This is a genomic window from Halanaerobium saccharolyticum (assembly GCF_004362045.1).
In the GTDB taxonomy this organism is placed as follows: Bacteria; Bacillota; Halanaerobiia; order Halanaerobiales; family Halanaerobiaceae; genus Halanaerobium; species Halanaerobium saccharolyticum_C.
In genome coordinates, this window is record NZ_SNWX01000001.1 from 205,637 (window position 1) to 263,307 (window position 57,671).

Annotated in this window: 51 protein-coding genes and 1 pseudogene (1 of these 52 cut by a window edge); 45 read left to right on the plus strand and 7 right to left on the minus strand. The window is 34.4% G+C overall.

The features are described from left to right. Positions 1-196: pseudogene (locus tag DFR79_RS00950) on the plus strand (dihydroxy-acid dehydratase); the annotation flags it as partial. A gap of 68 nt (positions 197-264) precedes the next feature. Next, a complete protein-coding gene (locus DFR79_RS00955) occupies positions 265-1,374 on the plus strand; it encodes an iron-containing alcohol dehydrogenase family protein (protein WP_133513624.1) in 1,110 nt (369 codons plus the stop codon). A 142-nt stretch (positions 1,375-1,516) separates the two neighbouring features. Here DFR79_RS00955 and DFR79_RS00960 read toward each other — a convergent pair whose 3' ends face one another. The 3 genes from DFR79_RS00960 to DFR79_RS00970 all read right to left on the minus strand — a co-directional run bounded on the left by DFR79_RS00960 (position 1,517) and on the right by DFR79_RS00970 (position 3,705). Next, positions 1,517-1,765 carry a ribbon-helix-helix domain-containing protein gene (locus tag DFR79_RS00960; RefSeq protein WP_166637927.1) on the minus strand — a complete coding sequence of 83 codons (249 nt, stop codon included), beginning with the start codon at positions 1,763-1,765 and terminating at the stop codon, positions 1,517-1,519. 138 nt (positions 1,766-1,903) lie between these two features. After that, entirely contained in the window at positions 1,904-2,689 is a 786-nt protein-coding gene (locus DFR79_RS00965; protein ID WP_133513626.1) for a CheR family methyltransferase, read from the minus strand. Between the two features lie 5 nt (positions 2,690-2,694). After that, positions 2,695-3,705: a protein-glutamate methylesterase/protein-glutamine glutaminase gene (locus DFR79_RS00970; RefSeq protein ID WP_133513627.1), complete on the minus strand. Its 1,011-nt coding sequence runs from the start codon at positions 3,703-3,705 to the stop codon at positions 2,695-2,697. A 238-nt stretch (positions 3,706-3,943) separates the two neighbouring features. Between DFR79_RS00970 and DFR79_RS00975 the strand changes: the two genes are divergently transcribed. From DFR79_RS00975 to DFR79_RS01005, 7 genes are all read left to right on the plus strand, one after another. Beyond that, positions 3,944-4,357, plus strand: coding sequence for a TIGR03826 family flagellar region protein (locus DFR79_RS00975; RefSeq protein WP_133513628.1), 414 nt, complete (start codon positions 3,944-3,946; stop codon positions 4,355-4,357). A gap of 298 nt (positions 4,358-4,655) precedes the next feature. Further along, complete coding sequence (locus tag DFR79_RS00980; RefSeq protein WP_133513629.1) at positions 4,656-5,918, plus strand: ABC transporter substrate-binding protein; 1,263 nt, start codon at positions 4,656-4,658, stop codon at positions 5,916-5,918. A 109-nt stretch (positions 5,919-6,027) separates the two neighbouring features. Continuing rightward, complete coding sequence (locus tag DFR79_RS00985; RefSeq protein WP_208107469.1) at positions 6,028-6,948, plus strand: carbohydrate ABC transporter permease; 921 nt, start codon at positions 6,028-6,030, stop codon at positions 6,946-6,948. Positions 6,949-6,951: 3 nt separating this feature from the next. Further along, positions 6,952-7,776: a carbohydrate ABC transporter permease gene (locus DFR79_RS00990; RefSeq protein ID WP_133513631.1), complete on the plus strand. Its 825-nt coding sequence runs from the start codon at positions 6,952-6,954 to the stop codon at positions 7,774-7,776. Positions 7,777-7,984: 208 nt separating this feature from the next. Then, complete coding sequence (locus DFR79_RS00995) at positions 7,985-8,977, plus strand: Gfo/Idh/MocA family protein (RefSeq protein ID WP_133513632.1); 993 nt, start codon at positions 7,985-7,987, stop codon at positions 8,975-8,977. 172 nt (positions 8,978-9,149) lie between these two features. Beyond that, positions 9,150-10,712, plus strand: a complete 1,563-nt coding sequence (locus DFR79_RS01000) for a UDP-glucose--hexose-1-phosphate uridylyltransferase (RefSeq protein WP_133513633.1) — start codon at positions 9,150-9,152, stop codon at positions 10,710-10,712. A gap of 25 nt (positions 10,713-10,737) precedes the next feature. Then, entirely contained in the window at positions 10,738-11,424 is a 687-nt protein-coding gene (locus DFR79_RS01005; RefSeq protein WP_133513634.1) for a GntR family transcriptional regulator, read from the plus strand. Positions 11,425-11,576: 152 nt separating this feature from the next. Here the strand turns inward: DFR79_RS01005 and DFR79_RS01010 are convergent, their stop codons facing one another. Further along, positions 11,577-13,913, minus strand: a complete 2,337-nt coding sequence (locus tag DFR79_RS01010; protein ID WP_133513635.1) for a bifunctional diguanylate cyclase/phosphodiesterase — start codon at positions 13,911-13,913, stop codon at positions 11,577-11,579. Positions 13,914-14,170: 257 nt separating this feature from the next. On the opposite strand from DFR79_RS01010, the gene DFR79_RS01015 reads away from it, so the two are divergent. The 10 genes from DFR79_RS01015 (at position 14,171) to DFR79_RS01060 (ending at position 27,343) form a co-directional block, all read left to right on the plus strand. Then, positions 14,171-14,881: a flagellar filament capping protein FliD gene (locus DFR79_RS01015; protein ID WP_133513636.1), complete on the plus strand. Its 711-nt coding sequence runs from the start codon at positions 14,171-14,173 to the stop codon at positions 14,879-14,881. A 293-nt stretch (positions 14,882-15,174) separates the two neighbouring features. Next, positions 15,175-19,815, plus strand: coding sequence for a glutamate synthase large subunit (gene gltB / locus DFR79_RS01020; protein WP_133513637.1), 4,641 nt, complete (start codon positions 15,175-15,177; stop codon positions 19,813-19,815). A gap of 18 nt (positions 19,816-19,833) precedes the next feature. Beyond that, entirely contained in the window at positions 19,834-21,303 is a 1,470-nt protein-coding gene (locus DFR79_RS01025) for a glutamate synthase subunit beta (RefSeq protein ID WP_133513638.1), read from the plus strand. A gap of 277 nt (positions 21,304-21,580) precedes the next feature. After that, complete coding sequence (locus DFR79_RS01030; RefSeq protein ID WP_133513639.1) at positions 21,581-21,907, plus strand: hypothetical protein; 327 nt, start codon at positions 21,581-21,583, stop codon at positions 21,905-21,907. A 106-nt stretch (positions 21,908-22,013) separates the two neighbouring features. Then, positions 22,014-23,882, plus strand: coding sequence for a YecA family protein (locus DFR79_RS16355; protein WP_279512856.1), 1,869 nt, complete (start codon positions 22,014-22,016; stop codon positions 23,880-23,882). A 20-nt stretch (positions 23,883-23,902) separates the two neighbouring features. Beyond that, the gene (locus DFR79_RS01040) at positions 23,903-24,244 is read left to right on the plus strand and encodes a nucleotidyltransferase family protein (RefSeq protein ID WP_133513640.1); all 342 of its coding nucleotides are present in this window, start codon (positions 23,903-23,905) and stop codon (positions 24,242-24,244) included. Next, positions 24,241-24,720 (plus strand): hypothetical protein, encoded by a 480-nt coding sequence (locus DFR79_RS01045; protein WP_208107470.1) that lies wholly within the window; start codon positions 24,241-24,243, stop codon positions 24,718-24,720. Before DFR79_RS01040 ends, DFR79_RS01045 begins: the two co-directional genes overlap by 4 nt. Before the next feature lie 90 nt (positions 24,721-24,810). Continuing rightward, on the plus strand, positions 24,811-25,758 hold the full coding sequence (locus DFR79_RS01050; RefSeq protein ID WP_133513641.1) for a chemotaxis protein: 948 nt from the start codon (positions 24,811-24,813) through the stop codon (positions 25,756-25,758). A 397-nt stretch (positions 25,759-26,155) separates the two neighbouring features. Then, positions 26,156-27,019 (plus strand): hypothetical protein, encoded by an 864-nt coding sequence (locus DFR79_RS01055; RefSeq protein WP_133513642.1) that lies wholly within the window; start codon positions 26,156-26,158, stop codon positions 27,017-27,019. Between the two features lie 129 nt (positions 27,020-27,148). Beyond that, the gene (locus DFR79_RS01060; RefSeq protein ID WP_133513643.1) at positions 27,149-27,343 is read left to right on the plus strand and encodes a hypothetical protein; all 195 of its coding nucleotides are present in this window, start codon (positions 27,149-27,151) and stop codon (positions 27,341-27,343) included. On the opposite strand, the gene DFR79_RS01065 is transcribed toward DFR79_RS01060, so the two are convergent. Further along, entirely contained in the window at positions 27,322-29,076 is a 1,755-nt protein-coding gene (locus tag DFR79_RS01065; protein WP_133513644.1) for an AAA family ATPase, read from the minus strand. The genes DFR79_RS01060 and DFR79_RS01065 overlap by 22 nt on opposite strands. A 282-nt stretch (positions 29,077-29,358) precedes the next feature. On the opposite strand from DFR79_RS01065, the gene DFR79_RS01070 reads away from it, so the two are divergent. Continuing rightward, positions 29,359-31,065, plus strand: coding sequence for a methyl-accepting chemotaxis protein (locus tag DFR79_RS01070; protein ID WP_166637928.1), 1,707 nt, complete (start codon positions 29,359-29,361; stop codon positions 31,063-31,065). Between the two features lie 95 nt (positions 31,066-31,160). Here DFR79_RS01070 and DFR79_RS01075 read toward each other — a convergent pair whose 3' ends face one another. Continuing rightward, the gene (locus DFR79_RS01075) at positions 31,161-32,228 is read right to left on the minus strand and encodes a hypothetical protein (protein ID WP_133513645.1); all 1,068 of its coding nucleotides are present in this window, start codon (positions 32,226-32,228) and stop codon (positions 31,161-31,163) included. Continuing rightward, the gene (locus DFR79_RS01080) at positions 32,225-33,433 is read right to left on the minus strand and encodes a hypothetical protein (protein WP_133513646.1); all 1,209 of its coding nucleotides are present in this window, start codon (positions 33,431-33,433) and stop codon (positions 32,225-32,227) included. Before DFR79_RS01080 ends, DFR79_RS01075 begins: the two co-directional genes overlap by 4 nt. Before the next feature lie 156 nt (positions 33,434-33,589). On the opposite strand from DFR79_RS01080, the gene DFR79_RS01085 reads away from it, so the two are divergent. The 25 genes from DFR79_RS01085 to DFR79_RS01205 all read left to right on the plus strand — a co-directional run. Then, a complete protein-coding gene (locus DFR79_RS01085; RefSeq protein WP_166637929.1) occupies positions 33,590-33,757 on the plus strand; it encodes a hypothetical protein in 168 nt (55 codons plus the stop codon). A 240-nt stretch (positions 33,758-33,997) separates the two neighbouring features. Beyond that, positions 33,998-34,273: a flagellar biosynthesis anti-sigma factor FlgM gene (gene flgM, locus DFR79_RS01090; RefSeq protein ID WP_133513648.1), complete on the plus strand. Its 276-nt coding sequence runs from the start codon at positions 33,998-34,000 to the stop codon at positions 34,271-34,273. After that, positions 34,274-34,774 carry a flagellar protein FlgN gene (locus tag DFR79_RS01095; RefSeq protein WP_133513649.1) on the plus strand — a complete coding sequence of 167 codons (501 nt, stop codon included), beginning with the start codon at positions 34,274-34,276 and terminating at the stop codon, positions 34,772-34,774. It abuts the gene before it with no gap. Positions 34,775-34,787: 13 nt separating this feature from the next. After that, entirely contained in the window at positions 34,788-36,509 is a 1,722-nt protein-coding gene (flgK, locus tag DFR79_RS01100; RefSeq protein WP_243727675.1) for a flagellar hook-associated protein FlgK, read from the plus strand. A gap of 19 nt (positions 36,510-36,528) precedes the next feature. Further along, positions 36,529-37,425 (plus strand): flagellar hook-associated protein FlgL, encoded by an 897-nt coding sequence (flgL, locus tag DFR79_RS01105; RefSeq protein ID WP_133513651.1) that lies wholly within the window; start codon positions 36,529-36,531, stop codon positions 37,423-37,425. Between the two features lie 187 nt (positions 37,426-37,612). Beyond that, positions 37,613-38,755: a flagellin gene (locus DFR79_RS16360; protein ID WP_133513652.1), complete on the plus strand. Its 1,143-nt coding sequence runs from the start codon at positions 37,613-37,615 to the stop codon at positions 38,753-38,755. A gap of 91 nt (positions 38,756-38,846) precedes the next feature. Next, positions 38,847-39,212: a flagellar protein FlaG gene (locus tag DFR79_RS01115; RefSeq protein ID WP_133513653.1), complete on the plus strand. Its 366-nt coding sequence runs from the start codon at positions 38,847-38,849 to the stop codon at positions 39,210-39,212. 15 nt (positions 39,213-39,227) lie between these two features. After that, positions 39,228-40,616 (plus strand): flagellar filament capping protein FliD, encoded by a 1,389-nt coding sequence (fliD, locus tag DFR79_RS01120; protein WP_133513654.1) that lies wholly within the window; start codon positions 39,228-39,230, stop codon positions 40,614-40,616. A gap of 75 nt (positions 40,617-40,691) precedes the next feature. After that, on the plus strand, positions 40,692-42,605 hold the full coding sequence (locus DFR79_RS01125; protein WP_133513655.1) for a motility associated factor glycosyltransferase family protein: 1,914 nt from the start codon (positions 40,692-40,694) through the stop codon (positions 42,603-42,605). 21 nt (positions 42,606-42,626) lie between these two features. Beyond that, a complete protein-coding gene (locus DFR79_RS01130) occupies positions 42,627-43,226 on the plus strand; it encodes a hypothetical protein (protein ID WP_133513656.1) in 600 nt (199 codons plus the stop codon). After that, positions 43,223-44,200 carry a UDP-N-acetylglucosamine 4,6-dehydratase (inverting) gene (pseB, locus tag DFR79_RS01135; protein WP_243727676.1) on the plus strand — a complete coding sequence of 326 codons (978 nt, stop codon included), beginning with the start codon at positions 43,223-43,225 and terminating at the stop codon, positions 44,198-44,200. The genes DFR79_RS01130 and pseB overlap by 4 nt, the downstream gene beginning before the upstream one ends. Continuing rightward, positions 44,200-45,360: a UDP-4-amino-4,6-dideoxy-N-acetyl-beta-L-altrosamine transaminase gene (gene pseC / locus DFR79_RS01140; RefSeq protein ID WP_133513657.1), complete on the plus strand. Its 1,161-nt coding sequence runs from the start codon at positions 44,200-44,202 to the stop codon at positions 45,358-45,360. Before pseB ends, pseC begins: the two co-directional genes overlap by 1 nt. Before the next feature lie 15 nt (positions 45,361-45,375). After that, positions 45,376-47,124, plus strand: a complete 1,749-nt coding sequence (locus tag DFR79_RS01145; RefSeq protein WP_133513658.1) for an N-acetylneuraminate synthase family protein — start codon at positions 45,376-45,378, stop codon at positions 47,122-47,124. A gap of 40 nt (positions 47,125-47,164) precedes the next feature. Continuing rightward, on the plus strand, positions 47,165-48,217 hold the full coding sequence (pseI, locus tag DFR79_RS01150; RefSeq protein WP_133513659.1) for a pseudaminic acid synthase: 1,053 nt from the start codon (positions 47,165-47,167) through the stop codon (positions 48,215-48,217). Between the two features lie 4 nt (positions 48,218-48,221). Beyond that, positions 48,222-49,109, plus strand: a complete 888-nt coding sequence (locus DFR79_RS01155) for a methionyl-tRNA formyltransferase (protein ID WP_133513660.1) — start codon at positions 48,222-48,224, stop codon at positions 49,107-49,109. Next, positions 49,099-50,070: a UDP-2,4-diacetamido-2,4,6-trideoxy-beta-L-altropyranose hydrolase gene (pseG, locus tag DFR79_RS01160; protein WP_133513661.1), complete on the plus strand. Its 972-nt coding sequence runs from the start codon at positions 49,099-49,101 to the stop codon at positions 50,068-50,070. The genes DFR79_RS01155 and pseG overlap by 11 nt, the downstream gene beginning before the upstream one ends. 105 nt (positions 50,071-50,175) lie before the next feature. Continuing rightward, complete coding sequence (locus tag DFR79_RS01165) at positions 50,176-51,066, plus strand: glycosyltransferase family 2 protein (protein WP_133513662.1); 891 nt, start codon at positions 50,176-50,178, stop codon at positions 51,064-51,066. Positions 51,067-51,124: 58 nt separating this feature from the next. Continuing rightward, positions 51,125-52,444, plus strand: coding sequence for a lipopolysaccharide biosynthesis protein RfbH (rfbH, locus tag DFR79_RS01170; RefSeq protein ID WP_133513663.1), 1,320 nt, complete (start codon positions 51,125-51,127; stop codon positions 52,442-52,444). Between the two features lie 2 nt (positions 52,445-52,446). Beyond that, positions 52,447-53,145, plus strand: a complete 699-nt coding sequence (locus DFR79_RS01175) for a ferredoxin--NADP reductase (RefSeq protein WP_133513664.1) — start codon at positions 52,447-52,449, stop codon at positions 53,143-53,145. A 20-nt stretch (positions 53,146-53,165) separates the two neighbouring features. Next, complete coding sequence (gene rfbF, locus DFR79_RS01180; RefSeq protein WP_133513665.1) at positions 53,166-53,942, plus strand: glucose-1-phosphate cytidylyltransferase; 777 nt, start codon at positions 53,166-53,168, stop codon at positions 53,940-53,942. Next, on the plus strand, positions 53,942-55,009 hold the full coding sequence (rfbG, locus tag DFR79_RS01185) for a CDP-glucose 4,6-dehydratase (protein WP_133513666.1): 1,068 nt from the start codon (positions 53,942-53,944) through the stop codon (positions 55,007-55,009). Before rfbF ends, rfbG begins: the two co-directional genes overlap by 1 nt. A gap of 4 nt (positions 55,010-55,013) precedes the next feature. After that, positions 55,014-55,958 carry an NAD-dependent epimerase/dehydratase family protein gene (locus DFR79_RS01190; RefSeq protein WP_133513667.1) on the plus strand — a complete coding sequence of 315 codons (945 nt, stop codon included), beginning with the start codon at positions 55,014-55,016 and terminating at the stop codon, positions 55,956-55,958. A gap of 84 nt (positions 55,959-56,042) precedes the next feature. Then, positions 56,043-56,468, plus strand: a complete 426-nt coding sequence (locus tag DFR79_RS01195; RefSeq protein ID WP_133513668.1) for a hypothetical protein — start codon at positions 56,043-56,045, stop codon at positions 56,466-56,468. 77 nt (positions 56,469-56,545) lie between these two features. After that, positions 56,546-56,785 (plus strand): hypothetical protein, encoded by a 240-nt coding sequence (locus DFR79_RS01200; RefSeq protein WP_133513669.1) that lies wholly within the window; start codon positions 56,546-56,548, stop codon positions 56,783-56,785. A 193-nt stretch (positions 56,786-56,978) separates the two neighbouring features. Beyond that, positions 56,979-57,671 carry the 5' portion of a flagellin gene (locus DFR79_RS01205; protein ID WP_133513670.1) on the plus strand. 132 nt of this gene lie beyond the right edge of the window, so only the first 693 of its 825 coding nucleotides appear in the window; it begins with the start codon at positions 56,979-56,981; its stop codon lies off the right edge, out of view.

Genomic DNA, 57,671 nt, shown 5'->3' on the forward strand with positions numbered 1-57,671 from the left:
TGATATTCCAGCTCGCAAACTGAATATTATCGGTATCAATGGAGTAGAAAAATCTGCAGCTGAAATAGATAAAATTCTGGCTGCAAGAAAAGAAAAATGGGTTAAACCAGAACCTAAATTTAACAGTGGGACTTTAGGACTTTATGTGCGCCATGCTGTCCCGGCTGCTAAGGGCGCTTATATCGGTATGGATTAGTTGTTCAAATTTTTAATGAAGACAGCAGTAATATTTTTGCTATATAATTTTGATATGAGGTGAAAAAAATGGATAAAAAAGTATATTTAGATCCTCAGACAGCTTATCTGCAGGTAGCTCCGGCGCAGTATATCAATGAAAAAGATATTTTAAAAAAGGCCGGTGCCTATGTGAGTGAATGGGGAGAAAGAGTTTTGATCAGCGGTGGTGTGCGAGCACTTAAAGCGGCAGAAAAAGATTTGACTGAGTCTTTAGATGAATACGGAATTTACTGGGAGAAAAATGTTTTTAAAGGTGAAGTCTGTCAGTCAAATATTGACCTTATAAAGGAAAAAGCAGTGGCCATGAAAGCTGATTTAATAATCGGTGTTGGCGGGGGAAAGGCAATTGATACAGCCAAGGCAGCTGCAGAAGATATGCGGCTTCCAGTTGCCGCAGTTCCTACAATTGCTGCTACCTGTGCCGCCGGCTCAGCTTTTGCTGTGGTATATACAGAAGCTGGCCAGTTTGAGAGAGATTATTTTATGACTCAAAACCCACGGCTGGTAATGGTGGATCCCCAGATTATTGCAGAAGCACCTGCTAAATATTTAAAGTCCGGTATTTTAGACTCTCTTGCCAAATGGTATGAGGGTCAGGCAGTTGCCAGTGGAATTGATGATCCCAGTTTAGAAACTGTAGTGGCTATGAATTTAGCTGAAATTTTATATGATAAGATGCGAGCAGAAGCGATTACAGCAGTTGAACAGTGTGAAAACAATGAGCTGGGCCAGGAACTCATGGAAGTTATCGACTTAAATATCTATCTGACAACAATTATTCAGAGTCTGGGTCAAAATACTTCCCGGGGAGCAGCAGCTCACGGAATCCATAATGGAATGACCGCAATTGAAGAATCACATGAGCTGTTACACGGTTTAAAAGTTGGCTATGGAATTATTGTTCAGCTCTATCTGGAAGAAAAACCGCAGGACTATATAAATGATGTGATTGACTTTTTCAATCAGCTTGGATTAGTACCTTCATTTAAGGGACTGGGACTTACTTTTAATGAAGAAAATCTCAAAAAAACGGCAGCTAAATCTGTTAATGATACAGTAATGCTCAAAATGCCAATGAAAGTAACAGAGGAAATGATAATTGAGGCTATGCAGAAAGTAGAAGCAGAGGTCAATTAGTCTAAATTTAAAAGTTAATAAAATTTCTCCCTCCGAGGAATTAATATTAAAGCCAGCCCGCTAACTTTGGGGACTGGCTTTGCTTTTTCAGGGTATTATAAATCCAGCTGCTGCAAAATGGTTATCTAAACTTAAAGCATATTTAAGCTGTAGTATATAAATATTGATCATGGTTTTTTGCAATATTATTATCCTCAAACTCTTGATCTATCAAGCCGATAAGTTCATAAGCAGTATCTTTTTCTAAAGGCAGCTTTTCTTTTAGTATTTTATTGACTCCCTCTCGCACCAGAGAGGCTTTGGAAACCCCAAGCTTTTCAGAAATGATTCCCAGTTTCTCATTTGCATCTTGATCAATATAAAATTGCAGGCGTTCTTTTTTTTCACTCATGCTTAACCACCTCAGATAATTTTTATAATATACATATACATCTATTTCAATATAATTATACATCTATCTGTAGATAGTGACAAGTTAAAAAGAAAAATCGCCCCTGAGGGCGATTAAAAGTTGAGCCGGAATATTAAACTAGCCCTGATATTTATAAAACGACTGGAAAATTTTATCCAGTCCATATTTTTCAGGTGAAAAAATATATTCGGTATTACCGAGAAAAAAGTAGCCACCTGGATTTAAAACAGAGGTGAATTTATTAATCAGCTGATCTTTCATATCTTTGGTTAAATAGATAAAGAAGTTGCGGCTTAAAATGAGATCCCAGTCGGCTTTGAAACGAGCATTAATTAAATCTTTCTGCTCAAATGTTACCATCCTCTTAATTTCGGAGTTCAGGGCATAAGTTTTGCCGTCAGAACTTTCTTTAAAGTATTTATTTAAGATTTTATCCGAAACATTTTTTAAAGAATTTTCCTTATATTCTGCCTGGCGGGCGGTATCTAAAATTGTATGATCCAGGTCTGTAGCATAGATTTCGAATTTGCCGGGGCTGATTCCCATTTCTTTTAAAATAATTGCCATAGTATAGGGTTCTGAACCGTTGGAACAGGGTGCACTCCAGATTTTAACCTTTTTCTTTTCCGCAAAGAGTTTTGGAAAAACATCTGACTGTAAAAACTCAAAATTCTCCGGATTACGGAAAAATTCCGAAGTGTTGATAGTAAAATGGTTTAGATAAGCATCTTTAAATTCGGTGTCATGTTTAATTAAATCAATACATTTGTCAAAATCATCCACCTGATACCTGCGCATTAAACTTTTAGTTCTTCTCTCTACTCGGTCTAACTTATAGCCGTCTAAATCAATATTTAAAATTTCCTTTGCTCGATCTTTAAATTCTGTAAAAGTAATTCCCATTAAATTTATCCCTCCACAATTTCTGTAATTCTTTTGCCGATTTCATCTATTCTTTTAATTTCATGATAGGCTCCAGCCTTTACTGCTGAAGAAGGCATACCATAAACCAGTGCTGTCTCTTTAGATTCTATTATACCATATCCACCTTTATTTACAATGGCAGACATTCCCTCGGCTCCATCATGGCCCATTCCGGTTAAAATAACTCCCAGAAGTCTGTCGCCATCAAAATGCTCGGCAAGACTCTGCATCATGTAATCAACACAGGGGCGGACACCGTGCAGCCTGTCTTTTTTATTTAACTTAACCTTACCCTGGCTGTCAATTTCTAAATGAAAATCACCAGGAGCAAGAAGACCATGACCCGATCTTAAGCGGTCACCTTCCTCAGCCTCTTTAATCTTTAAACCAGAAATGTTGTTTAATCTTTCTGCCAGAGTTTCTGTAAAACCGGCCGGCATGTGCTGGACAATTACAAAGGCTGCTGGAGAATTTTCACCAATAGCTTCGAATAATGTATTTAAGGCCCGGGGGCCGCCAGATGATGCACCAACCGCTACAATTGGAAAAGAGCTGCTGTTTTTAATTACTCTTTTTTTAACCTTTTTAGCTTTAAAAGTGTCATTAGAATCTGCAGCTGCTTTCAACTTGAGCAGCAGTTCCTCTTTAATTGAATCAATATTTAAAGAAATAGAGCCGGAAGGTTTAGGAATGAAATCAAAGGCTCCCAGCTCCAGGGCTTTAATTACAGTTTCCCGGTTATCCAGAGCACTGACCATAATCACAGGTATTTTTGGGTATTTATCTTTAACAATTTCCAATGTTTCAAGGCCATTTAATTTTGGCATTTCTACATCTAACATTAAAAGATCAACATCTATTTTTTTAAGTTTGCGGAGGGCGTCCTGACCGTTATATGCAGTTGCTGCAACTTCGAGGTCTGGATCCTTTTCGATAGTATCTGAGTAGATTTTTCTCATAAAAGCAGAATCATCACAGATTAAAACTTTAAGCATTTTTTAACCTCCTAAATTTTCTTCATCACTAATTTATATATTCTTTGTTTGCTCGCAAAAACCTCTTTCAATATTCGATTATCTAGATAAAGATTATATGATTTCAGGCTGAATTTGTCAAAAAATGTCTTGAAAACTCTGGAGCCTTAAATAACTCTGTGTTATAATGTAATTGTGGAAACAATATAGTCTGTATTTTATTATTTTAAATAAAGTAACTATCAGGGAGTTGAGTATAATGGAGTTAATAAATTGTAAGGAATGCGGCAGATTATTTTCTTCGGCAGGACAGAAGGTCTGTCCTGATTGTCGAGAAAGCGAGGAAGAAAAATTTGAGTTAGTTAAAGAGTATCTGTGGGAGCATCCTAATTCCACAGTCAAAAAAGTATCGGAGGATACCGGTGTAGAAGAAGATCTAATTATTAAGTTTATGCGGGAGGAAAGACTGGCTGCTGAGGGGCTGCTGATAGACTTCACTTTAAAATGTAAACGCTGCGGCTGTGAAATTAAATCCGGATTATTCTGTGACAGCTGCCGTTCCAAAATGATTAATGATTTTAGTCAGGGAGATGAACCGGCTGAAAAAGAAAAAGAAAGACAAAAAGATAGTAAAGGGATGTTTTTAAAGAATCGTTTTAAAAATAATAATTAACTAAATGATAGGGCCGGGACCAGAAGCTGGATCTCTGTTATTTTATTAATTATTTTAAATTGAGTCAGTCTGAAATTATTGACTGACTTTATTTAAGCAATAAATTTTCAAAATAATCTTTTAATTTGCTCTAATTATGATATAATAAAAATTGGAACGGAGATGCATCTTTAGAAATTGATTTAGTAAAGCTTTAAAAATCTGAATATTTGTTCATCGGAGGTGGTAATTAGATTAGGAGCTTCTATTCTGTTTAGACATTTCTTAAGTCTGAATAAAAAAATAAGGAGGACAAAAAATGTTGTTAAAAAAGAGTGCATTACTGAGTGTTATATTGATGGTTACTTTGATGTTTGTCTTCAGTTTTTCAGCGCTGGCTCAGAATGAAAATGAAGTTGAAATCTTCAGCTGGTGGACCGGTGGAGGAGAAGAAGAAGGGCTAAATGCTTTAATTGATGTTTTTAACGAAAATTATCCCAACATAGAAGTTATTAATGCTACTGTTGCTGGTGGAGCAGGAGCTAATGCAAAAGCTGTCTTAAAAACCAGAATGGTTGGCGGTAATCCTCCGGACTCATTTCAGGTTCACGGTGGGGCAGAATTAATTAACACCTATGTTGAAACCGGTATGATGGAGCCAATTACTGGCCTGCTGGAAGAATGGGGAGTAAAAGATAAATTCAATCAGCAGATACTGGAACTGTCCAGTTATGAGGGAGAAATTTATTCAATTCCGCTCAACGTCCATCGTGGTAATGTAATGTTTTCTAATAAGCAGGTACTCGCAGAGCACAATATTGAACCTCCAACAGATATGGAAAGTTTTCTCACAGTATTAGAAGAATTATCCCAGACTGATGTTGTTCCACTTGCTCTGGGAGACACCAATAAATGGACTGCAACTCATATTTTCGAAACTATTCTGGTAGCTAAACTTGGTGCTGAAGGTTATAATGGACTCTGGAATGGAGAAACTGCTGCTGATGATCCCAGAATTAGGGAAGCGTTTGTTTATTTTGATAAGCTAATGCAGTATGTTAATGAAGATCACTCTGCTCTTACCTGGCAGGACGCTACTCAGATGGTGCGTGATGGAGAAGCCGCCTTTAACATTATGGGTGACTGGGCTGAAGGTTATTTAAAAACATTAGGCTGGACACCCGGCAAACAGTTTGGCTGGCTTACAGTTCCCGGCACTAAAGGTACCTTTATGGTAATTACAGATACCTTTGGTCTTCCTAAAGGTGCACCACATCCAGAAAATGCTAAAAAATGGTTAAAAACCGTTGCCTCTCTGGAAGGTCAGGATACCTTTAATCCGATTAAAGGTTCAATCCCGGCTCGCCTGGATGCAGATAAAAGCAAATATGATGTCTATCTAACAGATTCTATGAATGATTTTGCTAAAAATACACTGACACCTTCTATTGCTCATGGTTCTGCAGCTCCAGAAGGATTTATCACTGCTCTAAATGACAATATCAATGGTTTAGTTACTACCGGTGATATTGAGGGTTCTTTTGAGGAGTTCCAGAAAGATATGGCAGAATATGTGCGGTAAGATAATTTAAAACCTGGTTAAGAAAATATATTAATCAACCAGAAATTGTTAAAATACCTCCCCTCCTTAAGTAATTGAGGAGGGGAAGATTTTTATGGAGGGATTTTATATGAAAAGAAAACATAAAGAATCACTTACTTCCCTTGCTATTTTATCTCCATCGATTATTACACTGGCTATCTTTGTTTATGGTTTTATAGGGCGCAGTGTTCAGATTTCACTTCTGGATTGGGATACTTTTACTAAATTTATCATGGGAGCAAAAGATTATGTGGGTTTAGAAAATTATATTGGACTTTTTCAGGAAGAAAGATTTCAGACTGATCTCTGGAATACGCTTTATTTTACCCTCTTTTTTATTCTGGGCTGTCTGGCAATCGGGATTTTATTATCTCTCATTTTAAATAATAAACCTAAAGGCAGTTATTTTCTTCAAAACCTTTATCTTTTTCCGATGGCCATTTCTTTTGTTGTGACTGGTACTGTCTGGCGCTGGATTTTTTCTCCGGGCCGTCTTCCTAATGATCCCAGAGGAATTAACCTCTTATTTGAGCGGCTGGGTCTGGGAAGTCTGCAGTGGGGCTGGTTTACCAGCACCTTCAGCTTTCTTAATTTTAATGTAGCCCTGATAGCCGTAATTATTGCTGCTGTCTGGCAGTTTTCCGGGTATACAATGGCTATGTGGCTGGCCGGACTGCGGGGAATTGACCAGCAGTTGATCGAAGCAGCCAGAATTGATGGTGCCAGCAAATGGCAAATTTTTACTCAAATATTATTTCCAATTCAAAAACCGATTACTCTTTCGGCAATCATTGTGCTGGCTCATGTTTCCCTTAAAGCCTTTGCTTTAATTTATTCGATGACAGGTAGTGGACCCAATAATGTAACAGATATACCTGCAGTTTATATGTTTGAGGCAACTTTTAGATCCAATCGTTATTCAACTGGTTCTGCTATTGCGATTGTACTATTAGCTATGGTAGGATTGCTCATAATCCCATACCTGGTTAATAGCTTTAAGGAGGAATAGCCCATGAATAGAAAAACACCAAAAGAAAAGCTAATGACTTATCTTATTTTATTTGTATTTGCTGTATTTTTTATAGTACCAATGTATGTGCTTTTATCTACCAGTTTAAAAACTTTCGCCAATGTTTCGATCCAGACTATGTGGCAGCTGCCCTCTGAGTATTCTTTTGCTGGTTTTGTAGAGGCTTTTAAAGAGCTGGCACCCAATGTTTTTAACAGTTTTTATCTGGTGATTCCGGCTACTCTTATTTCTGCAATGCTGGGATCTTTAAACGGCTATGTTTTATCTCACTGGAAATTTAAAGGATCAGATACCCTGTTTGCACTAATTTTATTTGGAATGTTTATCCCCTATCAGAGTGTTTTATTCCCCCTGGTGCAGTTTATGCAGACTATCGGGCTTTATGGTTCTATACCCGGGCTGATTCTGGTTCATGTGGTTTATGGATTACCGATTACTACTTTAATGTTTAGAAATTATTATAAAGATGTGCCCAAGGCGCTGACTGAGGCAGCCAAGGTGGATGGAGCTAATATTTTCAGTATTTATCGCTATATCTTTTTTCCTATTTCCATTCCCTCTTTTGTAGTTGTCTTTATCTGGCAGTTTACAAATATCTGGAACGAATTTCTCTTTGCTGTAACTCTGACTAAAACTCAAAGTCAGCCGATTACAGTGGCCTTAGTCAATCTGGCCGGAAGTCAGGTTGTCCAGTGGAATGTACAGATGGCCGGTGCTCTGCTAACTGCTCTACCGCCACTTATAGTCTATATTCTCTTTGGTAAATACTTTATTAAGGGAATGCTGGCTGGTTCAGTTAAGGGTTAAATTTAAAATAAAATTAGCCAACTTAATTAAACAATCATTTAAATAAACTTCAAACTTCGATGATTTCAGTATCTAAAAAAAATATTAAATTTAGATATACTCAGTCTTAATTCAGGCTGAGTTTTATCTTCTTATTTCAAAAGACTTATTTAAAAAAGGAATTATCTTATCTTTCAAGAAATAATTATAGAGAAGGAGTGAGATGATAATGAAAAAACTTAAATGGGGAATTTTAGGGTGTGCCAATATTGCCCGCAAAGCAGTTATACCTGGTATTTTGGGAGCTGATAATTCAGAATTATATGCGGTTGCCAGTCGAACTAAAGAAAAAGCAGCAGATTTTGCTGAAGAATTTGATGCTGATAAATATTATGATGACTATCAAAGTCTGCTTGACGACGAAGAAGTGGAGGCAGTTTATATTCCTTTACCCAATGGTCTGCACAAAGAGTGGACAATCAAGGCGGCAGAAGCAGGCAAACATATTTTATGTGAAAAACCTCTCTCCGGCAAAAGCAAAAAAGAAGCAGAGGCGATGTCTGCAGCAGCTCAGGAGAATAAGGTTAAGCTGATGGAAGCATTTATGTATAGATTTCAACCTTTTGTGATCAAGCTTAAAGAAATGCTCGAAAAAGGGGTCATCGGTGAGATTAAAGAAATCAAAAGTAATTTTGCCTTTGATATTAGTGATCGCCCTGATGATATCCGCTTTAATGCTGAACTGGATGGTGGAGCTTTAAACGACATCGGCTGTTATACAGTAAATATTGCCCGTTATTTAATGGGGGAACTGCCCACAAAAGTTGCTAATTTCTTTGAAAAAGAAAATGAAGCTGGAGTTGATTTAAGCGGCAGTGCAGCTCTCTATTTTGAAGGTGGAACATTTGCCAGTCTTTATTACAGTCTAACTTCCTATAATGAACAGGATTTAGAGGTTATAGGGACTGAAGGAATTATTCGAGTTCCAGGTTTTTTCTCCTGGCTGGAAGATAATTATTTTCTGCTTGATAAAAATGGAGAAGTGGAAAGAATTCCGGTGAAAACAGGTCCCCAGTATCTGCTGGAAGTTGAAGCTTTTGCTGAGGCAGTGCTCAATGATACGGAAGTACCTCTTAAAGTAGATCAGGAGACTTACGCCAATCTCAGAGTGATGGATGCGATGCGTAAATCGGCTGCCGAAGAGACTGTTGTTAAGCTATAAATCGGGTTTTTCGATAAAATTTTTACTGATAACTGGATTTTTTGCCTGAAATCAAATACAATAATAAGCAATAAGATTTTATAAATCAGTTTAAGATACCGTAATTTTAGTAAATTGTTTTTTGAAAAGTAATTTAATTTTTCACAGTTAGTATTTGACAGGAGGTTGAATTGTGGAAATAGAAAAAATTAATCAGATTATAGAAAAATTATTAGTATATGGTGAGACTAAGGCTCTCCTGGGCGACTGGGATAAGGTTGCTGCCCGGAATCAGATTAGAGATATTCTGGATATCAAAGCCAGCCCTGCCCGGAAACTAACAGCAGATGATTTTGAAGTACCGTCTGAGCCCCAGGCTTTACTGGATCAGCTTTTAGATTTTGCTGTAGAAAAGGGATTAATCAATGACCGGGTAACAGAAAGAGATCTCCTGGATACTGAGATTATGGGAGCAATGACACCCCGCCAGTCTGAGATTGGTAGTCGTTTTTACAGAACTGCTGATATAGAGGGGATAAAAAGGGCTACTGATGAATACTATAATTTTGCCAAGGCAAGTAATTATATCCGTCAGACCAGAGTTGCCAGGGATTTAAACTGGAAGGCCGAAAGTGATTACGGTCAGATTGAGATTACTATCAATCTTTCTAAACCGGAAAAGGATCCAGATGAGATTGCTAAAGCTAAAGAAGAGCCGCAGAGTAATTATCCTAAATGTTATCTCTGTCTGGAGAATGTTGGATTTACAGGGACTTTAAGCCATCCAGCCCGTCAAAATCACAGAGTTGTACCTTTAAAACTGCAGAATGAAGACTGGTTTTTACAGTATTCTCCTTATGTTTATTACAATGAACACTGTATAGTTTTTCATAAAGAACATATTCCGATGCAGATTGATAAAAATACTTTTGCAGTGCTGCTGGACTTTATTGATCAGATTCCACATTATTTTATCGGTTCCAATGCTGATTTGCCGCTGGTCGGTGGTTCGATTTTAAATCATGATCACTATCAGGGTGGGCGCCATATTTTTCCGATGGAAGAGGCTGAAGCAGAAGCATTTTATCAGCATCCAGCTTTTCCGGAGGTTGAAATTAGCAGAGTTAAGTGGCCGATGTCAGTTATTAGATTAAGGGCTGAAGTCAGAGAAGATATTATCAATCTGGCTGCTAAAATCCTGGAGAACTGGCGTCAGTATTCTGATCCAGACCTTGATATCTTAGCATTTTCTCAGGTTGATGGTAAACAGAAAGCCCATAATACCATTACCCCTATTGCCCGCAAAAAAAATGATGTTTATGAGCTGGACTTAGTACTGCGCAACAATCGCAAGAGCCAGGAATATCCGGCCGGAATTTTTCATCCTCATGCAGATTTGCATCATATTAAGCAGGAAAATATTGGTCTGATTGAGGTTATGGGTAGAGCAATTCTTCCCGGCCGTCTGAAAAAGGAATTAAACCTGATTTCCAGTTATCTGGGTGGAGTCCTCAAGCTGGAAGAACTGGAGCAGAAAGAAGGATTGAAAAAACACCTTGATTGGGTAGCTGAACTGAAAAATGAATACGGTATTAATTTAAGTGAGGAAGAAGCCGAAAGAATTGTAGAAGTTGAGGTTGCCGCCAAATTCAGCCGGGTTCTGGAAGATGCGGGAGTCTATAAGAATAATTCAATAGGATATAAGGGCTTTGAGCGTTTTTTAGAAAGTGTGGGAATCGAGACCTCAGAGCTATAATAATTTGAGAAGGAAGTGATAGAGGATGAGTAAATTTAATTTAAATGCGATTGATTCTTATAGTTATGAACCACTACGCAAGCAGGTTTACAATGTTTTGCGGGAGGCGATTTTAAAAGGTGAGCTGATGATTGGAGAAAAAATCACTGAGATGGAGATAGCAGATGAGCTCAGTGTTAGCAGAACTCCGGTTCGGGAAGCATTTAGAATGCTGGAACAGGAGGAGCTGATTAACATAATTCCCCAGCAGGGAGTTTTTGTGGCTGGGATAGAAACAAAAAAAGAAATTGATGATATTTTTCAGTTAAGAACTGAACTGGAAGGGCTGGCTGCCTATCTGGCTGCTCAAAATATTGACGAAAAGCAGAAGGGGCTGCTCAAAGAATATACAGAAGAACTGGAAGAGTGTATTGAGCATAATGATCAGCGGGGCTGTATCCGGGTTGATGTTGCCTTTCACCGGATAATCAAGGAAGCCTCCAATAATAAGTGGCTGGAGAAGTTTTTGGATACTCTTTTCGAACAGGCTACCCGTTTTCGCCGCAGCAGTTTTTCGCGTGAGGGCCGAATGCAGGAATTTCTGGCTGAACACAAGGAACTGGCTGAGGCAATCAGCAGTGGAGAGGCCGACCGGGCCCGAAACTGTGCCGAAGATCATATCAGAGCCGCCTGGCAGAGTATAATTACTGTTTTCGAAAAAGAACAGAAGTAAGGTTATAAATGTTATAAAAGAGAATTAAAAATATCAGGATCTATAAAACAAAATTCAATTAAATAGAGTAAATTAAAACCGCTTCCCAATTTAAAATTTAAAAGGAAGCGGTTTTTTATGTTTTTATTTAACTATTTACTCATCAATTATTTTCAGCTGCTTTTTAATTCCGAAATAATTTTCTCAAGTGGGGCCGGATGGCTGTAGTAATAACCCTGAATAATATCACAGCCTGATTTTTTGAGCTGTTCAGCCTGTTCCCTGCTTTCTACACCTTCGGCAACAACACTTAGGTTCAGATTATGGGCCAGGGTAATAATTGTGTTGACGATAGCCCGATTGTTGAGATTGTCCAGAAAGTCATCAATAAATGATTTGTCAATTTTTAAAGTATTGATTGCAAACTCTTTAATATAATTTAAAGAAGAATAACCGGTTCCAAAATCATCGATAGCTGTTTTAACTCCCATTTGATTTAGTCGGTCCAGAACCTCGATTGTATAATCAATGTTTTCCACAGTTGTTCTTTCGGTAATTTCTAATTCCAGATGCTGAGGTTCGAGACCAGTTTTGTTAAGCACATTTTCTACAGTTGTGATAAAATCTTTAGCTATAAACTGCTCCGGGCTGACATTAACCGAAAGATAATAATTGCTTTCAAGTCTGTCATTTAGCAGCTTAATCTCCCGACAGGCTTTTTCTAAAACCCAGTTACCAATTTCCTTGATAAAACCATTTTCTTCTGCCAGCGGGATAAAAACTCCGGGGGGAATTAAGCCTTTAGTTGGATGCTGCCACCTGATCAGAGCTTCAAACCCCACTTCTTTTTCACTTTCACCGGCATTAAAGCATTGATAGTGCAGAATAAATTCTTCCTTTTCGAGAGCAGCAGCCAGATTATTCTCGAGTTTCTTTTTTTCAGAAATACTCTTATCAACATTGATTGAATAAAAAGCCATTTTGTCTGAACTGTTTCTTTTGACCGAATGCATGGCCAGACTGGCATTTTTAAGCAGTTTATCTATTTTTTTGCTGTCAGCTGGATAGATCGAAATCCCCAGACTCGATTTGAGATAAATGATATTTTCATTTATAAAATAATCACTATTTATATGGGCCAAAATATCTTCTAGCCGTTCTTCTATATTTTGTTTATCTTTTAGATCATTTTCTGTTAAATAAAAGTAGAATTCATCTCCTACCCGGCTGATTAAATGAGCTGACTGCAGCTGATCTGATAGTCTACTGGCTAATTTTTTTAAAATTTGATCACCTGTGTTGTGGCCAAAACTATCATTAATAGATTTAAAATCATCAATACCAACAGCACATAAATATAATTTTTTGTTTTGGAGTTCAGCTAAATAGCTTTCTAATTCATTTTTAAAATAATTAATATTGGGCAGGCCGGTCAGCGCGTCATTATAGCTTAAGTCTTTAATTACATCCATCATCTGATTAAAACTTTCTGCCGCCTCGCCAATTTCATCATCACTATTTATCTCTGAGCGAACATTTAAATTCCCAGAAGCTCCTTTTTGAAAGGTGTTTTTAAGCTGAATTATTGGCCTGGCAATATTATGTGAAAGAAAAATACTTAAAATTATCGCTATAATAATAGTGATCATAGAGATCAGAATAATAATTTTATTGACCTGGTCCACTGACTGCTGCAGGTAGCTCTGAGGCAGAACACTGACTATCTTCCAGTTTTCAGTCCCCGGTATTGTCTGATAAAAGGCGTGCTTCTGGATCCTGTTTTCTTTAAAAGTTAAATTTCCCTGCTCATTATTTTTTATATTTTCAATAAAATTATATTGATAATCAAAGAAACTGCTGAAATTATAAAAATGATGGTTATTTAAGTCCTTCTGATCTGGATGAGCGACAATATTTCCTTCTCCATTAATAATAAAGGAATAGAGCCCCTCATTTTTAATTGTATATCTATTAATATAATCTGATAAATCATTTATTCTAATTGTTGCTCCCAGTAAAGAGAGACTATTTCCTGTGATTGGAGAAGCAATGACAATTATTGGTTTACCTGTAGATTTAGAAATTATCGGATCTGAAATTACTGTTTTGCCGTTTAAGACTTTTTTAAAATAAGTTCTGCTGCTTATATTACCTGCATTTTGCTCAAGGGTAGTGCTGTAATCTCCATTGTGATCGGCTATAAAAAAGAAAAAGTAATTATCATTTCTTTTATGTAATTCAGTCTGCAGATAATTTAATTTTTCCTGCCAGCTCCCAAATTGTACTACCTGAGTATTGGCATAAATCTCTAAGTCAGATTTCTTTTCTTCAAACCAGTTGGCGGTCAGTTCTGACTTCTGAGCCACATTATTTATTTCATTTTGAAAGATAATATCTTCCAGAATCCAGTTAAAACTGTTGGTAATTGCAACAATGACAGTCAGTGTAAAAACTACGATGATTGTAAGGATTAAAGCGAGAATCTTATTGCGGAAACTAATACTTTTCATATTTTATAGATGCACCTGCTTTGATTGAATTATATTTTAGTTTATAGATTGGAATAATTATATAGTATAATTTAAACCTTCTTTAATTATATTTCGCTATAAATGTCGAAAATCCTGTTTTGTTTAGTTAATTTTAATATTATCTCTGAATGTGCAGCATTTAATTAAAAGTTGATAAGTGTAAAACATAGTGTAAAATCAAAACTTGCTAAAAAGTCAGAAAGTTTGTATAATAAGAGTAAGTCAGGAGGGATATTATGATCAATGGCTTAAATTCAACCTCTTTTTACAATACATTAAATAATTATTCCCTTTATAATACTACTGATGAAAATCTATTTACCAATCCTTACACTAATCTTCAAAGTGAAATTAGCAATCCTGTGGAAACAGGAGATCTATTTTCTGAAGACCAATCATTATTTAATATTACAGATTTTGAAGCTGCTTCTGTTCTGGAAATGCAGGAATCACTGGAAAGTTTCGAAACTTCTATTACTAATTTAGAAGCAGATATTACGGGTTTACGGAATGCAGTCGGTGGTGGTTCTGGCGAAGAGATTGTTGAGAATACTGAAAACTTTATAGTATCATATAATAAGACTCTTGAAAATTTGAGAGAAAATGGTAACTACAACAGTCTTGAAGCTGCTGAAGATCTGGTAGATAAGGCAGAAGTGTACGAAAATCAATTGAACAGTATCGGAATTGAGGTTGGTAGTTCTGGTGAATTATCTTTAAATCAGGAAGAACTTGCGGAGACTCTGGCAAATAAACCTACAGATATTAATTCAGTTTTAAATTCAGAAACAGGATTTTTAGATCAGGTAGCGGAAGAGGTTAATGATCTGGAAAGTGAAGCTCCAGCTTCCTATCTTAATTTTGGATCCGGGCTGGGACTCTATACAGCAAATGACACTGCAGAAAATATGCTGGAAAACGGTTTGATTGTTGATCTTTATACTTAAAATAGACAATTGTTAATAAATGCTAAGCAAAGCAAGTAATTATTTAAGCACTGTCCTTCCGGGATGGTGCTTTTTTTGTTTTGTTTGAAAATAATCCCTGTATACAAGGATAGAAATCATTTAATCTATTTACACTCTGCAGCTTTGGCTCTATACTAAATAGTACACCTTTTAAAACATTGGTACCGGGTACCTGGGAAAATTTTCCATAAAATATGAAAATAAATTTAGAAAATTTATCCAGGTACCCGGTACCCTTTTAAACTAATCCAAGAGAGAAGGAATGATTTACTATGACTTTTACAAAAATGCCTGAGAAACAGGGATTGTACAGTCCGGAATTTGAACATGATGCCTGTGGTATGGGATTTGTGAGCCAGATTAAAGGTCAGAAGTCACATCAGATAGTTGAGCAGGCTTTAGAAGTACTTGTCAATTTAAGCCACAGAGGAGCAAGTGGTAGTGAAGAGAATACTGGTGATGGAGCCGGGATACTTCTTCAGCTTCCTGATGGTTTTTTGAGGCAGAAGCTGCAAGCAAACGGTGTAACTCTCCCGGAACAGGGAAATTATGGAGCAGGAATGGTCTTTCTGCCCCGGGAGCACGAGAAGAGAAAAGGAGTTAAGGAAATTGTAGAAGCTGCTGTAGAGGCTGAAGGTCAGCAGGTTATAGCCTGGCGGGATGTTCCCGTTAGTTCAGAAGGTCTTGGCAGGTCAGCTTTAGAGGTCATGCCCCATTTTTCGCAAATTTTTATTGAAAAGTCTAAAGAAGTAGAGCAGGGAATAGATTTTGAACGCAAATTGTATTTGATCCGCAAAAAAATTGAAAATAAGATTCGTAATTCTGAATATCAGGGAGAGCTGTATTTTGCTTCCCTTTCCAGCCGTACTTTAGTCTATAAGGGAATGCTGACTCCGGAACAGCTGGAAGGATTTTTTCCGGATTTAAGTGAGCCGGAGCTGGAGACAGCAATTGCTCTTGTTCATTCTCGTTTCAGTACCAATACTTTTCCCAGCTGGGAAAGAGCCCATCCAAACCGCTATTTGATTCACAATGGTGAGATCAATACTATGCTCGGCAATCAGAACTGGATGCGGGCCCGGGAAGGGATTTTTGAGAGTGATATTTTTGGAGATGAATTAAAGGAGCTGCTGCCTGTTATTGCCCGGGAAGGCAGTGACTCGGCTCGGTTTGACAATGTGCTGGAATTTTTAACTTTAAATGGTCGTTCACTGGCCCATTCGATGATGATGATGATTCCAGAACCCTGGGAGCACAACGAGCAGATGGAAAAAAAGAAGCGGGACTTTTATCATTACCACAGTACTCTAATGGAAGCCTGGGATGGCCCGGCTGCTATGGCCTTTACAGATGGGACTCAGGTGGGGGCAGTGCTGGATCGTAATGGTCTGCGGCCTTCGAGATATTATATTACAGATGATGATTTACTGATCCTATCTTCTGAGGTTGGAGTTCTGGAACTGCCGGAAGAAAAAGTTGTCAGCAAACAGCGGCTGGAACCAGGTAAGATGCTGCTTTTAGATACAGAAAAAGGCAGGATCATCAATGATCAGGAGTTGAAGGCAGATATTGCCTCAGCTGAGCCTTACGGTCAGTGGCTTGAGGAAGAGCTGATAGAGTTAAAAGAATTAAAAGAAAAGGATGGAGAAAAAGGTTCCAGCGGTAATTTGGAGCCAGAAAATAAGAGTTCAGACAAGGCGACAGATTCAAAATCTACTGAGCTGGTTAAGCTGCAGAAGAGTTTTGGCTACAGTTATGAGGAATTACAGAAGCTTGTAATCCCGATGGCCAGAGATGGAGTTGATCCAATTGGTTCAATGGGTAATGATGCTTCACTGGCAGTGTTATCTGATCAGCCACAGCTTTTATATAACTATTTTAAGCAGCGCTTTGCCCAGGTAACCAATCCGCCAATTGATTCAATTAGAGAAAAGCTGATTACAGCAACTAATACATTTTTAGGTTCAGAAGGTAATTTGCTGCAGCCTGATTCCAGAAGCTGCCGCCAGCTGGAGTTAGAACACCCCCTTTTAAGAAATCAAGAACTGGAGCAAATTAAAAATTTAGATCAAGAAGGATTTAAAACAGCAGTTCTGGATATTACCTTTAATAAAGAAGATAAAAACAGCAGTCTGGCTGCCAGAATGGAAGAATTATGTTCTGAGGCAGAAGAATTAATAGCTGAGGATATAAATATCATCATCCTTTCTGACCGAGAAGTTGATAAGCAAAAAGTTGCCGTACCTGCACTTCTCGCAGTCAGCGGCCTGCACCATTATTTAATTGAAAAAGGTTTGAGAACAGAGCTCAGCCTGGTCTTAGAATCAGGTGAACCAAAAGAAGTTCATCATTTTTCAGTTTTAATTGGTTATGGAGCCGATGCAGTCAATCCTTATCTGGCCTATGCAACTTTAGAAGACCTGGCAGAAGAGGGGCATCTAGAAATGCCAGCAGAAAAGGCTGTTCAGAGATATATTAAGGCAGCTGTTAAGGGTGTAGTCAAAGTTATGGCCAAGATGGGAATCTCTACAGTTCAGAGCTATAGAGGTGCTCAAATTTTTGAAGCAATTGGAATTTCGGAAGCAGTTATTGATAAATATTTCTGCCGGACAGCTTCGAGAATCGGTGGAATTGGAATAGAAGAAATTGAAAAAGAAAGTATAATGCGTCATGACAGTGCTTTTAAAGGGGTTAAAGTAGAAAAAGAAACCCTTGACTCCGGCGGCAGTTTCAGCTGGCGTCAGGATGGAGAAGAACATCTTTATGATCCGGAGACAATTTATCTGCTGCAGCGGGCAGTAAGAGAAAATGATTATGATTTATTTAAAGAATATAGAAATAAGCTGAATGATCAGAGTTCCCGGATGCTGACTCTGCGGGGGCTTCTGGAGCCGCAATATCAGCCGGAACCTATTCCTTTAGAGGAAGTTGAACCAGCTGAGGAGATAATGAAACGCTTTAAAACCGGAGCCATGTCCTATGGTTCTATCAGCCAGGAAGCACACGAGGCACTGGCAGTTGCCATGAACAGAATCGGAGGCAAGAGCAACACCGGAGAGGGTGGAGAAAATCCGGAACGCTTTACCCGGGATCCAAATGGAGATCTGCGCAGCAGTGCAATTAAACAGGTTGCATCAGGCCGTTTTGGAGTTAATTCCAATTATCTGGTTAATGCTCAAGAAATTCAAATTAAGATGGCCCAGGGAGCTAAACCGGGTGAAGGTGGACAGCTGCCCGGGAAAAAAGTATATCCCTGGATTGCAGAAACCAGAGGTACAACTCCGGGAGTTGGTCTGATTTCACCTCCACCACACCACGACATTTATTCGATTGAAGATCTGGCCCAGCTGATTCATGATCTAAAAAATGCAAACCGGGAAGCCCGGATCAATGTTAAGCTGGTTTCTGAGGTTGGAGTTGGGACTGTAGCTGCCGGAGTAGCCAAAGGTAAAGCAGATGTGATTTTGATCAGCGGTTATGATGGTGGTACCGGTGCTTCTCCCCGGACCAGTATTCAGCACGCAGGACTTCCCTGGGAACTTGGGCTTTCCGAGACTCACCAGACACTTGTCCTGAATGATCTGCGGGATCGGGTTACACTGGAGACTGATGGTAAAATTATGACCGGAAAAGATTTAGCAGTGGCAGCAATGCTGGGAGCAGAAGAATATGGTTTTGCAACAACTCCCTTAGTTGCTTTAGGCTGTATCATGATGAGAGTCTGCAGTAAGAATACCTGTCCGGTGGGAGTTGCCACCCAGGATCCGGAACTGCGGAAAAAATTCACTGGTAAACCGGAACATGTGGTTAACTTTATGCGCTTTATGGCTGAAGATTTCCGACGGGAACTGGCAGCTTTAGGATTCCGCTCGGTTAATGAACTGGTAGGTAGAGTTGATAAATTGAGACAGGATAAGCGAGATGAACACTGGAAAGCAAAAGGTCTTGACTATTCTTCTATTCTATATCAGCCGGAAAAAGCAAAAGAAAAAGCAGTTTACTGTCAGCAGAAACAGGACCACGGCCTGGACAAAAGTCTGGATCTGAGAGAACTGCTTCAGCTGACAAAAGAAGCAGTAGAACATGGAGTTCAGCTGGAAAAAGACTTAAAGATTAAAAATACAGATCGAGTTGTGGGAACAATTCTGGGCAGTGAGATAACTAAACGCCATGGTGCTGAAGGGCTGCCGGAAGATACAATTCAGCTTAACTTTACTGGTTCTGCCGGACAGAGTTTTGCTGCCTATCTGCCTCAGGGAGTTACTTTTAGACTTACAGGAGACAGCAATGATTATCTGGGTAAAGGACTTTCTGGAGCCAAGGTGATTGTTGAGAAATCAGAGGAGTCGAAGTTTGAGGCTGAAGATAATATTATTATCGGAAATGTTGCCTTTTTTGGAGCAACTGACGGTGAAGCCTATATAGAAGGTAAAGCAGGAGAGCGTTTCTGTGTTCGCAATAGTGGTGTCAGTGCTGTTGTCGAAGGCCTGGGAGACCACGGATGTGAATACATGACCGGTGGTAGAGTTGTAGTTCTGGGTCAGGTTGGGCGCAATTTTGCTGCCGGAATGACCGGTGGAACTGCCTATGTATTTGATCTGGAAGCTGATTTTAGAGAAAAAGTTAATGGAGATATGGTTGAACTTGAGTATTTAACAGAAACTGAAGATGAAATAATGGTTAAAGAAATGATTGAGGAACATTTAAAATATACTGGAAGTGATCGAGCAGCTGAGATTTTAAATAACTGGGAAAAATATAAATCGAAGTTCATCCGGGTAATGCCCTGTGATTATAAGCGGATGATTACTGCTATTGATAATTTTAAAGCTCAGGGATTAAGCAGAGATGATGCCCTGATGAAAGCATTTGAAGAAAATGCTCACGACAAAGCTCGAGTCAGCGGCAATTAGGACAGAGGAGGAGATAAAATGGGTAAAGCAACTGGATTTATGGAATATCAGCGGGAAGTTCCCAGAGAACGCCCGCCAGAAGAGAGAGTCAAGGACTGGAAAGAATTTAAAAATAAATTTAGCGAGGAAGCTGCTAAAATTCAGGGAGCCCGCTGTATGGAATGTGGTATCCCCTTCTGTTACAGCGGACTGGAGATTGGTGGTATGGTCTCCGGCTGTCCGGTTAACAATTTGATTCCGGAGTGGAATGATTTAATCTATAAGGGTAAATGGAAAGAGGCGGTTAAAAGACTGCTTAAAACCAATAATTTCCCTGAGTTTACGGGCCGAGTCTGCCCTGCACCCTGTGAGGGATCATGTACACTGGGAATCACTGATCCGGCAGTTACAATTAAAGCTAATGAATATCAGATTATCGAAAAAGCATTTGCAGAAGGCTGGATTCAGCCTGAACCGCCGGAAGTTAGAACCGGAAAGTCAGCAGCTGTAGTTGGTTCTGGCCCGGCTGGACTGGCAGCAGCAGATCAGCTAAATAAGCTGGGACATCAAGTAACTGTTTATGAACGTCAGGATAGAATCGGTGGGCTTTTAGTCTACGGTATCCCCAATATGAAGCTGGATAAAGAAAAAGTGCTGCAGCGGCGTCTGGATATTATGGAGACTGAAGGAGTAGAATTTATTACCGAAACCGAAATTGGTAAAGATCTAAGTCTGGAAGAACTGAAGCAGAAATTTGATGCAGTTGTTCTGACAGGTGGTGCAACAAAACCGAGGGATCTTGAAGTTCCGGGTCGAGACGCAGCCGGAGTTCACTTTGCAGTTGATTATCTGAAGGCCAATACAAAGCATATCCTGGGAGATCAAAATGAGGACTATATATCTGCTGAAGATAAGGATGTAATTGTGATTGGTGGTGGTGATACCGGAACTGACTGTGTGGCAACTGCCATCAGACAGGGTGCCAGAACTGTTAATCAGTTTGAGATTATGCCTAAATCACCGGATGAGCGTCAGCCCGATAATCCGTGGCCGGAATGGCCCAAAACTCTAAAAGTCGATTATGGCCAGGAAGAAGCAATTGAAGTTTTTGGCTCTGATCCGAGAGAGTTTTTAATCATGACCGAGGAAATAATAACTGAAGAGATTGACGGTCAAAAAGTTATTGATGGAGTCAAAACAGTTAAAATCAACTGGGAAAGAAATGAAGATAACCGTTTTGTTCCAATCGAACAGCCGGGTACCGAAAAAATATGGCCTGCAGATCTGATCCTGATTGCAATGGGCTTTCTGGGACCGGAAGAAAATATCATTGAAGCTGCCGGTCTTGAACAGGATCAGCGCTCTAATGTCAAAGCAGATTACGGTGATTTTAAAACTAATGTTGAAGGAGTTTTCGCTGCTGGTGATATGAGAAGCGGCCAGAGCCTGATTGTTAATGCCATTGATGAAGGTAGAAAAGCGGCCCGAGAAGTGGATCTTTATCTCTAAAATGTGCACCTACCGTTTACTTGTCGATATATGTCGAAAAATAACGCTGGGAAATTAAACTATTAGTACCTGACACAAAATCGTGTTTTAGTACCTGGTACAGGTTCATTATGGTACAGGTTCATTAATTCACAAAGTTAAAATTTCTTTATTATCATCAGCTGCTGTGATATAATTTATTTAATAATTAAATTCGTTACAGCTTATTTATACAGCTAATAGATGGAGAAATCAAATGCCGCTCATGGAAACGATTAAGAGATAGGTGGTGTTAACTTTGGATCAGGAGCTTTTAGATGGTATCAGACAGATTGTAAGAGAAGAGATTTCTGGAGTTAAAGATGATGTGTCTTCTTTAAAGGCGGATATTTCAGAATTAAAATCTGATGTGGCAGAAATAGAAAGATTATTAGGCAAAAATAATCATTTGCTAAGAGTATTGCGCATTGAAACTGATACTAACGAAATAAAAATGAGCATTATAGACGGCAAAATAGATAATCTCATTGATAATCTGGAAAAACAGACTAAGCTTAAAGATGCGCTTAGAGATCATCACCACCAGATAGTTATTGAGACCGGAGAACCAGTATTTAATGACTAATCTAGACTTATTAAGCCACTATCCACCGCGGGTAGTGGCTTTTTGTTAGCTATATGATATAATAAAAATGAGATAAAAAAATACTAGATAACAGGGTGAATTGATAATGAAAGAATTTTTATTTACAAAAGAAGATTATGCAGGATTCTGTGAGAATAAGGAAAGCCTGGTTCAGCAGTGGGCCTACAAACAGCTGATTAAATTTTATCCAAATTCTGAGACTACATATAAGTACACCAAAAAATTTATTCAGCCAAAAATGATCAAAAAAATTGAGCGGATGAAATATCTTATCATGACTTACTTGCGAGAAAACTGGAAGCTAATCGATTCTGATTTCTTATTTGGACTGGTAGAAGGAAAAACTGAGATCAGTTTTGAGATGCAGGCACATATACTCAGAGCGCTGGCCCAGAAAGGAAAGCAGAAGAATAAAATTGTCAACCTTCTTTTGCAGATAGATGGACGGCAAACTAATGTTAACACTTTTTTAGTAGTAATTGAAGCTCTGGAAATTTTGCAGACAGATGAGGCATATGCTATGCTGAGATATTTTGATAAAGATTTAAGCTCCCCGTTTCCCTTTATGGAAAGCTATATGAACGCCCTCATTTCCTATAAAGATGAAAAAGATATTAATCTTATTTTAGAAACTCTGACGAAAAAACAGGAAAAATTTGATCAGGAAAAAGTAATATCTGAATTCAACACCTTATTTAAAGCAGAAGAGTTCAGCAATTTATTTATGAATTTCTGGCAGCAGCAGCCGCTGGAAGATTCGCTGGAAACTTTAAAATATTACTATCCTCAAAACAAGGGAGTAGAGCGGCTGAATTCCTTTTTGGGAGCAGAACTCTGCAGTTTACATCAGAATAATCAATATTTTGATTTTATTTTTCGACTGGCAGAAAAGATTATGGCAGAGTTAAATCAGCGCTATAATTTTTCAGAAAAACTGGAACTGGATAATTTTGACCTAGAATTTTTAAATAAAGAAAAAGAAAAGCTGCGGGAAGAGGATTACTGGCTGCTTTATCTTTTAAACTTTATTCTGGATAATAAAAAAACAATTCAGCAGCATTTTTCAGTCAGATTTTTTAGTTTAGAACTGGTGGTAATGTTATTAGTTGTTTTAGAGGATAATAATTATCAAAAAATGATTCGTAAATCAAAAGAGGATCAGGATTATCTCTGGCAGCAGATAACTCTGGACAGAGAAAATCTGCCAGCTGCTTTAGTTGAGCTATTTCTTGAGAGCGGAGATGTTTTTGAAGACAGGATAATCAAGCATTTAAAAAATAATAGATATGCAGCTTCAATAAGCCGGATGCTTGAATATTTGATTGAAATTAATTCAGTTAAGGCTGTGCCGACAATTATAGAGTTGGTAGACGAAAAACAGAGTGATCTTGTCTGTGAAGATGCTGTCAAAGCCCTGGAAAAGATTGATGGTTATTCTTTTGAAACTTTAACAGCAGGACTGGAAGCCGGTGATTCAACTACTCATATTTTTGTCAGCAGTGGTTTAGAACAGTTTGCTACCAATCAGGCAGCGGGAAAAACAATAGAATACTGGGAAAATGGAATTCTTGATTTTCATGAAATGTTTGTTTTGACTCTGCAGGAAATTGGAAGTAAGGTTGGTTATGATTATCTGGTCGTGGAAGAGATTCAAAATCTACCTGAATATTTATTAGAGACTCTAATAATTCTGGGCACAATCCACGGGGAAGAAAAAGATCGACTTGAAGTTTATAAAGCTGAATTAACAGACCAGAAAGCTGCCAGAAAAGATAATGGCCTGTTTGATTTTTTTAATCAGTCTGCAGGCGGAGATTTTAACTCAGCCGATGAAAATGACGAATATTCCCGCAATAATGAGGGGACAATCATCAGAACAGAGGAAAAAGTCGGGCGCAATGATCCCTGTCCCTGTGGTAGTGGTAAAAAGTATAAAAAATGTTGTGGAAGATAAAATAGAAGGCAGGTGAGATCATGAGTAAAAAATATCCACTTTTATTTAAGGACAGCAAAAAAGAGGAAAAGGCAGAGCGGAGACAGGAAGCCCTAAATAAGGCAAAAAAAGCAGCTAAAGTACTAAAAGAAAAATATAAGGCAGAAAAGGTAATACTCTTTGGCTCTGTTTTAGATGAAGATAGGTTTTACCTGCGTTCAGATGTAGATCTGGCTGTTTTTGGACTTAAAGATGAGCTGTTTTATAAAGCATATGCAGAAGTAATGAATATTATAAGTGGATTTGAAGTTGATCTCCTTGATTATAAAGAATGTAGAGAGTCCTTCAAAAAAGAAATTAAAGAGCGGGGTGTAGAATTATGACTAAAAAAGGTATTTTAACTTTTATTGCCAAGGTTGAAGATGAGCTGAATGAATTGGACCAGCTAAAAGATAGGATTCAAACAGTCTGGAAAGAATATAAAACAAATGGTGATGAATTTTACCTGGATAGTGTGGCTCTAAATTTACACGGTCTTTATTCAGGTTTTGAGAAAATATTTTTAGAAGTGGCAAGAGAAATAGATGAAAATATACCAGAAGGTTCGTCCTGGCACAAAGAACTCCTGGATCAAATGGCTTTAAATATCAAAAATTTAAGACCAGCTGTCATTTCTAAAGAGAGTAGAAACATACTTGATGAATACAGAGCATTTAGACATGTAGTTAGAAATGTTTATGCACACAAATATTCAGCTAAAAAAATTGCTATCTTACTGGAAAATTTTCCTGCTGACTACAAAAAGGTCAGAAGAGAAATTGTGAGTTTCCTTCAGTTTCTGGAAGCGGATGTAGAATAAACTTTATTTTTTAAGACAAAGACTGTTAAAATCAGTTAAATTATTATATACTAGGAATAATAACTAAAAAGAGAGAGTTTGAGGGGGCAAATGATGAAACAAAAACAGGATATCTTACTGGAAAGTGGGACCGGAGAATTAGAAATATTAAAATTTATTGTTGATGATAGTTCATATGCTATAAATGTCTTAAAGGTAAGAGAGATTTTACGAATTAAAAAAGGAGATATTAAAAAACTTCCCGAAAAGTCTGATGTGATACTGGGAATGACCAATATTCGCGGTGATGTAATAATGATCGTTAACTTAAGTTCCTATTTGAATTCAGAACTGATAGAAAACGATGGCGTAATCATGGCTATTCTGGCCGAGTTTAATGCTACCAAGATCCTATTTGCGGTTGACAATGTGGTTGGTATTGACCGTATTGGCTGGGATGATATTCAGCCACCTGATCGGATGATGGGAGAACTGGTTAATGGTGTTATCAGATCAGATGATAAAGATTTAATCAACTTTTTAAACTTTGAAAAGATTTTAGAAGACTTACAGCCCAAGCTGGGTAATAATGTAGATGTTAAACCGGAGGCTTCTGCTGATTTGAGAGCAAGAAGAAAGAATAAGACTCTGGCTTTAGCAGATGATTCGCCAACAACTAGAAATATGATTAAGGATACCTTGGTGGAAGCAGGTTATCAGGATTTTAAAATTTTCAGTGATGGCAGACAGCTTTTAGATCATCTTTTAGAAATCAAGGAAAAATATCCAGAGGACAGTGTTTTAGACCATGTCCAGGGTATTATTACTGATATTGAGATGCCCAATATGGATGGTCATACTCTAATAAGAAAGATTCATGAGGACCGCTATTTGAGAAAGCTGCCGACAGTTATCTTTTCTTCTTTAATTAGTGAAGATCTGCTGCACAAAGGTAAGGAAGTTGGAGCAGATGCTCAGATAACTAAACCAGAACTGGATAAACTTGTAGGAGTAGTTGATCAGCTGGTTAAGGCTGTGAAGCCGATAGCCGATTATTAATAAAAGCTATAAAATTAAACTTCAAATAAAACTATAGAAATAACTAAAATTCAAAAAAGGCTTAAATCAGGCTACCTGTTGTATGAGACTTCCTTTCTCGTCGGCAGTTCAGAACATCGTGTTCTTCAGCCTGGTTTAAGCCTTTTTCTCATTAAGTTATTTTAGCTAACTTTTCTAAGGCGTTTAACTTTATAGCTTTTATTTGGTGGATGACACTAATTTAGCTTTTATCTTTATCAAGTTATTTTAACAAAAAATATTAAGTCACTCTATTTCTTATTCTTTTATTATGGGTAGTTTATATTTTTTTATTCACTAAATAATTATTTTACTTTATTTCCAAATTATTCTATGATATACTTTTAATAGTATAAATATTAGAAAAGGAGGAAATTTAATGCAGGAGTTTGATGTGACGGCTCACAACTATGATTTTGTGTTTAAAGACTCTTTTAATCTCTTTAAGAATGACATTGCTGATTTTTTAAAGGTCGAGTTGCCTGGAATTGCCTCTTATCTGGAAACTGAATTTGCTGAGATCGAAACCAGTGCAGAACGAATGGATTTGAATTTTAAACTGGAAGATGGTTCAATTTTGCATTTAGAAGAAGAGGTAGAGGTTTCTGTTGATGATCTGATTCGTTTTGCTTCCTATGACTTAAAGTTGTATAATAGATATAGAGATAATATTCGGACTATAATTTTATGTATTAAGGGTTATCCAGCTTCAGAGGCAACTTTTGATGCCGGGAGCTTAGGTTACAATACAATTGTTGTTAATATGTCTGATAAAGATGGAAAAGCAAAGATGAAAGAATTAAAAGAAAAAATAGAAAAGAAGGAAAAGATAAATTATCTTGACTTAATATTTCTTCCGCTGATGAATAGTGATCAGGATCTGGTAAAAAGGGTTAAAGAAACTATTGAGCTGGAAGATAAGCTGGATGCCGATCAAAATTTTAAGAATAATTTGGCTGCATTAACTATAGTGCTATGTGACAAATTTTTAAGCAGTGAAAATATGATAGAACTATGGAGGGATCGCAAAATGGTTAAATTTTTTAAATATGTAGAAGAGCAGGGTAAGAATGACGAAGCAAGAATGCTTATGATCAGACAAATTAAGGCAAAATTTGGTAACCCCGATAATGAAATTATTGATTTGATTAATAAGGCTGAGCTGAGTAAAATTGAAGATTTAAGCGAAAAAATTATAACTGCAGATTCAAAAGAAGAAATAATAGATTTTTTGAAGCACTAATTGAAAGCTGTATAGAATAAACAAAACCGGCCGGGCTAAATCTCAGCCGGTTTTTGAGCTTTGTCCGACATTAATTGTTATTTATCAAATTGATAAATATATTTCTTTATTTCTAAGTTATTTGTAGATATGTCTAAAAAAGACGGTAAAAAGAAACTGGAAGAAATAAAAAAAATAACTTTTGTATTGAGTGATAAATTTTTAAATGATCAGAAATCTCAGAAATATGGAGGAATTACAAGATGGTTAGAATATTTAAGTATGCAGAAAGCAAGGAGAGAAAAAGCTTTTATTATATTAAGTTATTTAATTTCCTCAACATAAACAGCCTCATTACAGGCAAAAATAACAATCCATTTCTTTAAGTTTTTAATTTCATTAAATTCTTCTGCAGTTGAATATTTAAGTAATTGAGTTCTGGCTGCAGCTGCTGATTTTTTAAGTAGTTTATCGCCGCTTTTTTTATAATCATTATTTTTAATATATTTCAGTTCTATAAGTGCTTCGTATTTTACCTCATCCATTCTTTTAAAAAGTGCTATATCTAAATAGCCATTTTCTACTTCATACTCACTTTTTACATTATATATTTCAGGCAGCATCAGATAGGAAAGCATCAATATCTTGATATATTTTTCATCGAATTTAATAAAATCTCGATTAGAAAGTTTGCTTAGAATTGTTTCTATGATTTCAATAAATGCTTTAATTTCTCCTTTTTTAGCAATCTGGATGATGCTCTTTTTAATTTTTAAGTTGTCTACTTCAAAATTGCTGGCTCGAGAAACAATTTCCGCAAAATAATCAAAATAGATTTCCTTAACTGCATAATTTGGAATTTCAAACTGGGTTAAATTAAATTCATGATTGCTGATTGTTAAAAAGCCGAGATAGAAGAGCAGTGAAATGAAATCTTCTCTATTAAATCTGGAATTCAAGTTAAACTCCCTGCTAATTTTTGCTTCCTGGATTTCTTCTTTTAAAATACTCTTTAAGACTTCAAAATTATTTTCCTTATTTTTAAGTAAAAATAGATGTTCCAGTTTAAAATAGTCGCTGGATATATTTTTATCAACTAATTCCAGGGGTTCTTTAGAATTACGAAGAAAAGAATTGAAGTAATAGAGAATCATGTCACTATTAAATACTTTATTTTCTGCTTCAGGACTAAAAGAATATCCATTATAATAATCTTTTAATTTTTTAATTATTTCCTTCTTGTTGAAAGTTGTATACCTGGCATGACTTTCTTTAAACTTCTGCTTGAAGCTGATAACTTTTTCATCTGAACTTTCAGTAGTGATTTGGTCAATAATTGCACATACTTCTTTAATTGTGAATCCTAAAAGCTGGTTTAAATTAGGATCTGTAGTTAAATCAGAGGCAATATTAAAGCCGCTGGTCATACTATCTAAAGCAATAGGGGTCACACCGGTGGCAAAAATACGCTCAATAATTCCAGATGTTGTTTTTTTCTTCAACACCTCGAAAAATTTACGGACAAAATCACCTTTGCTAAAAACATTATTGAATTCATTAGTTTCAAAACTCAAAAGTTCATTGGCAAAGTGATCATATTCATCAATGAGAACATAAACATTATTGTTGCTCTGGTCTTCCAATTTAGTTAAAAAGTTCTGTAGATAGCTTTGAGCTGTATTAGTTTCTCTAAATTTAAAATCCAAATTATATTTATCCATAAAACTGTTGATAGTAACTTTAATTTCATTGAAAAAATCTTCTTCCAGATTATTCTTTCTTTCAATTCCGGAAAAATCAAATTTTAAAATATAATAGCTGCTGGCAAGGTTAGTTTTGTTTTTACCGATATATAAATCAGAAAAGAGATCATTAAACTGATCCTTATAAGCAAGATCATAATAGTGTTCCAGCGTTGAAAGCCAGAGGGTTTTGCCAAAACGGCGGGGGCGGAGAAAAAAGATATATCTTTCACCATAGCTTTCTAAAAGCTCTATATACTGAGTTTTATCGACATACAGATAGTTATTTTTTCTAATTTCAGCAAAGTTACTGAGACCGTAAGGGAGTTTAAGCATGATATTGCTCCTTCCTGATTAATTACTAATTATATTATAATACATTTGTTTGTTTAAAACAACAAATTCAATCATTTATTTTCTATTATTTGTATATTTATAAGTTTGATCAATTCTAAGTAAAGACATCAACTTTGAATGCGAATAGAAGCAAATTTCTTTTTAATGTCAATTTTAGCCCATTTCGAGCTTATCCAGCACTTTACTTTTTTCCTAATTATACGATAATTGTTATCAATAAGAAAATAAGAATATAAATTAGATTATAAGGAGAAAAAGAAAATGAAAATTAATAAAATATCAATCAAGTATAAAATTTTACTGCTGGTAAGTATCGGGATTATTCTGCTGACAGGTGGAATAATCTATAGAATTCAGGGAGTTGCTTCCAAAGAAGCAAATGAGGCGGCAGTTGTTAAAGCAGTTTCGGATTTAGAGCTGGGATATGAGATTATCGATTCCAAATTTCCTGGACAGTGGAGGTTGAGGGGAGAGCAATTGTATAAGGGAGAGACTCTGATTAATAATAACAATCAAATTGTTGATTTGATTGGAAAACTTTCTCAGGGAAATATTGTGACAATCTTTGCTGGCGAAAAGAGAGTTGCCACTAATGTGCAGGAAAATGGAAATAGAGCAGTAGGCACTCCAGTTTCAGCTGAGGTTAAAGAAAAAGTTTTTAAAGGACAACGCTTTACTGGAGCCGCAAATGTACTGGGGAAAAGTTATCAGACAGCATATATGCCTTTAAGAAATGATAACGATCAAATTGTCGGAATCTGGTCTTTAGGAACCTCGACAGACTTTGTGGAATCAATGAAGTCCGGAATTACTTATTCTACAGGAATCTTTGCTTTGATAGCTGGTTTTATATTTCTGGCGGTGGTTTTTGTTTTTGTCCTTAAAATGACAGAGCCGCTAAAAGATCTAAGCATTTATGCTGAGGAAATTGCAGCAGGAAATTTAACTTTTGAAATTAAAAGCGATTACCTTAAAAAAGAAGATGAAATTGGAGTTTTAGCTACTTCATTTAAAAAGATGAGAGACAACTTAAAAAGTCTGATTGGAAATATTGATGACAGTATTGATGAACTGAGTGAGTCAAGTCAGGAGTTAACTGCTACCGGAGAAGAATTATCAGCGTCTGCAGAGGAAGTGGGTAATTCTATTCAGCAGATTGCATCAGGTGCAGAAGAACAGTCGGCTCAGGTGGAGGAAGTCTATTCTATTTTTGAAAGGCTGGTAGAAAATATTGGTCAGGTCAGCCATAATTCTGATTTGATGGCCGGACAGTCAAAAGAGGTTATGGAGAATATTAAAAAAGGAGATAGTTCTTTAAAGAGCTCGGAAAATAGTTTTAAAGAAGTAAATGACAATATTAGAGAGACCTCTGAGCTGATTAATTCACTGGGAGAGTCTTCGGAAGAAATTGGAGAGATTATTAATCTAATTGACAATATAGCAGCTCAGACAAATTTGCTGGCTTTAAATGCAGCAATTGAAGCAGCCCGAGCCGGTGATGCAGGAAGAGGATTTTCAGTTGTTGCTGATGAAATTAGGGAGCTGGCAGAACAGTCGGCAGCTTCTACAAAAAGTATTGCTAATTTGATTGCCTCTATTCAAAAAGGAATTAATCAGACTGTAAATAAAATGAAGGAAAATGAACTAAAAGTAGAAGAAAGTGTAGTTAACATTAATAATACTGCTGATTTATTTGCCGAAATTACTGAGACTTCTAAAAATCTGGATCAGCTGGTCCATGAGATTGATCAGATGACCAGAGAAATGAATACTGACAGCAAAGGAGCAAAAAATTCTGTTAAAGAAATTGCTGTAGTCAGTGAAGAAGCTGCCTATAATGCAGAAGGTGTTGCTTCTGCAAGTGAGGAGCAGTCTAAGTCAACCAAAATAATTGCCGGAGCCTCAGAGGATTTAACTGAACTGGCAAAGAATCTTGCGACATTAATTAAGAAGTTTAGAGTTAAATAAGTGAGAAGAATTAAAGTATCAGGATTCTTAATCAGCTTAAGTTTCCTGATACTTCTTTAGTGTAAAAGATTAAAAAAGTGAGAAGGATGAGGTTTTTACTGATTATTGAGATTTAAACTTAATTGATGTTTTTTAACAGCTTCATCTTCTCTTTTTATTTCTACTTTTAGAAATTCTTTTCTAAGATCGGTAATAGTATTTCTATCTTTTATATCTAAACTATATCCGTCATTAATACTTTTATAATTGAAATTTTCAATATTTTGATCTAAAATAGAAATTATTTTGTTGAGATAAATTCTAGCTTTATTCCGGATAAATCTTTTAGTTTCAGCATTGTTCCAGTTGTTCCAGATTTTAATCACATTTTCAAGAATATCTGTTTCTATATCTAAAATCACTTCTTCATTATTATCCGAATAATCAAGCTGTCCAAGGAAAACACCAAAATTGCTTTTTAGTCTTTTATAAAATACAATTTCCCCATATTCATCAGTTTCACCGGAACTATCAAGAGGTATTAAATAAAGTGGGGTAAGAGTGGTATTTTTTTCTAGGTTCATTACTCTAACTTTGTCTTTAAAATTCATATCAGATAATGAATTGTCTGGATCTATAAAATTAAGGAAAAGGTTATTATCTTCTTCCGAAAAATATGATGTTGAAGGCAGATTTGTTTTTTCATTAAACAATGAACCTAAATCTTTGCTTAATTCTATTATTGTCTCAGAGAATTCAGAAAGATAATCACTTTTAACAAAATTATAATTTAAGAGACCATAAAAATTTTCAGCCTCAATACCAAAACTTTCTGAAATTAAATCTGCATTGTATATTAAAAAAGAAGTGGCCTGTTTTGTAGATCTAGTATTATTATTATCAAGATTAAAACACTGATTTTTACATTCGATAATAAGAAAATTTTTCTTATTTTTATTTATAAATATTACTTCAGGTTTTGGGTTATCTATAAATTGAATATTATTTTGATTTAAAACATTTATATGACGGGGAGGTAAGGTCATTTCTGGTTCAATAACAAGTATATCATACCCTTTATTATTAAAATATGGGTTTATCCAGCTTTCTCTCCCTTTTAAAGACATCCAGATTAATAAATTTAACTGCATCAAAGGATTTTTTTCTAAAGAAATATTGATCATGACTTTAAGCCTCCTTCAAGAAAGCTCTTTTCGAGAAATTTATCATAAGATTCATCCCCAATATATACGTCAAAGTTAGGTTCTAAAAAGGTTTGAATATTGGTGATAAACCTATTTATTGTATTGCCACAGACTCCTTCTGGTAAAATCAAAACAAATAAATCGGGAGTTAGTTCCAGAAAAACTTCTTTCCAGAGGTGAAGATCTAAACCATAAACATGATATTTTTTCTCAGAAATTTTTAGCGGTTCACCCCAGAGTCTAAAATTTTTATTTCTTTGCTGGAAGATTTTATAAATAAAGTTTTTGAAGATAGTTAAATCCAGACTTTTTTCAAATTCAATAATTACTGGACTGCCTTTTATTGTATAACCACTGCTTTGGAAGTTGTGTTTTTCCTGTTTTAACCATGATTTTTCTTCTAATAATTTATTTAAATAACTGTAATTATCGAGAAGGAATTTTATATTGTGGTGTAAATCAATAAAGCTCCTGCTGCGGTTAGTTATCTTTCCATTATTATATAAGTCAATTCCTCCACCACTTTTTGCAGGAATTCTGAGCATAGATATTGAATTTGCTGCCGGCCAATATTTCATTTTTCTCAATTCAGGTAGTATTTTATTTAGATTATTTATACTTTCACTTAAATTAAAATCTTTATGAGTTTCAATATTTTTTAAATCCTCAATTAGTTCTTCGGGCGTATCTTCGCTTATGAAATTTTTGTTTATATTTGTTTTTAATTCACTGTCATATTTCATTTTTAGTTTGACATAGCGATAATCATTAAAATTATTTTTGATATAAGTATAGAAATTATAATAGAATGAATCCGCCAGCCATAAAGTATCAAGAAGAGGAGAATTTTGAATAACTTTCATCAATTTATTTTCAATAATTTCGGTAGTTCTTGTTGAGTAAAAAATAAAATATCTATCACTAAAGCTTTCAATCCAGGCTGCTGGTTTATCATCTTCCTGATCGTCATCAATTTCTATAATATCACCTTGTAATTCAGATGAGTTATAATGATTATTGATTTCGTCAAAAAAATCTTTCTTCTTATTAACACAGGAAGTTTCTACAATGTATGATTTAAGCAGAGGAGATCTAGTTTTATGACAGTCTAATTCGTCTTTTTTTTCGGCAGAATGCTTATTAAAATAACTGAATAATTCTTCTCTGGATTTATAGTAACTCATGTTTATCTCCCCTTTCGTAAATTGCTACTTTAATTATAATACATTTGTTTGTTAAAAACAACTATTAAGATGAAAAAATTTCCAAATTAATTTACAAAAAAATAATTATATGATAAACTATTAATAGTAAAAGAAATTATGAAGGGAGAGATTTTTATGGCTACCTCATCTATATTCTCTCATCTAGAGATAAACTCTGATGAAAAGATGGATATTTTGATTAATGAACTCTCTAAAGAGGAAAGAAATATCAAGAAACCCCAAAAAAGAAATATTGACCAATATCTAGAAAAGGGTAAAGAAATATTAGAAGAAATCCATTAGGGTAATGATATTATTGCAATAATATCATTATCCTTTTTTAATTAGCCATCAAAATTTTTCTAATTCAAAATAAAATGCAAAAAGTTAAATTAAGCTAAAAACAAGAGTAAAAATTACATAATCATTTCTAATCACTGTAGAACACCTAAAATGCCCTTAAATCAAGTTTAAGAATTCCACCACTCTGACGATATTAGTAGCAGAAGATAAAAATGAATTACCTTTTAGGAGGGAGCAGCCATGAAAATTGATAACATTCAAGCAGGAAAAATAAATCAATATTATAAACAGATGCAGCAGAAGCAGACTGAGAAAAAGCAGACTAAAGATGACACTACCCAAATTTCTGCTAAAGCTAAAGAAATCATGACTGCTAGAGCTGAACTCAAAAAGATACCTCAGATTAGAGAAGAAAAAGTTGCAGAACTTAAAGAAAAAGTTCAATCCGGTAACTACCAGGTTGACAGTAAAAAGTTAGCTGCAAAAATTCTAAATAATGTTGAGCAGGTGTATTAAATGTCAGAGAAGCTAAAAAAGGATTTAGTAAGTATTTTAAAGGAAGAGAAGGCTCTCTATCAAAAACTTTTTGAGATTGCAGAAGAGAAAAATGAAGCTTTAGTAAATAACGATACAGATAGATTAATGGAAATAGTAGAAAATGATAGAGAAGTAATTGCAGATATAGAAACAAAAGATAAAGAAAGAAATGATAAAATTCAGGAGATCAAAGAAGAATTTGAAATTGAATTGGAAAAAGATTCTTACAGCAGCTTAATCGAAAAACTGCCTGAAGGCTGGGGAGAAGATTTGAATCCCATTCGAGAAGAACTGATAGAATTGACTGATGAATCTCATGAGTTAAATGAACAGAATCAAAAACTTCTCGAGCAGGCCATAGAGTTAAATCAAATTTCATTTGAAACAATAGTAAAGAGCATTAAAGAACAGGATACTACTTATTCTAAAGATGCAAAATTGAAGAAAGAACAGCCGAGAATTATAAATAAACAGGGCTAAAGGTGGGAAGATAATGAATATATTCAGCGGCCTGCATGTCGGGTTAAGAGCACTGGAAACACAGCGCAAATCACTCGATGTAACAGGACATAACATAGCAAATGCAAATAATGAAGATTATAATAAACAGCGAGCAGTACATAAGGCTTCTTACCCTTATACAGCTCCCGGGCTTTCCAATCATGGAGGAGCCGGACAGTTTGGTACAGGTGTTGAAATTGCAGAGGTTGAGAGGGTTAAGGATCAGTTTATAAACTCTCAGATTTTTAATGAAACTCAGACTTCCGGGTACTGGGAAGAAATGCAGCGGGGATTAGAGAAGGTAGAATATATTCTAAATGAACCTTCTGATTCGGGAATTGACAGTGCTATCAATCAATTCTGGAACTCACTTCAGGATTTAAGTAATAACCCCAGTGATGATGCAGCCCGGAATATGGTAAGAGAAAATGCCAGAAATGTAATTGACTCTTTCCAGAGTGTAAATAATCAGCTGACAGATTATAAGAAGAGTATTAATGAGAATCTTTCTAATGCAGCAGCAGATATTAATAACATTACTAAAAAAATGGCTGATTTAAATAAACAGATTGTTTCTATTAAGGGCAGTGGACAGAATCCCAATGATTTACTGGATCAGAGAGATGCCCTTTATAAAGATTTAAGTAAATTGATTAATGTACAGTCCAGACAGGATGCTCAGGGTAACCTGATTGTTTCAACTCAGGGGATGCAGCTGGTTAATGGATCAGATGCTTATGAGCTAGCAGCTAAGGGTAATACTGATGATAACAGTATTCCGAGGATGGAAGATAAGCTAATCCACACCCGGACTGGAACTGAAATCAAACCTACAAATGGTAAAATAGCAGCCTGGATGGATATGCGAGATGAGAAGTTAGACTTTTATGCAGGCAGGCTTAATGAGATGGCCAAAACTATGGTGACTGAGTTTAATAAGCAGCATCAGGCTGGTTATGACGCTAATGGTGTTGATGGTGAAAATTTCTTTAAGCCAATTGACAGTTCCAGTGAACAGAGCGCAATTGCTCAGTTAGATCTGACAGCGGCTATCAAGGATTTAGAAAATGGACTCAGTAAAATAGCAGCTGGAAATAAAAATATTGATACTTTTGTTGAACTTGATACTCTTGGAAATAACTTAAGCGGTAATTATCAGGTTGAAGTAACCGATGCTGGTGGGGGCCAATTTGACTTAACTATTAATGATTCTGATGGAAATAAGGCTTATCCTCCAGATCCTGATTCATCAGTAACAGTTAATCCTGGTGACAATGTTGAATTAAATGTTGACGTAAATGGTGATATAACAGCAGATATTACAGCTGGGATTAATACTGGTGACTTTACCTTAACAGTTAATGATACAGGCAAAAGAAATATCAGTCTGGATAAAGCAATTGGTAATGGTGAAAATGCAAATGCACTTGCTAATTTATTTAATAGTGATGAAGTTATAGAAGGTGCTTCTCTTGAAGGCTATTTTAGAACAATTGTAACTTCTGTTGGGGCTGAATCATCAAGATCTCAGCAGATGAAAAATAATCAGGATGTAGTTTTAAAACAACTGCAGACTCTTGATCGAAGTATTTCTGGAGTTTCGCTTGATGAAGAAATGGCTAAATTAATTAAATATCAGCAGTCATATGCAGCAGCAGCAAAATATATTAATAAAATTGAAGAATTACTTGACAGCTTAATGACAATAGTATAAATAACAGGAGTTGACAGCAATGAGAGTTACAAATTCAATGATGGTTCGAAATATGTTAGATCATCTTCAGAATAATATGGGAGACTTAAATGATTTAAATGAGCAGCTGAGTTCGGGTAAGTTATTCCAGATGCCCTCTGATGCACCAATCAAAGTCTCAGATAGTATGAATTATAAATCTCAAATAAATCGGAATGACCAGTTTCAGCGTAATCTTAATCAGGCAGAAAACTGGTTGAAGACAACTGAAAGTTCACTTAAAAGTGCAACTAAAGTCATTCAGCGAGCCAGGGAATTAACTATTTATACTGCTAATGATACTATGACACCAGAAGATAGAGAAACAGTTGCCAATGAGATGAAGCAGCTCAGGGACGAATTAATTGATATTTCTAATGCTAAACTTGGCGATAATTATATTTTTTCTGGCCAAAAAACAGATCAGAAACCATTTGATGTCAATACAGCTGGAGGGATTGGCAGCTTTGTAGATTATAAAGGTGATATCAGTTCAATTGAGAGAAGATTAAATGAAAATGTGCAGATGGGTGTTAATCTAAATGGTCGAGAAGTTTTTAAAGATGAAATTGAAGCTTTAAATAAAATTTATAATGATTTATCTGATCCGACAATGACTGGTGAAGACATTGGAGATAATCTATCAGGTATGGATGATGCAATTAATAAATATGCTGAACTAAGATCTGAAATTGGTGGTAAACTACAGCGGACCGGCAATATAGCCGATCGTTTAGAAGCAAATAAAGTTCATCTGAGAAGTTTAAAATCTAAAAATGAAGATGCTGATCTGGCAAAGACTATTACAGAATTAAAAATGGAAGAAACAGTTTACAGAGCTTCGCTAGCCTCTGGTTCAAGGATTATGCAGCAGTCTTTAGTAGATTTTATTAGATAAATTTTTAGTGGCTTTTATAACTATGGTTCAATAAAAACTCACCATAGTTGTAATGGTTACTAAAACACCGCTGCTGGCAGCACTATCGGCCGAAGTGCTGCTGCGGAGGTGCTCATATAACCAAAACAAATTAGAACTACTGGCAAGGATGCCAGGAACAACACAAAATTTCAAGGAGGAATAAATAATGAGAATTAACACAAATATAGCTGCGTTGAATTCATACAACCAGCTAAAAAACACACAGAATAACTTAAGTAAGTCCTTACAGAGATTATCTTCAGGTAAGAGAATTAATGGTGCTGCTGATGATGCTGCAGGTCTGGCAATCAGTGAGAAGATGAAAGCTCAGACTAGTGGTCTTGCTATGGCTCAAAGAAATGCTCAGGATGGTATTTCAATGATTCAGACTGCTGAGGGTGCCCTTAAAGAATCTCACTCAATCTTGCAGAGAATGAGAGAATTAGCTGTTCAGTCAGCTAACGATACTAATACTAATGCTGATAGATTTGAGATCCAAAAAGAGGTTAATCAGTTAACAGAAGAATTAACTAGAATAGGAGACAATACTGAGTTTAATACTCAGAAACTATTAGATGGTAGTCTAAAAGATGCTAAATTTCAAATTGGGGCTAATGAAGGACAAAATATTGCTTTAGATGTTAATGATATGAGAGCAGAAACTCTTAATGTGACTGCTGATAGTGCTGTTACCACTTTTGATGCTGGCTCTACTAACGCAACAAGTGGAAATTCGACAACTAATTTACAGGCAGGGTCATACAGTGTATCTGTAACAGCTAGTGGTGCTGCTGAATTAAAAGCTGCTGATGGTACTGTTATTGCCAGTGGAACTTTAGGAAATGGTAGTGGTTCTGTTACTTTTTCAACTATAAACAATGATGCTTATACTGCAGATGATAGTACAAGTGGATCAGTAACTATAGGAATTTCTGATACAGATACAACCTCTGGTGTAGCTACCGATGCTGGTCAGGTATCAATTAATGTATTAGAAAAAGGTCAGGGAATTAGTGTTATGAACCAAGCTGATGCTGATGATGCAATTACAACAATTGATAATGCGATAGCTAGAGTTTCTTCAGAACGTTCTAAATTGGGTGCTTATCAAAATAGATTAGATCACACAATTAATAACTTGAATACAGCTGAAGAAAACTTAACAGCTGCTGAATCCAGAATCTCTGATGTGGATATGGCTAAAGAAATGATGAGCTTTACTAAGAATCAGATCTTAAGTCAGGCTGGTACAGCAATGTTAGCTCAGGCTAATCAGTTACCACAGGGAGTACTTCAGTTACTCGGTTAATTTCTTGAAGAGAATAATATAAATATATAAAACAATTAAGCCGGCCGGTTTTCCGGCTGGCTTGTTTATTAAGAAAGGGTGAAAAGCTATTATGAAAGTAGAACAAGTAGATTCTCTACCAAAGCAGCAAGTAAATAGCATACAGAAAGATCAAACTAATAAAAGAAGTAATAATAGCAGTAATAATAAACCCGACTCTCTTCAGGAAGAAAGAAAATACAATCAAAAAGAGCTTGAAGAAGATGTCAAAAAGTCAGTAAGTGATATCAACGAAATAGTAAAAAAAGTAAAAGAGGAGCTAGCATTTAAAATACATGATAAAACAGATAAACTTATGGTACAGATAGTCGATTTAAAAACACAGGAAGTTATAAAAGAACTGCCGCCGGAAGAAATGCTTGATTTAGAAGCAAAGATACATGAGATGGTGGGACTTTTAATTGATGAGAAAGTTTAGAAAGAAGGTGTTAAGATGGCTGATCTTAGTTTAGGTGGTTTAGCCACTGGTATGGATACAGACTCAATAATTAATCAGTTGGTTCAATTAGAACAGCGTCCAATCTATAATTATCAGCAGGAAATATCAGAACTGGAGCAGACTAAAGGTGCCTGGAGAGATATTAACACCAGGTTAGATAATTTAGAGAGTAAGATAACTGATCTCAAATTAGCTTCAACCTATAATTCCAGAACTGCAAGCAGCACTAATAAGGATGTAGTTACAGCAACTGCAGCTAATAGTGCTAATGAAGCTAATTATGATATTACAGTAAATCAGGTGGCTACAGCCCAAAGGTTGATTGGAGAAAGAAAAACTGGTTTTAGTGCTGCTGATGATGTAATCACCCTAAATGGCACAGATGTAAACATCAGTGCAGGAGACTCTTTAAGTGATATTAGCTCCAAGATTAATGATGCAGATTCAGGATATTCAGCTTCTGTTATTGATGATGTATTGGTCATAGAAGCAGAGAAAACAGGTGTTGAAAATGCACTCCTGGATGGCAGTGATGGTTCTACTCCTACAATCTCTGATAATAATGGTATTCTGGAAGATTTAGGTATACTGGATGGTACTGGTAATTTCACTGATGAAAAAGCAGCTACTGATGCAAAAGTGGAAATCAATGGTATTACAGGTATTACAAGTTCCAGCAATGAAATTACTGAGGCTGTAGATGGTATGACCTTTAATATTAATCCAGAAGCTGCTGCAGGTAGTACAGCAACTATCTCAGTTACTAAAGATACCGGTAAAGCTACTAAAGCTGTACAGGCTTTTGTAGATCAGTACAATAGTGTAATGGGTTTTATGGACAGCAAAAGTGGTTATGATGCTGAAACTGAAGAAGGTGGAATTCTGCAGGGTGATGGTACAGTAATGAGATTGCAGATGAGATTGAGAGAACTTGTAACTTCTAAAGTTAAAGAGACAGGTGATTATCAAACTTTAAGCTCTGTTGGTATTGAGATAGATAGGGATGGAGTAATGAGTTTAGATAGTGCTAAGTTAACTGAAGCTCTAGAGAACAACCCAGAAGAGACTATGAATTTATTTCAGGCAGAGTCTGGTACTGAAAGTTATGATGGTATGGCTGTTCGCATGGACAGCTATCTTGACCAGGTTCTTCAATCTAATACTGGTTTGATTCCCAGAAGACTTGACTTTTATGATACCCGGATAGATGGATTGAATGATGATATAGCAGATGTACAGAGAAGGGTAGAAATGACTCGTGAACGCTATGTTCAGCAGTTTGCTGCCATGGAAAAAGCTATTTCCGAAATGCAGAGTCAGCAGAGCTGGATGATGAGTCAGCTCCAGAGTATGGGAGGATCTACTGTAACAAGTATGATGTAGAATATAAAGAGGAGTTTTCTGTTTTAACTCCTCTTTATATAATGGATTTAATATATTTATTGGGATGTGTTTTAATTGGATTTTTATAAAAAGAATATGCGTATTTTAAAGTCTAAAAATAGGAAATTATATAATAAAATATTGGAGTTTGAAGAAAGTGAGAGTTTAAGTATTAATGATTCTGATGAAGACCAAATAACAATAATTGATAAGAAACATGATATAGAAATATATTTAGAAAAGTCGCGTTCTGGCAATTATACTATTAGAATTAATTTTGAAAATAAGGAGATATATTTACACAGTAAATATTATCCTATTAAAGAAGCTGAAAGGCAAATTAAAGATTTAAAGGTAAAAGAACAGAAGCAAATATTTTCTCTTGGATTTGGCCTTGGATATCATTTAAGTGAGCTTGCAAAAAGAAATAAGTTCGATAAAGTTATAATAATTGAACCTCATATGTCTATTTTCTATACAGCATTAAAATATGTTGATTTAAGTGATTTATTAAAAAGCAATAATATAATTTATTTAATTGAAGAAGATATTTCATCTTTATTTGATATTATTGCGGCTTATTATTCAATGAGTTTGGAAAAGGATATAGAATTTTTGGAACAAAAAGCTGAAATTAAATTATTTAAGGGTAAATTTAAAGAAATATATCAAAAAATAAAAGAAGGAATAAATTATAAAAAATCTTCATTAGTTACCGATATTAATAGTGCAAAAAAGTGGAGACGAAATATAATATATAATATTCCAGATATAATTAATCATCCTAAAGTCAATGTTTTTTTTAATTCTTTTAAAGATATACCGGCTATTTGTGTTGCTGCAGGACCCTCTTTAGATAAGAATATTGATCAATTAAAAAGAGTGAAAAATAATGCCCTGGTCATGTGTGTAGGAACTTCTCTAAAGCCTTTATTGGAAAGAGGAATAGAACCAGATATTGTGGTTTCGGTCGATGGTAATTTAGCTAATTATAAACATTTTGAAGATATTAAAAATATTCCAGACTCATATCTCTTTGCTGAGTTGGCAAATCATTATAATATACAAGAAAAATGGAATGAAAAACAAGTTTTTTTGACAATGAAAAGAAATTTTAGTGGTTGGGTAGAAGAGATAAAAGGTGAATATACTTCTATTAATACTGGAGGGACTGTAGCTCATACAATGGTTGATCTTTCCTATAAATTTGGCGCAGATCCAATTGTGTTAATGGGTCAAGATTTAGCTTTTTCCGAAAATAGAACTCATGCAAGTGGTACTACTTATGAAGATAACAAAAGAAGTGAAGAAAATTTAATTGAGGTTGACGGTATTAATGGAGAAAAAGTGTTAACAAATAAAGTTTATTTATCAATGTTAAGTTATTTTAATAACTATTTTGCTAAAAGACCAGACCGGACCTATATTGATGCTACTGAAGGTGGAGCTAAGATTGATCATACTTTAGTGATGAAATTTAGTGAAGTTATTGATAAATATTTGAGTGATAGTAAGAATAATATTAATGTACGAAAAGTTTTGGATCAATATTATAAAAAAAATCAAGATTGTGATAATAAAAATCTTGATAAAAAAACTATTCAACAGTTTGATTTGACATTAAAGGAACTTAATAAAGCTATTTCACTTTCCACAAGTCAATTATCATTTATAGTTTCTATTGAAAGACAACTATCTAAAATTAATTCGATTACTGATGAAGAGGTAAAAAAAATAGAAAAAAAATTACTTTCATTTGAAAAGAGCTTAAATAAATTAGATTATATAGAATATTTTATTGAAAGAATTTTGATTATAGAATCCATGAGATACAAGGAAGTCATTTCGAAATTTTACCTGGATAAAAAACAGGAAATTAAAGAAAAAATGAAATATTATAGGAGTTATAGGGTTATGTATTTAAAAGAATTAAAGAATAGTAAAAAGCTTTTCGAAAAAGCATATCAAAATTATATTGAAAATCAATGATTTTTATTGGGAGGTTATATAGTGAAGATATTTTTAGATGAAAAACCCATCGGAGAAAATTATAATAATCTAACTCTCCCGGAAATACTTACAAAAGTAAAAAACAATTTAGAAGATAAGATTTTAAAAGATATATATATTAATGGAGTGGAAGTAAATGAAAAATATCTTAGGGAAGCATTAATTGATATAGATGATGTGAAAAAGATAGAATTTTTTACTCAAGATACTAATTCTTTAATAAAGGAGACACTTGAAGAGGCAAGTGAATATTTACCAAGATTAAAAGATGGGACAAAAAAGACTGCTCAATTGTTTAGAAATTCTGATGATAAGGCTGTACAAAATTATCAGTTAATTTTAAATGGTTTAGAATGGTATATTGAAACTGTATCTCAGGTTACTTCTTTAATGAATAATGAAGAGTATTATCAAAAAGGGCAGAATATGATAAATGATATTAACAAAACTCTTTCTGATTTAATGGTTGCCTATAATAAAGAGGATTTTGTTCTGGTTGCTGACATATTGGAATATGAGATAGTAGAAACGATTGAAGAATTAATTGAGTTTAATAAGATATTAATATTAAAAATAAAAGGAAATAGTGATAACTCATGATTTTAAAGGATAAGACAATATTAGTAACAGGAGGAACAGGGTCATTTGGAAAGAAATTCACACAAATGATTCTAGATGAATATGATGTTAAAAAGTTAATCATATTTAGTCGCGGAGAACTTAAACAGGCTGAAATGAAATCTAAGTTTGGAAATCATCCTAAGTTGAGATTTTTTATCGGTAATGTTCGTGAAAAAGATAGATTATATCGTGCCTTTGATGGTGTGGATATAGTGATTCATGCTGCAGCTTTAAAAAGAGTGCCAGAATGTGAATATAATCCTTTTGAAGCTATTAAAACTAATGTGAATGGAGCTCAAAATGTTATCGATGCTGCTATTGATAAAGGGGTAGAAAAAGTTGTAGCTTTAAGTACAGATAAAGCAGCAAACCCAATTAATCTTTATGGGGCTACTAAACTCTGTTCAGATAAACTATTTACAGCAGGTAATGCTTATGCGGGCGGAAAAAAAACAAAATTTGGTGTTGTTCGTTATGGTAATGTTATGGGAAGTCGCGGTAGTGTAATTCCTTTCTTTAAAAAAATGAAGGAAACAGGAACTCTTCCAATAACAGATCCCAGAATGACTCGTTTCTGGATTACTTTAGAAGATGCTGTTAAGCTTGTTTTAAAAGCTTTAGATGAGATGCAGGGCGGCGAAATTTTTGTTCCTAAAATTCCGAGTATGAAAGTAACTGATCTTGCTGAAGCAATTGCTCCTGAATGCAAACAGGAAATAGTAGGTATCAGACCAGGAGAAAAATTACATGAGGTGATGATACCAAGAGCTTCTTCCAGACATACAATAGAATTTGAAGATCATTATATAATTGAGCCTGATTATGACTGGTGGGGAAATAAAAATCATCCTGAAGGTAAAAAATTAGAAAAAGAATTTGAATATAACAGCGGCAATAACGATCAGTGGCTTAGTGTGGAAGAAATGCGTAAACTAATAGAGGAGTTAGACTAATGACTGAGGGATTTATACCTTACGGTAGTCAGTGGATAGATGAGCAGGATATAGAGGCTGTTATCAAAACTCTAAAAAGTGATTATCTAACTACAGGACCCAAGATAAAAGAATTTGAAGATAAATTTGCAGATTATGTTGATGCTAAATATGCTGTTGCTATTGCAAATGGAACAGCGGCACTACATGCTGCAACTTATGCTGCAGGTATTAAAGAAGGCGATGAAGTAATAACTACACCACTTACCTTTGCTGCTACAGCGAATTCTGTTCTTTATCAAGATGCTAGACCTGTTTTTGCAGATATTGATCCTAAAACATATAACATTGATCCTGAATCAATTAAAGATAAGATTACAGATAAAACTAAAGCTATTATACCTGTTCACTATGCAGGTCAGCCCTGTGATATGGATAAAATAAAAGAAATAGCTGCTGAAAATGACTTAATTATCCTAGAAGATGGAGCTCACGCAGTTGGAGCTACTTATAAAGATCAAAAGATCGGTTGCATTGGAGATATGACTACCTTTAGTTTTCATCCAGTTAAAAATATGACTACAGGTGAAGGTGGAATGATAACTACGGATTCCAAAGAGCTATATGATAAATCACTTAAATTTAGAACTCACGGGATAACTAAAGATGAATCAGAATATATAAATAAATCTGATGGACCCTGGTATCATGAACAGCAGGAACTGGGATATAATTATCGGATCACAGATATTCAGGCTGCTTTAGGTATCACTCAGCTTGAAAAAATAGATAAATTTTTAGCAAGAAGAAGAGAAATAGTTAATAAATATAACAATGAATTTAAAGATATAGACGGATTAATAATTCCTGAACAGTTAGAAAACACTAATGCAGCCTGGCATATTTATGTCTTACAGCTTGAATTAGAAAAACTAACTGTAGATAGAAAAGAAATATTTGAAGATTTAAAAGAAAAGAACTTAGGTGTTAATGTTCATTACATACCTGTTTATTTTCATCCCTATTATCAGAGTCTAGGCTATGATAAAGGGATATGTCCGAAAGCAGAAAGGTTATATGAAAGAATAATTACTATTCCTTTATATCCTAAAATGACTGATCAACAGGTTGAAGAAGTAATTACTAGAATTAAAAGCACATTTGAAAAATTTATAAAATAGAGGAGTTTTCATAAAATGGATACTAAAGTTATTGCTGAAATAGCTAACTCACATCAAGGTGAAGTGGATAATTTATTTAAACTAATTGATATAGTGTCAAAATCAGATGCCCAGGCTATAAAATTTCAATGGTTTAAATATGATCATTTAGCAACACCTGATTATAAATATTATGAAGATTATAAAAAATTATATATAACTCAAAGTGATTGGGATAAAATAATAAAGTATGCGGATGAACACTCTTTAGAAATATGGGTTGATGTATTTGATGAATGGGGATTAGAACTTTTAAAAAAACATCAAGATAAAATTTATGGAGTGAAATTGCATTCAACAATTATACAATCTGAATTTATGATAAATAATATTTTAGATTTAAATAAGCCTTTAATTATAGGTATTGGTGGTTGGCACGATAAAGAGATCAAAAACATTATAAATAAAATTTCTAAAAATAATAATGATATTACTTTAATGCATGGTTTTCAGGGGTATCCAACTGAAATAACAGATGCCAATTTAAAAAGAATTAAGTGTTTAAAAGACAATTATGATTTCCCAATTGGTTTTGCTGATCACACAGACGCTTCCATTGATCTGGCTAAAGAAATACCTGTGTATGCATACTTTTCAGGAGCAAAAGTTATAGAAAAACATTTAATTTTAGAAAGAAAAAAAGAATTTTATGATTACTATTCTTCCTTGGAACCTGATGAATTTGAAACAATGATTGCAAAGTTAAAAGAGGCTGAAAAAATTAATGGTACTTGTAAAATTAACAAAGCTGAAAGACAATATTTAGATGCTTCACTAAAAGCTGTTGCCTCTAGGGATATTGAAAAAGGAGAGATTATTTCTTTCGATAAAGTTGATTTTAAAAGAACTTCTAGTTCATCAGCTTTTTCAATTCAAGAATTAAATAAAGCATTACCTCTAGTAAGCAATGATTTTATTAAATCAAACTCTTCGATTGATAAAGAATCAACCTATACTCCAAATATTACTATTGCAGTTGTTTGTAGATTAAAGTCTACTAGGCTTCCTAAGAAAGCTATTAAACCTATTAATGGTGTTGCTTCTGTTGAAAGAGTTTTATTAAATACGCTAGAAGTAAAAAACACTGAAACAGTTTTAGCTACCTCTACCATGAAAGAAGATAAGCCTTTAGAAAATTATAATCTAGATGGAAAAGTGGATGTTGTTAAAGGAGATCCAGATAATGTAATTAAAAGATTATTAAAGGTTGCTGAGGAAAAAGAAAGTGATATTATAGTTAGAGTAACAGGCGATTGCCCTTCTGTATCACCAAAAGCTTTAGAATTTTTAATTAATTCTCATTTAAATAGTGGTGCTGATTTTACAATGGCTAAGCAAAACTTCCCTGTCGGCTTATTAGGAGATATTTATAATGTTAATGCATTAAAAAGATTATTAGAAGAACATGAGGATTTAGAATATACAGAGTACCTTCTGTTTTACTTTAAAAATAATCCTGATTATTTTAATGTTAACATTGTTGAACTTCCTGAAGAATATCAATATCCTGAATGGAGATTAACGTTAGATGAACCAAAAGATTTAGAGATGTTCGAAGAATTATATAGTGGTATGGGTGCTAAAGAAAGAGCTGTATCTTTTTTTGAAATTAAAGATTATATAAAGAGTAATCCTGATGTAATTAAAATAAATGAAAATGTTGGATTGAAGTGGAGAGATGTTAAAGAAAAGGTAGATGAAATAAATGAAGCTACTACATTTTAATTTTTAAACTTATCACTATTTAAATAAGGAAGTTGGTAAAATGGGAAGAAATAATAAATTTAAAAATATTTTTTCGAGTGAGAATAAATCAACCTATATAATAGCAGAAATGTCTGCCAATCACGCCGGTAGCAAAGAAAGAGCCTTAGAAATAATTAGAGCAGCCAAAGATGCTGGAGCTGATTGCGTAAAAGTTCAAACTTACACACCTGAAACAATGACTCTAGATTCAGATAAAAAATGGTTTAAAATAGATAAAGGAACCTGGGAAGGTGAAAATCTATACAGCCTCTACCAGAAGGCATATACTCCCTGGGAATGGCAGGAGGAGCTAAAAAATGAGTCTGAAAGAATAGGTATTGATTTCTTTTCTACTCCTTATGATAATACAGCTGTTGATTTTTTAGAAGATTTAGGAGTTGAGTTCTATAAGGTTGCTTCTTTCAGCATAACTAACCTTCCATTTTTAAAATATCTCGCACAAAAAGGTAAACCCATAATTATGTCAACTGGTATGGCGACTTTAGCAGAAATAGATGAGGCAGTCAGAACTATCAAAGAAATTGGTAATGATCAACTGGCTCTTTTAAACTGCTCCAGTGCCTACCCCTCTATAGCAGATGATATGAATTTGAAGAATATAAAGAATTTAGAAGAAACATTTGATGTGCCTGTTGGATTATCTGATCATTCTTTAGGTTCTGTTGCAGCTGTAACTTCTGTAGCAATGGGAGCTAAGATAATAGAAAAACATTTTTGTATGAGCAGAGAGATAGAAAATCCTGATGCATCTTTTTCTATGGAACCGGATGAATTTAAAAAAATGGTTGATGACATAAGAGCTGCAGAAAGAGCAATCGGTAAGATTGATTATTCTATTTCCGAAAAAGAAAAAAACAGCAGAATTTTTAGAAGATCAATTTTTGCAGTTAAAGATATAAAAGCTGGAGAAGAACTAACTGAAGAGAATATTAAAATTATACGTCCTGGATATGGTTTAAAACCAAAACACTGGGATAATGTTTTGAAAACTAAAGCTATTAAAGATATTAAAAAAGGAACACCTTTAAGTTTTGATTTAATAAAGGGGTAATCAGATGAGAATATTATTTTTTGGTGGTCATGATCTAGGTAAAATAACTTTAGAGCATTTACTAGAACAAGATAAAGATGTTTTAGCAGCAGTAATGACTGAGACCGATAATGAGTGGTACCATGGTTTAGAAGAAGTTACTGATAAATATAATCTAAAATTATTTAAAGAAAAAAATATTAATGATAATCAATTCGTAAAAAAAACAAGAAATGACTTAAAACCTGATTTAATAATTTCAGTCAATTTTGATCAGATATTTAAAAAAGAAATCATCAATATTCCTGAAAATGGATGTATTAATATCCATGCTTCTTTATTGCCTAAATATAGGGGTAGAGCTCCTCTGAATTGGGCAATATTAAAAGGTGAAAAAGAAACAGGAGTAACAGTACATTATATTAACGAAGGTATAGATACAGGCAAAATAATACTGCAGGAAAAAATAAATATCAAAAAAACAGATTATATTGCTGACATCTTAGAAAAGGTAAAAGAAAAATATCCTGAGATGATAAATAAGGCAGTTGATTTAATAAAAAATGATAAAGTTGAGCCTGTAGAACAGAAGAAAGAAAATGGTTCGTATTATGGTAAAAGAACTCCGGCAGATGGTTTGATTGACTGGAGTCAATCAGCAAAAGATATTTATAATTTAATTAGAGCTGTTTCCCATCCCTATCCAGGAGCTTTTACTTATTTGGATGATGAGAAATTATTTATCTGGAGAGCTGAAGTTGAAGATGAAACGGCTAATAATGAACAACCGGGTAAAATCATTGAAAAAGCTGATGAAGTATTTTCAGTTCAATGTGGTAGAGGTCAGTTATTAGTAACTGATTATGAAACAGAAACTGAGATAAGTACAGGAGATATTTTTGATGAAAAATAAAATTGTGGCTTTAAGAGTAGATGGTGGTAAAGATGTTGGTATGGGTCATATTATGCGGACTATGGCTTTAGTCAATGATTTAAAAAAAGATGAAGAAATTGAAAGATTTTTTTATATTACTAAAAATGAACCATCTGCAGTCAAGAAGTTAAAAGAAAATAATTTTGAAGTAATAACTATAGAAAAAAATTTAACTTATGAAAAAGAGATAGAAAAAGTTAAAGAAATTATAAAAAAAGAAGAAGTTAATAAGTTGATTACTGATTCTTATGAAATAGATCAGAATTATTTAATTGAAATGAGAAAAGTTGTTGATAAACTTGTTACTATCCATGATTATGCACCTTTTGCCTTTCCTTCTCATGTAGTTATCAATGGAAATACTTATGCTGAAGATTTAGATTATGAATCTTATTATGGAGATACTAAGTTTCAGCTGGGGACTGATTATTTACTTTTAAGAGAAGAGTTCAGAAATTTACCTGAAAAAGAAATTAGAGATAAAGTGCAAAATATTTTAGTTACTGTTGGTGGTTATGATTTAAGAAACTTAACACCAAAAATTATAAAAATTTTAAACTCTATTAATTTTGATAAAATAGATGATCAATACATCAATAAAGAAAACTTGCATGTTGATATAGTTATTGGTCCTTCTTTTGATAATATAGATCCGATATTAGCAGAAGTCGAAAAAAGCAGTTTGGATATTTCTTTAAACTTTAATGTTAAAAATATGAGTAAGTTGATGCTAAAAAGTGATATAGCTATTTCTTCAGGAGGAAGTACTCTTTATGAATTAGCAGTAACTAAGACTCCGGCTTTAGTTTTATTGCAAGCTGGGAACCAGGTTAGGATTGCTGAAAAAATGGATGGAAAGAGTGTTATTAATTTGGGGTATGAACAGGATGAATTTATTATTAGAGAGAAAATCAATTACTTAATATATAATCGAAAATAATTCCATACAATATCAAAATTTAATATATTATATTTAGGATATATATTCTAAATCTAAAGACTTTAATAGTTTGAAAAATAAATTAAAAGTAGGTGTTTTATATTAATGTTAACAATAGGTATACCAACTTATAATAGAGCTCAAATAGTTGAAGAGCATTTGAGATATTATATAAAAAATGATCTACCAGACTGGGTAAAAATTTTAATTATAGATAATAATTCAAGTGATGAGACATACAAAAATCTACTTGAAATATCAAAAATTTTTAAAAATATTGAAGTATACAAGAATAAAAGCAATTTAGGATTTCAGGGTAATTATTTAGAATTATTTAAAAAATGTGATACTGACTATTTATTACTTACATCTGATGAAGATCCTGTTATCATTAGAAAATTATCTAAGTTAAAAAATTTCTTAGATAAAAATCAACCAACACTTATATCGTCTCAATTTTATTTGAAGGGTGAAGCCGAAAATGAAAATTTATATAGAGGTAGTATTGAAACCAGAGAAATAAGACCTAATGAGTTTCATAATAGTAGTTTTTATATATCAGGTCTAGTTTATAATATTAATAATAGTTTAAAAATAATAAAAAAGATTGAGAATTATCTTAAAAACCCTAATCAAATATATCCTCAGATTTTGTTAGCTTCTCAGCTTATAGCTAAATATAAATGTTTTTGGTGGAGTGAGACTTTAGTAGAAAAGGCATATCAATTAGATAGCGAAATAAAAGGTGAAACAGGTGAGATGTATTATCATATATCTGAAAGATGGAAACAACATAAATTATTCGTAGATTTTTTAAAAGATATGATTGCTTTAGCTAAAGATAAAAATCAGAAGAAAAGAATAGAAATGATGCTTAAAATCCAAGAAGAAATGTTTATTTATAGATTGAGACACGCAATAAATCAAGAAAGACCTGATTTATTATCCGGCTTTGATAGAGGTGCTGTTAAATTATACTCTAAACATCTTAAATAATATTTATGGTTTTCAAATTTAGAGTTAAAATTCATTAGATAATTCTGGAGTGATTTAGTTGATCAAAAAAACTGATAAATTACGAAAAGAAATACTTGAAAAAGTAAAAGAGTTGCATAGAGAAGAACAAAAAGAAGAAAGCTTTGAACTGGGTAAAGATACTATACCATTTGCTGCTAGAGTTTTTGATGAAAAAGAAAAAGTATCTTTAGTTGATTCCAGTCTTGATTTCTGGCTAACAACTGGCAGATATGCCGAAGAATTTGAAGCAGAATTTGCAGATTTTATGGATCAGAGATATTGTTCTCTGGTTAATTCTGGTTCTTCTGCTAATTTAGTTGCTTTATCAGCTTTAACTTCAGATAAATTGGAGGATAGAAAATTAAAAGCTGGAGATGAAGTAATCACAGTAGCTGCTGGTTTTCCAACTACAGTTAATCCAATTGTTCAAAATAAACTTGTGCCTGTATTTGTAGATGTGGAACTTGGCACCTATAATATAAAAGTTTCAGAATTAGAAAAAGCATTGTCTGATAAAACTAAAGCTATTATGCTTGCTCATACTCTGGGTAATCCATTTAATTTAGAAGCTGTAACTGAATTTGCTAAAGAACATGATTTATACTTAATTGAAGATTGCTGTGACGCAGTTGGAACTACTTATGATGGTGAAATGGTCGGAACTTTTGGGGATTTTGCTACTGTTAGTTTTTATCCTGCTCACCATATGACAATGGGAGAAGGTGGAGCAGTTTTAACTAATAACCCGGTATATAAAAAGCTGGCAGTTTCATTTAGAGATTGGGGTCGAGACTGCTACTGTGAACCAGGTGCGAATAATACCTGTGGACGCAGATTTTCCATGCAGTTTGGAGATCTTCCCTATGGCTATGATCATAAATATGTTTACAGTCATGTTGGTTATAACTTGAAAGTTACTGATATGCAGGCAGCAGTTGGAGTAGAACAGTTAAAAAAGCTTCCTGACTTTATAACGGCAAGAAAAGAAAACTTCAAAAAATTATATAAAGGTATTAAGGAATTTGAAGAATATTTAATCTTACCTGAAGCAGAAGAGAATTCTGATCCTTCCTGGTTTGCTTTTCCGTTGTCTGTTAGAGAAAATGATGAGTTTACTAAAAATGAACTTGTTAATTACTTAGAAGAACACAAAGTGATGACCAGACAATTATTTGCTGGCAACTTAACCAGACAACCCGCCTATCAGAATGTTGAATCCAGAGTTGTTGGAGATCTTGCCAATACTGATTATATAATGAACAACACTTTCTTTATTGGAGTTTATCCAGGACTTGATGACCAGAAGATTGAATATATTATTCAGCAGTTTGCTGATTTTTTTGATGAAAGGATATAAAAATGGCAGTTGTAACCCAGGCAGAGGTCCTGTCTGTAATTGAACATACAGCAGAGATTAGAGAATATATCTTAAAACCTGATAAATATAGAAGATTTGAAGCTGGAATGTTTTTGCAGCTTTCTTTAGAAGAGTTTAATTCTTCTGATTACTGGCCCGAATCGAGAACTTTTAGCTTAGCTTCTTATTATAATAAAGAAAAAGTAATTAGGCTGGTAATAAAAAAAGCTGGGAGATATACTACAAGAATTTTTAATGAAGTCGATAAAGGTAGTGAAGTTACAATTAAATATGCTTATGGAGATTTCATTTTACCAGTCTTTGATCAAAAAAATGATATTGTTTGTCTGGCTGGTGGAACTGGAGTAACTCCATTTTTTAGTTTTATAGAGGCTCTGGAAGAACAAAATGAGCTAGAGCGATTAAAACTTCTTTACTCAGCAAAAAAATATGAAGATTTTATAAGACTCGACTATTTAAAAGAAAAATTAAATGATGATCAACTATTATTGTTTACAACTCAAGAAAAAAATAAAGAGACCATAAATAGAAGAATATCTAAAGAAGATGTAATAAACTCAGCTTCTAATTATCAAAAGGCGCATTACTATATCTGTGGTACAACTGAGTTTAATTTAGATTTAAAAGAAAAACTTGAAGCTGAAAACTTAAAAAATATTTATTTAGATCAGTGGGAATAAAAACAGGGGGTTGAATTTTTATGAAAGCAGTAATACTTGCAGGAGGGTTTGGAACCAGACTTGGTAACAGAACTAATTTAATTCCAAAACCCATGGTTAAGATTGGCCAGAAACCTGTTCTCTGGCATATCATGAAAACTTATGCTCATTATGGAGTAACTGATTTTATTATCTGTCTTGGTTATAAAGGTGATGTAATTAAGGATTATTTTCTCCATTATGAGGCTAAAAATAATGATTTCACTATAGATTTAAGTAACTCTGATATAATATTCCATAATAATCACAACGAAACTGATTGGAATGTTACTCTGGTAGATACTGGTTTAAATACTCTTAAAGGTGGTAGAATAAAAAGAATTGAGAAGTATTTAGATGATGGTATAAACTTACTTACATATGGAGACGGAGTAGCTAATATAGATATTAATGATCTAGTTAGATTTCATAAAAAACATAATAAGATGGTAACAATCTCGGGTGTACATCCTCCAGCTAGATTTGGAGAACTTCTGGAAGAAGGTAATGTAGTTCAATCTTTTGAAGAAAAACCACAGACTTCTAAAGGTTTGATTAATGGTGGTTATATGGTTTTTGAAAGAAAGATGCTTGATCATTTATCTCCTGCAGAAGACTGTGATTTTGAGGTTGGTCCTTTAGAAAAATTATCTAAGCAGGGAAAAGTCATGGTTTATAAGCATGATGGTAACTGGGAATGTATGGATCATGAACGCGATGTTAAACATTTAAATAAACTCTGGAATGAAGATAAAGCTTTCTGGAAGGTCTGGGAATAATGGAAGAATTATTTGATGGAATTTATAAAGATAAAAATGTATTAGTAACCGGTCACACAGGCTTTAAAGGCTCCTGGTTATCGATCTGGTTAAATGAAATGGGGGCTAATGTGATCGGTTATGCCTTAGATCCTTATACTGATCGGGATAATTTTGTGGTTGCTAACTTAAGTGAAAAGCTCACTGATTTCAGAGGAGAAATAAGAGATTATGATAATCTTCTAAGAACTTTTAAAGAAGAAAAACCAGTGATTGTCTTCCATCTGGCAGCTCAGCCGCTGGTTAGATTATCATATAAAGAACCAAGAGAAACCTATGAAGTAAATGTAATGGGAACTGTAAATGTTCTAGAAGCAGCCAGGCAGAGTGACAGTGTTAAAACTGTAATTATAATAACCAGTGACAAATGTTATGAAAATAATGAGTGGATCTGGGGTTACAGAGAAAATGATCCGATGGGAGGATATGATCCTTATAGTTCCAGTAAAGGCTGTGCAGAATTGGTTACCTCTGCTTATACAAGATCATTTTTTGAGAATGAAGATTCTGATATAGCTGTGGCTTCGGTTAGAGCCGGGAATGTTATTGGTGGTGGAGACTGGGCAGAGGATAGATTAATAACTGATTGTATTAGTTATCTAAAAGAAGGTAAGGCTATTGAGATTAGAAGTCCAAAAGCTATTAGACCCTGGCAGCATGTGTTAGAACCTTTGCGGGGATACTTATTATTAGCTTCAAAGCTCTATCAAAACCCTGAAAAATATACAGGTGCCTGGAATTTTGGTCCTGATGAAGCATCAATTGTGACAGTTGGAGAACTTGTTGACAAACTGGTTAATAAATGGGGATCAGGTGAATGGATTGATACTTCTAATAACAATGAACCACACGAAGCAAAACTATTGAAACTAGATATCAGTAAAGCAAGACATCATTTGAACTGGGAACCAAAACTTAGTTTTGAACAGACAATTGATTTGGTTGTTGACTGGTATCAGAATGATAATGTTGATTATGATTTTGATGTAGAGCAAATTAAAGAATATTTAAGTATAGGTGAAAAATAAAATCATGAAAAATAAAAAGTTTCTTGTTACAGGTGGTACTGGTTTTATAGGATCTCATTTAGTTAATAGGTTAGTAAAAATGGGAGAAGAAGTACATGTTATTACTCATTCTGAGAAAAATTTCTGGCGTTTGGAAAATATTGATAAAATTAATATAGAAATTATTGATATAAAAGATTTTGATAAACTAAATAAATTTATCTCAAAATTAAATCCAGATATTATTGTTCATTTAGCTGCTTATGTGAATGCTGAAAGAGATTTAAATGGTATTGATATGGCAATTGATAATAATTTTAATGGTACTTTAAATTTATTAAAATCTTTAAATAATATTGATTATGATTTATTTATTAATACAGGTACCTGTGAAGAATACGGTGATGGTGAAGCTCCATTTCAAGAGAGTCAGAGAGAACATCCAGTTTCTCCTTATTCTTTATCAAAAACTTGTTCTACATATTTATGTGATTTTTTCTCAAAAATTTATGATAAACCAATTATAACAGTAAGGCCTTTTTTAACTTATGGACCAAAACAGACTTCAAAAATGTTGATACCAGAACTTATTAGAAGAGGTATTAAGGGAGAAAAGATGAATCTTACTGCAGGGGAACAAAGCAGAGATTTTATATATATTGACGATTTAATTGATGCATTCATCGTTTTAATTAATGAATATAATGAGTTTAATGATTATGAAATAATCAATATTGGTACGGGTAGACAAATATTAATAAAAGATATCGTTAAACTGATTGGAGAGTTTTTACCAAAAAGTGAGTTTGAATTAGGTGTTTTATCTTATAGAAAAGGTGAAACTATGGAATTTTATTCAGATAATAGTCGTCTTAAAAAATTAGGATGGGTTTCAAATATTAAAATTAAAATCGGATTAAGAAATACGATTAATTGGTGGATTAAAAAAAGTTCTAGAATAAATAGGTAAATTAATTCAATATATTTTGATAATTAATTTGGGTAGTTATTAAATAATAGCATAATTTCAAAATCAAAAAAGAGGTGACCAAAAATGTCTGCTGTAGAAAAAACAAACTCTGTCCTAACCCAAATCAAAAATCTCCTTGTCCAGAAATTAAACCAAACTAAAAAAACTGAAGCTCAACCAGAAAAAGGTGACATATTTACCAAATCACAGCAGCCAGCCAAAGTCACCTATGACTTAGAAGATATTGCAGTGCATGATGCGGTTAAAAGACCGATTAAAATTAATGATAGCAATAATATCTTTTTTATTAACCACAATAACCGCAATAGAGCTGTAAAAATAGATCCAGGAGAATATAATTTAACTGAGATTCAGTCTGCTATTCAGCAGCAGGTTAACGAAGAATTTGGAATCGGTAAAGTTAGCCTTAAAATAACAGCCTCCGGTAGAGATCGTTTTATCTATGCCGAAGACAGCAGCAGTCAGAAATTGCTGGATGAGAAGGTGTAAATTCATAGTGGATTTTTAACCTCAGATTTGTTAAAATAAATATATAATCCAATAAAAAGACAATGGAGGACATAAATATGGTTAAGAATTGCTATATCTGCGGTGATTTAACTAAAAATGACTCCGGACTCTGTGATTATTGTCAGGAAGAAAATCAGTATAAACTCCGCCAGATTAAAGATTTTCTCTGGGACCATCCTAATTCTACAGTCAAAAAAATTCACAAAGAGACCGGTGTTGATGAAAAGTTAATCCGCAAGTACATTCGCGAAGATAAATTTGTTATCAGCAACACAATAGAATATGATCAGGACTAAACAGCTACCTTGCAGAGGGTGGCTTTATTTTTTTGTGTAAGTTCAATCTGTACATTATACTCTGAAAATAAAGATTTAACCTGAATCTACAAGTTAAACCTATCTAACCACCTCTAATCAGATTTAATTTTAATTATTATATCCCGATACTTATATTATTAAAAGAAATTCTGAAGGGAGGTGAGGTGTTAAAATGATTATCAATACAAATATCGCAGCACTTAAGGCTTATAATAACTTAACTCATAACTACAGCAGTTTAATTAAATCATTTGAACGCCTTTCTTCAGGTAAAAGAATCAACAGTGCAGCTGATGATGCAGCCGGGCTGGCAATTAGCGAAAAAATGAAGGCTCAAATCAATGGACTCAGCCAGGCTCAGAGGAATGCTCAGGATGCTGTTTCTTTAGTCCAGACAGCAGAAGGTGGACTCAAAGAAAGCCATTCCATACTGCAGCGGATGCGGGAATTGGCCGTTCAATCTGCAAATGATACTTATAGTGAATCTGATCGCGAAGAAATTCAGAAAGAGATTGCAGAGTTAGCTGAGGAATTAAGCTCAATTGGGGAATACACTCAATTTAACACCAAAAGCCTGCTGGATGGAAGCTTCGATGGGATTTTTCAAATTGGAGCCAACCAGGGACAGACTCTGGGGCTTCAAATTTCTGATATGCGAGCTCAGGCTCTGGGAGTAGTCGATGGCAGTGGAGAGGTTATTAAATTGACCGATCACGAGTCAGCAGCTGATGCTATTTCCATTTTTGATGAGGCTATCTCAAAAGTCTCCTCTGAGAGAGCAAAATTGGGGGCGGTTCAAAATAGACTGGGCCACACAATTAATAATTTAAGTACCACAGAAACCAATCTAATTGCTGCTGAATCA

Bases quoted from the DNA above. Each gene is read 5' to 3' on its own strand.
- rfbG (WP_133513666.1), top strand. From the start codon at position 53,942: ATGGAAGAATTATTTGATGGAATTTATAAAGATAAAAATGTATTAGTA.
- DFR79_RS01070 (WP_166637928.1), top strand. From the start codon at position 29,359: ATGAAAATTAATAAAATATCAATCAAGTATAAAATTTTACTGCTGGTA.
- DFR79_RS01115 (WP_133513653.1), top strand. From the start codon at position 38,847: ATGAAAGTAGAACAAGTAGATTCTCTACCAAAGCAGCAAGTAAATAGC.
- DFR79_RS01025 (WP_133513638.1), top strand. From the start codon at position 19,834: ATGGGTAAAGCAACTGGATTTATGGAATATCAGCGGGAAGTTCCCAGA.
- DFR79_RS01050 (WP_133513641.1), top strand. From the start codon at position 24,811: ATGATGAAACAAAAACAGGATATCTTACTGGAAAGTGGGACCGGAGAA.
- DFR79_RS01010 (WP_133513635.1), bottom strand. From the start codon at position 13,913: ATGAAAAGTATTAGTTTCCGCAATAAGATTCTCGCTTTAATCCTTACA.
- DFR79_RS00985 (WP_208107469.1), top strand. From the start codon at position 6,028: ATGAAAAGAAAACATAAAGAATCACTTACTTCCCTTGCTATTTTATCT.
- DFR79_RS01055 (WP_133513642.1), top strand. From the start codon at position 26,156: ATGCAGGAGTTTGATGTGACGGCTCACAACTATGATTTTGTGTTTAAA.
- DFR79_RS01065 (WP_133513644.1), bottom strand. From the start codon at position 29,076: ATGCTTAAACTCCCTTACGGTCTCAGTAACTTTGCTGAAATTAGAAAA.
- DFR79_RS01175 (WP_133513664.1), top strand. From the start codon at position 52,447: ATGGCAGTTGTAACCCAGGCAGAGGTCCTGTCTGTAATTGAACATACA.
- pseG (WP_133513661.1), top strand. From the start codon at position 49,099: ATGAAAAATAAAATTGTGGCTTTAAGAGTAGATGGTGGTAAAGATGTT.
- DFR79_RS01165 (WP_133513662.1), top strand. From the start codon at position 50,176: ATGTTAACAATAGGTATACCAACTTATAATAGAGCTCAAATAGTTGAA.
- DFR79_RS00965 (WP_133513626.1), bottom strand. From the start codon at position 2,689: ATGGGAATTACTTTTACAGAATTTAAAGATCGAGCAAAGGAAATTTTA.
- DFR79_RS00970 (WP_133513627.1), bottom strand. From the start codon at position 3,705: ATGCTTAAAGTTTTAATCTGTGATGATTCTGCTTTTATGAGAAAAATC.
- DFR79_RS01155 (WP_133513660.1), top strand. From the start codon at position 48,222: ATGAGAATATTATTTTTTGGTGGTCATGATCTAGGTAAAATAACTTTA.
- DFR79_RS00955 (WP_133513624.1), top strand. From the start codon at position 265: ATGGATAAAAAAGTATATTTAGATCCTCAGACAGCTTATCTGCAGGTA.
- DFR79_RS01190 (WP_133513667.1), top strand. From the start codon at position 55,014: ATGAAAAATAAAAAGTTTCTTGTTACAGGTGGTACTGGTTTTATAGGA.
- gltB (WP_133513637.1), top strand. From the start codon at position 15,175: ATGACTTTTACAAAAATGCCTGAGAAACAGGGATTGTACAGTCCGGAA.
- DFR79_RS01045 (WP_208107470.1), top strand. From the start codon at position 24,241: ATGACTAAAAAAGGTATTTTAACTTTTATTGCCAAGGTTGAAGATGAG.
- DFR79_RS01075 (WP_133513645.1), bottom strand. From the start codon at position 32,228: ATGATCAATATTTCTTTAGAAAAAAATCCTTTGATGCAGTTAAATTTA.
- pseI (WP_133513659.1), top strand. From the start codon at position 47,165: ATGGGAAGAAATAATAAATTTAAAAATATTTTTTCGAGTGAGAATAAA.
- DFR79_RS16355 (WP_279512856.1), top strand. From the start codon at position 22,014: ATGAAAGAATTTTTATTTACAAAAGAAGATTATGCAGGATTCTGTGAG.
- DFR79_RS00960 (WP_166637927.1), bottom strand. From the start codon at position 1,765: ATGAGTGAAAAAAAAGAACGCCTGCAATTTTATATTGATCAAGATGCA.
- DFR79_RS01200 (WP_133513669.1), top strand. From the start codon at position 56,546: ATGGTTAAGAATTGCTATATCTGCGGTGATTTAACTAAAAATGACTCC.
- DFR79_RS00975 (WP_133513628.1), top strand. From the start codon at position 3,944: ATGGAGTTAATAAATTGTAAGGAATGCGGCAGATTATTTTCTTCGGCA.
- DFR79_RS01080 (WP_133513646.1), bottom strand. From the start codon at position 33,433: ATGAGTTACTATAAATCCAGAGAAGAATTATTCAGTTATTTTAATAAG.
- flgK (WP_243727675.1), top strand. From the start codon at position 34,788: ATGAATATATTCAGCGGCCTGCATGTCGGGTTAAGAGCACTGGAAACA.
- DFR79_RS16360 (WP_133513652.1), top strand. From the start codon at position 37,613: ATGAGAATTAACACAAATATAGCTGCGTTGAATTCATACAACCAGCTA.
- DFR79_RS01195 (WP_133513668.1), top strand. From the start codon at position 56,043: ATGTCTGCTGTAGAAAAAACAAACTCTGTCCTAACCCAAATCAAAAAT.
- DFR79_RS00995 (WP_133513632.1), top strand. From the start codon at position 7,985: ATGAAAAAACTTAAATGGGGAATTTTAGGGTGTGCCAATATTGCCCGC.
- DFR79_RS00980 (WP_133513629.1), top strand. From the start codon at position 4,656: ATGTTGTTAAAAAAGAGTGCATTACTGAGTGTTATATTGATGGTTACT.
- pseC (WP_133513657.1), top strand. From the start codon at position 44,200: ATGACTGAGGGATTTATACCTTACGGTAGTCAGTGGATAGATGAGCAG.
- DFR79_RS01005 (WP_133513634.1), top strand. From the start codon at position 10,738: ATGAGTAAATTTAATTTAAATGCGATTGATTCTTATAGTTATGAACCA.
- DFR79_RS00990 (WP_133513631.1), top strand. From the start codon at position 6,952: ATGAATAGAAAAACACCAAAAGAAAAGCTAATGACTTATCTTATTTTA.
- pseB (WP_243727676.1), top strand. From the start codon at position 43,223: ATGATTTTAAAGGATAAGACAATATTAGTAACAGGAGGAACAGGGTCA.
- DFR79_RS01085 (WP_166637929.1), top strand. From the start codon at position 33,590: ATGGCTACCTCATCTATATTCTCTCATCTAGAGATAAACTCTGATGAA.
- DFR79_RS01060 (WP_133513643.1), top strand. From the start codon at position 27,149: ATGTCTAAAAAAGACGGTAAAAAGAAACTGGAAGAAATAAAAAAAATA.
- DFR79_RS01040 (WP_133513640.1), top strand. From the start codon at position 23,903: ATGAGTAAAAAATATCCACTTTTATTTAAGGACAGCAAAAAAGAGGAA.
- DFR79_RS01095 (WP_133513649.1), top strand. From the start codon at position 34,274: ATGTCAGAGAAGCTAAAAAAGGATTTAGTAAGTATTTTAAAGGAAGAG.
- DFR79_RS01015 (WP_133513636.1), top strand. From the start codon at position 14,171: ATGATCAATGGCTTAAATTCAACCTCTTTTTACAATACATTAAATAAT.
- DFR79_RS01145 (WP_133513658.1), top strand. From the start codon at position 45,376: ATGGATACTAAAGTTATTGCTGAAATAGCTAACTCACATCAAGGTGAA.
- flgM (WP_133513648.1), top strand. From the start codon at position 33,998: ATGAAAATTGATAACATTCAAGCAGGAAAAATAAATCAATATTATAAA.
- rfbF (WP_133513665.1), top strand. From the start codon at position 53,166: ATGAAAGCAGTAATACTTGCAGGAGGGTTTGGAACCAGACTTGGTAAC.
- fliD (WP_133513654.1), top strand. From the start codon at position 39,228: ATGGCTGATCTTAGTTTAGGTGGTTTAGCCACTGGTATGGATACAGAC.
- flgL (WP_133513651.1), top strand. From the start codon at position 36,529: ATGAGAGTTACAAATTCAATGATGGTTCGAAATATGTTAGATCATCTT.